Source organism: Aeromonas molluscorum 848, from assembly GCF_000388115.1.
Taxonomy (GTDB): Bacteria; Pseudomonadota; Gammaproteobacteria; order Enterobacterales; family Aeromonadaceae; genus Aeromonas; species Aeromonas molluscorum.
The window spans coordinates 1-51,936 of record NZ_AQGQ01000007.1 but is presented as its reverse complement, the minus strand read 5'-3'; the positions used below and the strand labels follow the sequence as shown (position 1 = coordinate 51,936).

46 protein-coding genes are annotated in these 51,936 nt (G+C 61.1%); 30 read left to right on the top strand and 16 right to left on the bottom strand.

The genetic code is table 11. The features are described 5' to 3' along the window. The 11 genes from ftsY to hutH all read left to right on the top strand — a co-directional run. On the top strand, nucleotides 1–1,019 hold a 1,019-nt coding region (gene ftsY / locus G113_RS02710; protein ID WP_005892756.1), incomplete at its 5' end, for a signal recognition particle-docking protein FtsY. An 81-nt stretch (nucleotides 1,020–1,100) separates the two neighbouring features. Further along, nucleotides 1,101–1,769: a cell division ATP-binding protein FtsE gene (gene ftsE / locus G113_RS02705; RefSeq protein WP_005892754.1), complete on the top strand. Its 669-nt coding sequence runs from the start codon at nucleotides 1,101–1,103 to the stop codon at nucleotides 1,767–1,769. Further along, nucleotides 1,769–2,722 carry a permease-like cell division protein FtsX gene (ftsX, locus tag G113_RS02700; RefSeq protein WP_005892751.1) on the top strand — a complete coding sequence of 318 codons (954 nt, stop codon included), beginning with the start codon at nucleotides 1,769–1,771 and terminating at the stop codon, nucleotides 2,720–2,722. Before ftsE ends, ftsX begins: the two co-directional genes overlap by 1 nt. Before the next feature lie 444 nt (nucleotides 2,723–3,166). Next, nucleotides 3,167–4,021, top strand: coding sequence for an RNA polymerase sigma factor RpoH (rpoH, locus tag G113_RS02695; protein ID WP_005892749.1), 855 nt, complete (start codon nucleotides 3,167–3,169; stop codon nucleotides 4,019–4,021). Nucleotides 4,022–4,175: 154 nt separating this feature from the next. Then, nucleotides 4,176–4,838 carry a carbonate dehydratase gene (gene can / locus G113_RS02690; RefSeq protein ID WP_005892747.1) on the top strand — a complete coding sequence of 221 codons (663 nt, stop codon included), beginning with the start codon at nucleotides 4,176–4,178 and terminating at the stop codon, nucleotides 4,836–4,838. A gap of 10 nt (nucleotides 4,839–4,848) precedes the next feature. Beyond that, complete coding sequence (gene hutC, locus G113_RS02685; protein WP_005892745.1) at nucleotides 4,849–5,553, top strand: histidine utilization repressor; 705 nt, start codon at nucleotides 4,849–4,851, stop codon at nucleotides 5,551–5,553. A 238-nt stretch (nucleotides 5,554–5,791) separates the two neighbouring features. Then, entirely contained in the window at nucleotides 5,792–7,096 is a 1,305-nt protein-coding gene (locus G113_RS02680; protein ID WP_407919094.1) for a YjiH family protein, read from the top strand. A 162-nt stretch (nucleotides 7,097–7,258) separates the two neighbouring features. Beyond that, on the top strand, nucleotides 7,259–8,494 hold the full coding sequence (gene hutI / locus G113_RS02675) for an imidazolonepropionase (RefSeq protein ID WP_005892741.1): 1,236 nt from the start codon (nucleotides 7,259–7,261) through the stop codon (nucleotides 8,492–8,494). Next, nucleotides 8,487–9,410: a formimidoylglutamase gene (hutG, locus tag G113_RS02670; protein ID WP_005892739.1), complete on the top strand. Its 924-nt coding sequence runs from the start codon at nucleotides 8,487–8,489 to the stop codon at nucleotides 9,408–9,410. Before hutI ends, hutG begins: the two co-directional genes overlap by 8 nt. Before the next feature lie 34 nt (nucleotides 9,411–9,444). Further along, nucleotides 9,445–11,166, top strand: coding sequence for a urocanate hydratase (hutU, locus tag G113_RS02665; RefSeq protein WP_005892736.1), 1,722 nt, complete (start codon nucleotides 9,445–9,447; stop codon nucleotides 11,164–11,166). Nucleotide 11,167: 1 nt separating this feature from the next. Beyond that, nucleotides 11,168–12,700 (top strand): histidine ammonia-lyase, encoded by a 1,533-nt coding sequence (gene hutH, locus G113_RS02660; protein ID WP_005892732.1) that lies wholly within the window; start codon nucleotides 11,168–11,170, stop codon nucleotides 12,698–12,700. Nucleotides 12,701–12,780: 80 nt separating this feature from the next. On the opposite strand, the gene G113_RS02655 is transcribed toward hutH, so the two are convergent. Beyond that, on the bottom strand, nucleotides 12,781–13,878 hold the full coding sequence (locus tag G113_RS02655) for a calcium:proton antiporter (RefSeq protein WP_005892729.1): 1,098 nt from the start codon (nucleotides 13,876–13,878) through the stop codon (nucleotides 12,781–12,783). Between the two features lie 528 nt (nucleotides 13,879–14,406). Next, nucleotides 14,407–15,465 (bottom strand): porin, encoded by a 1,059-nt coding sequence (locus G113_RS02650; protein WP_005892727.1) that lies wholly within the window; start codon nucleotides 15,463–15,465, stop codon nucleotides 14,407–14,409. Nucleotides 15,466–15,749: 284 nt separating this feature from the next. On the opposite strand from G113_RS02650, the gene glpX reads away from it, so the two are divergent. Continuing rightward, nucleotides 15,750–16,760, top strand: a complete 1,011-nt coding sequence (glpX, locus tag G113_RS02645; protein ID WP_005892725.1) for a class II fructose-bisphosphatase — start codon at nucleotides 15,750–15,752, stop codon at nucleotides 16,758–16,760. A 147-nt stretch (nucleotides 16,761–16,907) separates the two neighbouring features. Beyond that, entirely contained in the window at nucleotides 16,908–17,159 is a 252-nt protein-coding gene (locus G113_RS02640) for a YkgJ family cysteine cluster protein (RefSeq protein ID WP_005892723.1), read from the top strand. Nucleotides 17,160–17,274: 115 nt separating this feature from the next. Here G113_RS02640 and G113_RS02635 read toward each other — a convergent pair whose 3' ends face one another. The 4 genes from G113_RS02635 to hemC form a co-directional block, all read right to left on the bottom strand. Beyond that, nucleotides 17,275–18,438, bottom strand: coding sequence for a heme biosynthesis HemY N-terminal domain-containing protein (locus G113_RS02635; protein WP_005892721.1), 1,164 nt, complete (start codon nucleotides 18,436–18,438; stop codon nucleotides 17,275–17,277). Between the two features lie 10 nt (nucleotides 18,439–18,448). After that, entirely contained in the window at nucleotides 18,449–19,546 is a 1,098-nt protein-coding gene (locus G113_RS02630; protein ID WP_005892719.1) for a uroporphyrinogen-III C-methyltransferase, read from the bottom strand. After that, nucleotides 19,543–20,277 (bottom strand): uroporphyrinogen-III synthase, encoded by a 735-nt coding sequence (locus tag G113_RS02625; RefSeq protein WP_005892716.1) that lies wholly within the window; start codon nucleotides 20,275–20,277, stop codon nucleotides 19,543–19,545. Before G113_RS02625 ends, G113_RS02630 begins: the two co-directional genes overlap by 4 nt. 124 nt (nucleotides 20,278–20,401) lie before the next feature. Beyond that, the gene (gene hemC / locus G113_RS02620; protein ID WP_005892713.1) at nucleotides 20,402–21,331 is read right to left on the bottom strand and encodes a hydroxymethylbilane synthase; all 930 of its coding nucleotides are present in this window, start codon (nucleotides 21,329–21,331) and stop codon (nucleotides 20,402–20,404) included. A gap of 323 nt (nucleotides 21,332–21,654) precedes the next feature. On the opposite strand from hemC, the gene G113_RS02615 reads away from it, so the two are divergent. After that, nucleotides 21,655–24,174, top strand: coding sequence for a class I adenylate cyclase (locus tag G113_RS02615; RefSeq protein WP_005892711.1), 2,520 nt, complete (start codon nucleotides 21,655–21,657; stop codon nucleotides 24,172–24,174). Between the two features lie 103 nt (nucleotides 24,175–24,277). Here the strand turns inward: G113_RS02615 and G113_RS02610 are convergent, their stop codons facing one another. Continuing rightward, entirely contained in the window at nucleotides 24,278–24,931 is a 654-nt protein-coding gene (locus tag G113_RS02610) for an alpha/beta hydrolase (protein WP_005892708.1), read from the bottom strand. After that, on the bottom strand, nucleotides 24,928–25,242 hold the full coding sequence (cyaY, locus tag G113_RS02605; RefSeq protein WP_005892706.1) for an iron donor protein CyaY: 315 nt from the start codon (nucleotides 25,240–25,242) through the stop codon (nucleotides 24,928–24,930). Before cyaY ends, G113_RS02610 begins: the two co-directional genes overlap by 4 nt. 73 nt (nucleotides 25,243–25,315) lie before the next feature. On the opposite strand from cyaY, the gene lptM reads away from it, so the two are divergent. From lptM to G113_RS02570, 7 genes are all read left to right on the top strand, one after another. Then, a complete protein-coding gene (gene lptM / locus G113_RS02600; protein WP_005892704.1) occupies nucleotides 25,316–25,528 on the top strand; it encodes an LPS translocon maturation chaperone LptM in 213 nt (70 codons plus the stop codon). A gap of 18 nt (nucleotides 25,529–25,546) precedes the next feature. After that, on the top strand, nucleotides 25,547–26,797 hold the full coding sequence (gene lysA / locus G113_RS02595) for a diaminopimelate decarboxylase (protein ID WP_005892703.1): 1,251 nt from the start codon (nucleotides 25,547–25,549) through the stop codon (nucleotides 26,795–26,797). 200 nt (nucleotides 26,798–26,997) lie between these two features. Then, on the top strand, nucleotides 26,998–27,828 hold the full coding sequence (dapF, locus tag G113_RS02590; RefSeq protein WP_005892702.1) for a diaminopimelate epimerase: 831 nt from the start codon (nucleotides 26,998–27,000) through the stop codon (nucleotides 27,826–27,828). A gap of 240 nt (nucleotides 27,829–28,068) precedes the next feature. Continuing rightward, on the top strand, nucleotides 28,069–28,755 hold the full coding sequence (locus tag G113_RS02585) for a DUF484 family protein (RefSeq protein WP_005892700.1): 687 nt from the start codon (nucleotides 28,069–28,071) through the stop codon (nucleotides 28,753–28,755). Further along, nucleotides 28,739–29,695, top strand: coding sequence for a tyrosine recombinase XerC (gene xerC / locus G113_RS02580; RefSeq protein ID WP_005892698.1), 957 nt, complete (start codon nucleotides 28,739–28,741; stop codon nucleotides 29,693–29,695). The genes G113_RS02585 and xerC overlap by 17 nt, the downstream gene beginning before the upstream one ends. Nucleotides 29,696–29,755: 60 nt before the next feature. Beyond that, nucleotides 29,756–30,475, top strand: coding sequence for an HAD-IA family hydrolase (locus G113_RS02575; protein WP_005892696.1), 720 nt, complete (start codon nucleotides 29,756–29,758; stop codon nucleotides 30,473–30,475). An 89-nt stretch (nucleotides 30,476–30,564) separates the two neighbouring features. Further along, entirely contained in the window at nucleotides 30,565–30,978 is a 414-nt protein-coding gene (locus G113_RS02570; RefSeq protein WP_005892695.1) for a hypothetical protein, read from the top strand. Nucleotides 30,979–31,045: 67 nt separating this feature from the next. Here the strand turns inward: G113_RS02570 and G113_RS02565 are convergent, their stop codons facing one another. From G113_RS02565 to G113_RS02555, 3 genes are all read right to left on the bottom strand, one after another. Next, nucleotides 31,046–31,822, bottom strand: coding sequence for a gamma-glutamyl-gamma-aminobutyrate hydrolase family protein (locus tag G113_RS02565; protein ID WP_040318844.1), 777 nt, complete (start codon nucleotides 31,820–31,822; stop codon nucleotides 31,046–31,048). A 363-nt stretch (nucleotides 31,823–32,185) separates the two neighbouring features. Next, nucleotides 32,186–32,992, bottom strand: a complete 807-nt coding sequence (gene yidA, locus G113_RS02560) for a sugar-phosphatase (protein ID WP_005892690.1) — start codon at nucleotides 32,990–32,992, stop codon at nucleotides 32,186–32,188. Between the two features lie 73 nt (nucleotides 32,993–33,065). Further along, nucleotides 33,066–34,733 carry a DUF342 domain-containing protein gene (locus G113_RS02555; protein ID WP_040318843.1) on the bottom strand — a complete coding sequence of 556 codons (1,668 nt, stop codon included), beginning with the start codon at nucleotides 34,731–34,733 and terminating at the stop codon, nucleotides 33,066–33,068. A 212-nt stretch (nucleotides 34,734–34,945) separates the two neighbouring features. Between G113_RS02555 and G113_RS02550 the strand changes: the two genes are divergently transcribed. Genes G113_RS02550 through G113_RS02540 form a run of 3 tightly spaced genes read left to right on the top strand, consistent with a single transcriptional unit; the run spans nucleotide 34,946 to nucleotide 37,948 of the window. Further along, the gene (locus G113_RS02550; protein ID WP_040318842.1) at nucleotides 34,946–35,902 is read left to right on the top strand and encodes an HlyD family secretion protein; all 957 of its coding nucleotides are present in this window, start codon (nucleotides 34,946–34,948) and stop codon (nucleotides 35,900–35,902) included. Between the two features lie 25 nt (nucleotides 35,903–35,927). After that, the gene (locus G113_RS02545; protein WP_005892682.1) at nucleotides 35,928–36,857 is read left to right on the top strand and encodes an ABC transporter ATP-binding protein; all 930 of its coding nucleotides are present in this window, start codon (nucleotides 35,928–35,930) and stop codon (nucleotides 36,855–36,857) included. Then, nucleotides 36,854–37,948, top strand: a complete 1,095-nt coding sequence (locus G113_RS02540; RefSeq protein ID WP_005892680.1) for an ABC transporter permease — start codon at nucleotides 36,854–36,856, stop codon at nucleotides 37,946–37,948. Before G113_RS02545 ends, G113_RS02540 begins: the two co-directional genes overlap by 4 nt. Nucleotides 37,949–37,989: 41 nt before the next feature. Here the strand turns inward: G113_RS02540 and G113_RS02535 are convergent, their stop codons facing one another. Together G113_RS02535 and G113_RS02530 are read right to left on the bottom strand one after the other, a co-directional pair. Further along, complete coding sequence (locus tag G113_RS02535; protein ID WP_005892678.1) at nucleotides 37,990–39,144, bottom strand: molybdopterin-binding protein; 1,155 nt, start codon at nucleotides 39,142–39,144, stop codon at nucleotides 37,990–37,992. A 126-nt stretch (nucleotides 39,145–39,270) separates the two neighbouring features. After that, nucleotides 39,271–40,512, bottom strand: a complete 1,242-nt coding sequence (locus G113_RS02530; protein WP_005892674.1) for an HD-GYP domain-containing protein — start codon at nucleotides 40,510–40,512, stop codon at nucleotides 39,271–39,273. Between the two features lie 142 nt (nucleotides 40,513–40,654). Between G113_RS02530 and metA the strand changes: the two genes are divergently transcribed. Further along, the gene (gene metA / locus G113_RS02525) at nucleotides 40,655–41,602 is read left to right on the top strand and encodes a homoserine O-acetyltransferase MetA (protein ID WP_005892672.1); all 948 of its coding nucleotides are present in this window, start codon (nucleotides 40,655–40,657) and stop codon (nucleotides 41,600–41,602) included. 93 nt (nucleotides 41,603–41,695) lie between these two features. Here the strand turns inward: metA and G113_RS02520 are convergent, their stop codons facing one another. Then, a complete protein-coding gene (locus tag G113_RS02520) occupies nucleotides 41,696–42,970 on the bottom strand; it encodes a cation:proton antiporter (RefSeq protein ID WP_005892670.1) in 1,275 nt (424 codons plus the stop codon). Between the two features lie 201 nt (nucleotides 42,971–43,171). Between G113_RS02520 and metH the strand changes: the two genes are divergently transcribed. Next, complete coding sequence (metH, locus tag G113_RS02515) at nucleotides 43,172–46,843, top strand: methionine synthase (RefSeq protein WP_005892669.1); 3,672 nt, start codon at nucleotides 43,172–43,174, stop codon at nucleotides 46,841–46,843. 215 nt (nucleotides 46,844–47,058) lie between these two features. Next, the gene (gene rimK, locus G113_RS02510) at nucleotides 47,059–47,955 is read left to right on the top strand and encodes a 30S ribosomal protein S6--L-glutamate ligase (protein WP_005892668.1); all 897 of its coding nucleotides are present in this window, start codon (nucleotides 47,059–47,061) and stop codon (nucleotides 47,953–47,955) included. A gap of 93 nt (nucleotides 47,956–48,048) precedes the next feature. Here the strand turns inward: rimK and G113_RS02505 are convergent, their stop codons facing one another. Continuing rightward, the gene (locus G113_RS02505) at nucleotides 48,049–49,488 is read right to left on the bottom strand and encodes a RimK family alpha-L-glutamate ligase (RefSeq protein WP_005892665.1); all 1,440 of its coding nucleotides are present in this window, start codon (nucleotides 49,486–49,488) and stop codon (nucleotides 48,049–48,051) included. 186 nt (nucleotides 49,489–49,674) lie between these two features. Here G113_RS02505 and G113_RS02500 point away from each other — a divergent pair, with 186 nt between their 5' ends. The 3 genes from G113_RS02500 to G113_RS02490 are packed head-to-tail and all read left to right on the top strand — an operon-like array spanning nucleotide 49,675 to nucleotide 51,214. Continuing rightward, the gene (locus tag G113_RS02500) at nucleotides 49,675–50,178 is read left to right on the top strand and encodes a GNAT family N-acetyltransferase (RefSeq protein ID WP_005892662.1); all 504 of its coding nucleotides are present in this window, start codon (nucleotides 49,675–49,677) and stop codon (nucleotides 50,176–50,178) included. Continuing rightward, a complete protein-coding gene (locus G113_RS02495; RefSeq protein ID WP_005892660.1) occupies nucleotides 50,168–50,407 on the top strand; it encodes a DUF3624 domain-containing protein in 240 nt (79 codons plus the stop codon). Before G113_RS02500 ends, G113_RS02495 begins: the two co-directional genes overlap by 11 nt. Nucleotides 50,408–50,467: 60 nt before the next feature. Further along, nucleotides 50,468–51,214 carry an SDR family oxidoreductase gene (locus G113_RS02490; RefSeq protein ID WP_005892658.1) on the top strand — a complete coding sequence of 249 codons (747 nt, stop codon included), beginning with the start codon at nucleotides 50,468–50,470 and terminating at the stop codon, nucleotides 51,212–51,214. Between the two features lie 63 nt (nucleotides 51,215–51,277). On the opposite strand, the gene G113_RS02485 is transcribed toward G113_RS02490, so the two are convergent. After that, the coding region (locus G113_RS02485) for a C69 family dipeptidase (protein ID WP_005892656.1) at nucleotides 51,278–51,936 on the bottom strand (659 nt) is incomplete at its 5' end.

The following is a 51,936-nucleotide window of genomic DNA, read 5'->3' as shown; positions in this document are numbered from 1 at the left end:
AACAGGCCCGACTGGCCGCCGAAGTAGAGGCTGCCGCCCTGGCTGCGCTCCCTCTGGCGGGGGATGTGGCCGATGACACTCAGGCCAAGCCGCAGCGAGAGGGCTTCTTTGCTCGTCTCAAGCGTAGTCTGGTGCGCACCAAGGAGAACATAGGCTCTGGTTTCTTCAGCCTGTTCAGTGGCAAGCAGATAGATGATGAGTTGTTCGAGGAGCTGGAGACCCAGTTGCTCACCGCGGATCTTGGGGTCGATACCACCACCCGCATCATCAGCAGCCTGACCCAGCACGCCAGCCGCAAGCAGCTCAAGGATGGCGAAGCCCTCTACGGTCTGCTCAAGCAGGACATGGGCGAGATGCTGGCCAAGGTCGAGCAGCCTCTGGTGATCGATACCAGCAAGAAGCCTTATGTGATCCTCATGGTGGGCGTGAATGGGGTAGGCAAGACCACCACCATAGGCAAACTTGCCAAGCAGCTGCAAGCCGAGGGCAAGAGCGTCATGCTGGCCGCCGGTGATACCTTCCGCGCCGCCGCCGTCGAGCAGTTGCAGGTATGGGGCCAGCGCAACAACCTGCCGGTCATCGCCCAGCACACCGGCGCCGACTCTGCCTCCGTCATCTATGATGCCATCGAGGCTGCCCGTTCCCGTGGAGCCGACGTGCTGATTGCGGATACTGCCGGCCGCCTGCAAAACAAGAGCAACCTGATGGAGGAGCTCAAGAAGGTGGTGCGGGTCATGAAGAAGCTCGATGAGGAGGCCCCTCACGAAATCATGCTGACCCTGGATGCGGGGACGGGCCAGAACGCCCTGAGCCAGGCCAAGCTGTTCAAAGAGGCTGTGGGTTTGACCGGTATCACCCTCACCAAGCTCGATGGTACCGCCAAGGGTGGCGTCATCTTCGCGGTGGCTGACAAGTTCCAGATCCCCATCCGTTTCATCGGGGTGGGTGAGGGGATAGACGATTTGCGTCCCTTCGTTGCCAACGACTTCATCGAGGCGCTGTTTAGCCGCGACGAATAAGCAAGTCGGGCCGCCACTGGGCGGCCCCTTGCTCTCTCCAGTGCCTCGCAGGTGGGGCCAGACAAGCTTCAGGGACCAGAGATGATTCGTTTTGATCAGGTCAGCAAGGTATATAGCGGTGGCCATCAGGCGCTGCAGAAGGTGAACTTTCACCTGCGCAAGGGGGAGATGGGCTTTCTGACCGGACACTCCGGGGCAGGCAAGAGCACCCTGCTCAAACTCATCAGCGTGATGGAGCGGCCCACAGATGGCCGCGTCTTCTTTCATGGGGAGGATGTGAGCCGGATCCAGCGGCGCCAGATCCCCTATGTACGCCGCCAGATAGGCATGATCTTCCAGGACCACCGGCTGCTGATGGACAGAACCGTGTTCGACAACGTGGCGCTGCCCCTGGTCATTGACGGCTACAGCCATGGGGACATCAACAAGCGGGTGGCGGCAGCGCTGGACAAGGTGGGGCTGCTCGGCAAGGAGCGTTACCAGCCGCGCATGCTGTCCGGGGGGGAACAGCAGCGGGTCGGCATCGCCCGCGCCATCGTCAACAAGCCACCGCTGTTGCTGGCCGATGAACCGACCGGCAACCTGGATCCCCAGCTCTCCATGGACATCATGCGTCTGTTCGAGGAGTTCAACAGCTTCGGGGTTTCTGTGCTCATCGCCACCCATGATCTCGGGCTCATCGCCCGCATGCGTTATCGCACCTTTACGCTCAAGGCGGGACGGATGCACTCCCAGCAGGAGGATTACTGATGGCTATCGTGCGTCACAAGCAGCCACTGCTGCGCCGCTTCGTCATGTACTGGGTCGATCACCTGCGCCAGGCGTTTGCCAGCCTGGGCGAGCTGTGGCGTAACCCCCTTGCCTCCCTGATGACCCTGGCCGTGCTCGGTGTGAGTCTGGCGCTGCCCTCCTGCTTTCATGTGCTGCTCAAGAATGCCGAGCTGGTGGAAGGCAACTGGCAGAACAGCTCGCAGATCTCCCTTTATCTGCGCAAAGATTTGCCGGAGCAGAACATTCAAGAGCTCAAGCAACGCATCCTGCTCTACCCCGAGGTGGCGTCGGTGACCTACATGAATCGGGATGAGGCGCTCAAGGAGTTTCGCGAGATTTCGGGCTTCGGTGATGCTCTCGACTATCTGGACAGCAACCCGCTGCCGCCAGTCTTGAGCGTGATCCCGGATCCGCGCTGGCAGAATCCGGAAGGGGCTGCCGAGCTGCTTGCCAAGCTGGAGAATGAGCCAGGCATAGAACAGGGTAAGCTGGACTTGCAGTGGCTGACCCGTTTGCAAGGCATCATGAACCTGTTGCGTCACACCATCACCGGCATCGCCGTGCTGCTGCTCTCCGCCGTGCTGCTCATTGTCGGCAATACTTTGCGGCTGAATATCCTCAACCAGAGATCCGAGATTGAGGTACTCAAGCTGGTGGGGGCGACCGATGCCTTCATCCACAGACCCTTCCTCTATACCGGCATCTGGTATGGCGTCATCGGCGGTATGTTGGCCTGGTGGCTGACCGAGGTGATGGTGATCTGGAGCGAGGGGGTGGTCAAGGAGTTGGCCGGTCTCTACAACAGCCATTTCCGCCTGGTCGGCATGGGGGGGATTGATGGTATTAACCTGATACTGCTCGGGGCACTGCTTGGACTCATCGCCTCCTGGTTTTCGGTCCATCGCCATATTCGTGATATCGAGCCTTCCTGACCCATTTTTAGACAAAACTCGCTGGATTTTGCGAGCTGGATCAAGTAAAAAAGTGACCCTTTCTGGCACAGGACGCATTCAGATAGTAATCTGGACGTCAATGATCGCCAGGATCTGCTCAAGATCCATGGAACCTTATTGAAGTAGCGCAGTCTTAAAATCGAACTTATACGGGTGTGGCGTAAGACCCCCGCTCGTCAGACTTGGCAAGCATGTGAAGGTTGCGAGCTCCGCAACAATGGACTTAGCATGCTACTTTTCGGGGGTCCTTCACTGTGACCCCCTTTTTTTGACTGTTCATTTATGATTCATCCCCTAGCCCTAAGATGTGTCGGGTTCTGACTTGGTTCAGTACTTGATTCAGGCCGCAGAATAGTCGCCGTCTCCTAGACAGCCCCTGTGAGGGTGCTAGACTGGCGCGACTGAAGAGTAAAGAGGTAAAAGATGGGAACTTCATTGCAACGCACTATGGCCCTTATCCCCCAAGGCAGTCTGGAAGGTTATGTCCAGGCCGTTAACGCGATTCCCGTGCTCAGCGCGGAAGAGGAGCGTGAGCTGGCGATGCGGTTGCAGCAGGGTGGCGATCTCGAGGCTGCCCGTCAGCTGGTCATGTCGCATCTGCGCTTTGTTGTTCACGTTGCCAAGAGTTATGCCGGCTACGGTCTGCCTCAGGCTGACCTGGTACAGGAAGGCAACATTGGTCTGATGAAGGCGGTCAAGCGCTTCGACCCCAGCGTCGGCGTGCGTCTGGTCTCTTTCGCCGTGCATTGGATCAAGGCCGAAATTCACGAATACGTGCTGCGTAACTGGCGCATGGTCAAGGTGGCAACCACCAAGGCCCAGCGCAAACTGTTCTTCAACCTGCGCAAATCCAAGAAGCGTCTGGGCTGGTTCAGCCATGATGAGGCACGGGTCGTGGCCGATGAGCTTGGTGTTTCGGTCAGCGATGTGACCGAGATGGAAGCACGCATGAGCAACTACGATCAGGCGTTTGACCTGGTCGGTGACGAGGATGACGAAGCTGGCTTCGCTCCCGTCCACTATCTGGAAGACAAGTCCTCCGACTTGGCCACGACAATAGAGAACGACAACTGGGACAAACACGCCACCCGTCGTCTCAGTGCGGCCATGGCGACCCTGGATGAGCGTAGCCAGCACATCATTCGCGCTCGCTGGCTGGATGATGACAACAAGACTACGCTGCAGGAGCTGGCCGACAGCTATGGCGTGTCCGCCGAGCGGATCCGCCAACTTGAGAAGAATGCTCTCAAGAAGCTGAAAGATGCCATGGATGTCTGACGTCCTCCTCGTCTCGATAGTAATCAAACAGGGCCTATGGCCCTGTTTTGCTATCTGGTGCAGGCGTGTTGATCTGCTCAGACCTGCCAGGGAGTCTTGCCGTGAATAGGTGGCTTTGTGCTATCTTGCTGGCAACAGTTAAGGGAGAAATGCAGTGAAACTACTGAACCACTTGTTTGCCAACAACCGCGAATGGGCCGAACAGATCAAGGCCGAGGACCCCGATTTCTTTACCCAGCTCTCTGCGCAGCAAGCGCCAGAGTATCTGTGGATTGGCTGCTCCGACAGCCGGGTTCCTGCCAACCAGTTGATGGGGCTGCTGCCCGGTGATGTCTTCGTGCACCGCAACGTGGCGAACCTGGTGGTACACACCGATTTCAACTGTCTCTCTGTGCTGCAGTATGCGGTCGAGGTACTCAAGGTGAAGCACATCATCATCTGTGGCCACTATGGCTGTGGTGGTGTGCGGGCCGCGATGCAGAACGAGGAGCTGGGGCTCATCGACAACTGGCTGCGCAACATCAAGGATATCTACCAGAAGTATCAGACTGACGTGGATCTCATCGAGGATGAGCACGAGCGTCACGACTATCTGTGCGAACTGAACGTGGCCGAGCAGGTCGCCAACGTCTGCCATACCACCATAGTGCAGAATGCCTGGCGCAAGGGACAGGAGCTGGCGGTCCATGGTTGGGTCTATGGCATCAAGGATGGTCTGCTGCACGATCTCGGGGTCTGCATCAGTGGTGCCGACCAAATATCCAACGTCTATCGCTGCTGGTCCGAGATGAAACGTCCGGTCCGCTCCCGCAGCTGAGGACGCGCCCTTGGCTCCCGCCCTCTATCTGCAGATCAAGCAGCACATTCTCGACGGCATTCGCTCACGGCACTATGAGGCGGGGGACAGGATCCCGACCGAGGCTGCCTTGTGCGAACAGTTCGGGGTGAGCAGGATGACGGTCAACAAGGCGCTGCGCGAACTGGTGGCCGATGGCTGGCTCAACCGCACCGCAGGCTCCGGCAGCTTCGTGGCGGACAGGCGGACCGAGTCGACCCTGCTTGCCATTCGCAATATCGCGGAGGAGATAGCGGAGCAGGGCGCCGACTACAGTGCCAGGGTGATCCGCCTTGAACGGCAGGCCGCCGATGAGAAGGTGGCAGTGCAACTTGGCCTGCGAGTCGGAGCCCCCATCTTCCACAGCCTGATCGTCCATCAGGCCGATGGGGAACCGCTACAGCTTGAAGAGCGTTTCGTCGATGCTAGGCAGCTGCCCGGCTACGGCGAGCAGGACTTCACCCGCCAGACTCCGAACCGTTACCTGATGGAAGTGTGCCCCCTCTCCGAGATGGAACATGTGGTCGAGGCGGTGTTGCCGAGTGCGGGGGAGGCGGGGCTTTTGCAGATCCGGGTCGATATTCCCTGTCTGCTGCTCCATAGACGTACCTGGTCGGAAGGGGCGCTGGTCTCCTACGCCCGGCTGCTGTCACCGGGATCCCGTTACAAGCTGAGATCCCAGACCCGTATGGCTTGAGCTAAATACGAAACAACAAAGGCCCCTGGTGGGCCTTTGTTGTTTCCGGACTGAGGATCCTGTCGGGATCCAACGGGGATCCCAATGTTTCAACCCTGTTAATTTTTTGTTTTGTCCTTCTCGACTAACTGGTGTAAATATGTATATACATTTAAGGTCGTCCACGCAGGCGACCACCAGCGTGAGTCAACACTGAGTCAAGACAACAGGGAGAGACAAGATGGAAAGGGAACAGGTCATGGCACCCAGCACGGGGGCCAGTGCGGCCCTCAAGCTGATCATCACCGCTATCATCGGCATTGGCAGCTTCTTCGTGCCCTTCGAACTGGGCGGCAAGAGCACCATATTGGTGGATCATTTGGCGAGTCAGCTAGTGGCGCAGCGCACCCTGGCGGTCAGTCTGGTGATGGCGCTCATCCTCTACGGCGCCTGTGCTCCGCTGATTGACGGTCGTTGGCGCGCTCGTCCCATCGACAAGGTGCTGACCATCTTCAAGCTGCTTGGATTGGGGCTGGCGGTTGTCTATCTGACCGGCGTGGGCCCGGCCTGGTTGATGACCCCGGATCGTCTGCCCTTCCTGTTCGACAAGCTGGCGATGACAGTCGGGCTGATCGTACCCATCGGCGCCCTGGCGCTCACCTTCCTGCTCGGTTTCGGCCTGCTGGAGCTGATTGGTGTGCTGATGCAGCCCATCATGCGCCCCCTCTGGCGCACTCCCGGTCATTCCGCCATCGATGCGGTCGCTTCCTTCGTGGGTAGCTACTCTGTCGGCCTGCTCATCACCAACCGGGTCTATCTGGCGGGCAAGTACAGCCTGCGCGAAGCCGCCATCATAGCGACCGGCTTCTCGACGGTGTCGGCGGCCTTCATGATCATCGTCGCCAAGACCCTCAACCTGATGCCTTACTGGAATTTCTATTTCTGGTCGACCCTGGTCATCACCTTCCTGATCACTGCCATCACGGCCCGCATTCCCCCCATCTCGCGCCTCGATGATGAAGGCAGCCAGGACGATCCCCTGCCCATCGGCATGAACCGCTGGCAGGCTGCCATCGCCGCGGGTCTGAACCAGTCCCGGCAGGCACCGGCCACCTGGCGGCAGTTGCTGGACAATCTGCGCGATGGTGTACAGATGGCGGCGGCCGTGGTGCCCTCCATTCTCTCGGTCGGCCTGATGGGGCTGTTGCTGGCGCAGCACACGCCGCTGTTTGATGTGATTGGCTGGATCTTCCTGCCCATCACCTGGCTGCTCGACATGAATGAGCCTATGGTGGCGGCGCGATCCCTGGCGGCTGGGCTGGCGGAGATGTTCCTGCCCGCCATCCTGCTCAAGGATGCGGATCTGCTGGTGCGATTCGTGGCGGCGGTGGTGTCGGTCAGCTCCGTGCTCTTTCTGTCCGCCTCCATCCCCTGCATCCTCGCCACCAAGATCCCGCTCGGGGTGGGCCAGTTGCTGGCGATCTGGCTGATCCGAACCTTGCTTGGTCTGTTGCTGGCCGGGGGGGTTGGCCATCTGGCCATCGCCATGGGTTGGCTTGCCTGATTTAATTGTATATACATATTTGTGTGACATCAGCCCACCCTTCGGTGGGTTTTTTCATGGCTATACTCAAGTAAATCCACTGTTACCAAGATGTGATCTCGTCGCTGTATTTTTGGTTAGAGATCGGCTATAACGTATTGTATATACATTTATGGGGTCGATATGAACAAGGAACTGTTGAACTGCGAGCGGGTCTGGCTCAACGTATTGCCAGCCACCATGCGGCCCGATCTGGTCGATTATGGCCTGCTGGAACCTCATGCCATCGGTGTACGGGATGGTGTCATCCAGGCGCTGGTACCCATGCATGAACTCAAGGGCAGCGTCCCTGCCCACTGGCAGGACATGAAGGGCAAGCTGGTGACCCCGGGTCTTATCGATTGCCATACCCACCTTGTGTTCGCCGGCAGCCGAGCCGAAGAGTTCGAGCAGCGCCTCAAAGGGGTACCCTATGCCGAGATCGCCAAGCGTGGCGGCGGCATACTCTCCACCGTCAAGGCGACCCGGGCCGCCAGCGAGGATCAGCTCTACGATCTCGCCCTGCCACGGGTGAAGGCGCTGATGCGTGAAGGGGTGACCACCGTCGAGATAAAGTCCGGTTATGGCCTGACCCTGGCTGATGAACTCAAGATGCTGCGGGTCGCCCGTCGCCTCGGTCAGTCTCTGCCTATCCGGGTCAAGACCACACTCCTGGCCGCCCATGCCGTACCCCCCGAATGCAAGGATGATCCTGACTCCTGGGTCGAGACCATCTGCCAGGAGATCATTCCGGCCGCAGCCGAGGCCGGACTGGCCGATGCGGTGGATGTCTTCTGCGAACACATCGGCTTTTCCCTGGCCCAGACCGAGCAGGTCTATCTCGCCGCCGCCCAGTATGGTCTGCCGGTGAAGGGGCACATGGATCAGCTCTCCAACCTGGGGGGCAGCACCCTCGCCGCCAACTTCGGCGCCCTGTCGGTGGATCATCTCGAATATCTGGATGCCGACGGCATTCATGCCCTGGCCCACCGTGGCGTGGTAGCCACCCTGCTGCCCACTGCTTTTTACTTCCTCAAGGAGACCAAGTTGCCACCGGTCGATGCGTTGCGCCGCGCCCATGTGCCCATGGCGGTCTCCTCCGACATCAACCCGGGCACGGCCCCCATCGTTTCCCTGCGGATGGCCATGAACATGGCTTGCACCCTGTTTGGCCTGACCCCGCCCGAAGCCCTGGCCGGGGTGACCCGTCATGCCGCCCACGCCTTGGGAGAGCAGGAGCGACTCGGTCAACTGCGGGTCGGCATGCTGGCGGACTTCGTGGTATGGAGCTGTGCCCATCCGGCCGAGCTCAGCTATCTGGTCGGTGTCGAGCAGCCGGTCTGCCGCGTGGTCAATGGTGAGGAGACTATCCATGGTTGATATGAGTGTCTGGCAAGGCCGCCAGGATCCGGAAGATGGCGAGCTGGCCCTGCGTTGGCACGACCGGGTCCAACCCTGGCAACCAGGAGTGGCCAAGGGCGTAGCCCTGCTCGGTTTTGCCTGCGACGAAGGGGTGCACCGCAACAAGGGTCGCGTCGGCGCCGCCGAGGGCCCCCTGCAGATCCGCAAGGCCCTGGCCAATACCGCCTGGCATGGCCAGCGCCCGGCCTGGGATGCGGGTGATGTCGATTGCCTGGATGGCGACCTCGAGGCGGCCCATGACCAGCTGGCCGAGCGGGTTGCCGCTTTGCTGGCCGATGGCCAGTTCCCGCTGGTATTGGGAGGAGGGCACGAGGTGGCGTTCGGCAGCTGGAGCGGCCTCAATCGTCATCTGGCTGGCCGTGGCCGCGTCGGCATCATCAATTTCGATGCGCACCTGGACTTGCGGCGCAAGGCGCCCCGGGCGAGCTCGGGGACCCCTTTCTTCCAGATTGCCGAACAGTGCCAGATCCAGGGTACGGCATTTCGCTATGCCTGCCTGGGGGTGGCCGAAACGGCCAACACCCAGGCGCTGTTCGCCCGCGCCGACGATTTGAATGTCTGGATCGTCAAGGACGAAGAGATGACGGAGCGCGAGCTACCGAGCCTGATGCGGGGTCTGAACGCCTTTATCGCCGAGGTGGATCACCTCTACCTCACCATTGATCTCGACGTGCTGCCCGCAGGCCAGATGCCCGGGGTCAGTGCCCCGGCCGCCCATGGGGTGGTCCTGAGTCTGATTGAACCCCTGATTGCCGAGATCCGCGCCAGTGGCAAGCTGCGTCTCGCCGATCTGGCTGAACTGAACCCGAGCCTGGATAGGGACGGCCTCAGTGCCCGCGTGGCCGCCCGTCTCGTCCATCAACTCATCAAGTAAGCGGGCCGAGCCCATAGTGAACAAGGAGAGTCAAATGTCTGAGCAGCAGAAACAGGAACAGGATCCCCGTCATGACCCGAGCCGGGTCATCCGCGCCGCCCGTGGCACTCAGTTGACCGCCAAGAGCTGGCTGACTGAAGCGCCGCTGCGGATGCTGATGAACAACCTGGATCCGGAAGTGGCCGAACATCCCCAGTCTCTGGTGGTCTATGGCGGTATCGGTCGCGCCGCCCGCAACTGGGCGTGCTACGACAAGATTGTCGAAGTACTGACCCGGCTCGAGGAAGATCAAACTCTGCTGGTGCAATCCGGCAAGCCGGTCGGGGTGTTCCAGACCCACAAGGACGCGCCTCGGGTGCTGATCGCCAACTCCAATCTGGTGCCGCACTGGGCAAATTGGGAACACTTCAACGAGCTCGATAAGAAGGGGCTCATGATGTACGGCCAGATGACCGCCGGCTCCTGGATCTACATAGGTACCCAGGGGATAGTGCAGGGCACCTATGAGACCTTCTTCGCTGTGGCCAATCAGCACTTCAACGGCGAACCGAAAGGGCGCTGGATCCTGACCGGTGGTCTGGGCGGCATGGGCGGCGCCCAGCCCCTGGCCGCCACCATGGCCGGTTTCTCCATGATCGCCGTCGAGTGCGACGAGACCCGCATCGATTTCCGCTTGAAAACCCGCTATGTCGACAAGAAGGCCCATAGCCTGGACGAGGCGCTGGCCATGGTCGAGGAAGCCAAACGCAGCGGCAGCGCCGTCTCCATCGGTCTGCTCGGCAATGCCGCCGATGTGTTCGCCGAGCTGGTGGCCCGTGGCATCACCCCGGACGTGGTGACCGACCAGACTTCTGCCCATGACCCTGTTCACGGCTACTTGCCCCAGGGCTGGAGCTTGGCTAAGTGGCGCGAGCTGCAAAAATCCGCGCCCGAGGAAGTGAACCTGGCGGCCCGCCACTCCATGGCCCGTCAGGTGGAAGCCATGTTGACCCTGCAGACCCGTGGCGCCGCGACCCTCGATTATGGCAACAACATCCGCCAGGTGGCGTTGGATGAGGGGGTCAAGAATGCCTTCGACTTCCCCGGTTTCGTGCCGGCCTACATTCGCCCTCTGTTCTGCCAGGGCATAGGCCCCTTCCGCTGGGTGGCGCTGTCCGGGGATCCGGAAGACATCTACAAGACGGATCAAAAGGTCAAAGAGTTGATCCCGGACGATGCTCACCTGCACAACTGGCTCGACATGGCCCGCGAGCGCATCGCCTTCCAGGGGTTGCCGGCGCGGATCTGCTGGGTCGGGGTCAAGGATCGGGTACGCCTGGGCCTGGCCTTCAACGAGATGGTGAAGAACGGCGAGCTGAAAGCCCCCGTGGTCATCGGCCGCGACCACCTGGATTCCGGCTCGGTGGCGAGCCCCAACCGTGAAACCGAGTCCATGATGGATGGCTCCGATGCCGTCTCCGACTGGCCGCTGCTCAACGCCCTGCTCAACACCGCCGGTGGCGCGACCTGGGTCTCCCTGCACCACGGTGGTGGCGTAGGTATGGGCTTCTCCCAACACTCCGGTGTAGTCATCGTCTGTGACGGTACCGATGATGCAGCCAAGCGGGTTGGCCGCGTGCTGCGCAACGACCCGGCCACCGGGGTGATGCGTCACGCCGACGCCGGCTACGAGATTGCTATCGATTGCGCTCAAGAGGCGAAACTGGATCTGCCCATGCTCGAGTCGCAGGGTTCCCACACTGGTGAGGCTAAATAAGATGTTTGCATTGACTGTGAAACCGGGCGAACTGGATCTCGCCACCCTGCGTCGGGTCAGCCGTGAGCCGGTACGCCTCTCGTTGGCTGAGAGTGCTATTCCTGGCATTCGTGCTTCCGCCGAAGTAGTGACCCGGGTGATAGAGCAAAACCGCGTCGTCTACGGCATCAACACCGGCTTCGGCCTGCTCGCCAACACCCGCATTCCGGTGGAGCAGCTCGACGAGCTGCAACGCTCCATCGTGCTCTCCCATGCAGCCGGTATCGGCACCTACATGGATGACGCCACAGTGCGGCTGATGATGGTGCTCAAGGTGAACTCCCTGGCCCGTGGCTTCTCCGGCATTCGGCTGGAGGTGCTCAATGCCCTGATCACGCTGATCAATGCCGAAGTCTATCCGGTGGTGCCGAAGAAGGGCTCCGTCGGTGCCTCCGGCGATCTGGCGCCCCTGGCCCACATGAGCTGCCTGCTCATCGGGGAGGGCAAGGCCCGTCACAAGGGTGAACTGATCGATGCCGCGACGGCCCTGAAGATTGCCGGTTTGGAGCCGATCTCCCTGGCACCGAAAGAGGGGCTGGCCCTGCTCAACGGCACCCAGGCCAGTACGGCCTTCGCGCTGGAGGGACTGTTCCATGCGGAGGACTTGTTCGCCGGTGCCATTACCATAGGCGCCATGAGCGTAGAAGCGGCGCTGGGCAGTCGTCGTCCGTTTGATGCCCGCATCCATGCGGTGCGCGGTCAGCGTGGCCAGATAGATGCAGCCAGCTGTTATCGCCAGTTGCTGGTGGATGGCAGCGAGATCGGCATGTCCCATCACAACTGCGAGAAGGTGCAGGATCCCTACTCCCTGCGCTGCCAGCCCCAGGTGATGGGGGCCTGCCTGACCCAGATCCGTCAGGCCGCCGAGGTGCTGGTGTGCGAGGCCAATGCGGTCTCCGACAACCCGCTGGTGTTCGCCGAGGATGAGGAGATCCTCTCCGGTGGCAACTTCCATGCAGAGCCCGTGGCCTTCGCCGCCGACAACCTGGCCCTGGCCATCGCCGAGATAGGATCTCTGTCCGAGCGACGCATGGCGCTGCTGATCGACTCACGGATGTCGGGTCTGCCCGCCTTCCTGGTCAACAACGGCGGTGTCAACTCCGGCTTCATGATTGCCCAGGTCACCTCGGCGGCGCTCGCCTCCGAGAACAAGAGCCTGGCTCACCCGGCTTCGGTGGATAGCCTGCCCACCTCCGCCAACCAGGAGGATCACGTCTCCATGGCCACCTTCGCCGCCCGCCGTCTGGCGGACATGGCGGAGAATACCCGTGGCATACTGGCGGTCGAGCTGCTGGCCGCGGCCCAGGGGCTGGATTTTCGTGCCCCCCTGCGCAGCACCGAGCTCATCGAGCTGGCCAAGGGACGTCTGCGCAGCCAAGTCAGCTTCTACGACAAGGACAGATACTTCTCGCCGGACATCGAAGCCGCCGCCGCCCTGCTGGGCGCCGCCAGCTACAACGATCTGATCCCGGCCGGTGTCTTGCCGAGCTTGTAAGCCACTCTGTCTGCAAAAGAACGTCCATTAAAAAGAGCGCCACCAGGCGCTCTTTTTCTATCTGTGCGAAAGGGCGTTCATCATGAGGGTTCAAACATCAGGAACAGGTAGACCACGAACAGCACCAGATGGGTGGCGCCGTGCAACACATTGGTGCGACCGCTGCTGAAAGTCACCTTGCACACCATAAGGGTGGTGGCGAGCAGCACCATGTTGGCGGCGTCGAGTCCGAGGCGCACCTCCTGCCCCATCAGTGAGCCAATAAACAGCACAGAGGGGACCGTCAGGGCTATGGTGGCCAGCACAGAACCAAAATAGAGATTCATGGCACGCTGCAACTGGTTGTTGAAGGCGGCCTTGATGGCGCCGACCGCCTCTGGCGCGAGCACGATACAGGCTACGATGAAGCCGCCCAGCGCCGCCGGGGCCTCCATCACATGGACCCCGTAGTTGATGGGGATGGCTAGCGTCTTGGCCAGCAGGATCACCACCACCAGGTAGGCGAGCAGCAGCAGGGTGTGATAGACGTTGCTGCGCAGTATGCCGTGGTGCTCCTCATGATCTTCGTGATCGCTGTCGACGAAGAAATGGCTGTGGCTGCGGGTCTGGATCAGCAGGAAGACGCCGTAGAGCAGCACGGAGATGATGATCAGCATCCAGGACATGGCGCTGGACATGCTGCCCAAGGTTCCGCCCCGGGTGAAGTTGGGCAGCACCAGACAGAGCAGCGCCAGCGGTATGATGGCAACCAGATAGGATTTCACCCCATCCAGATTGAAATTCTGAGTGTGATAACGCCAACCGCCAAACAGCAGGGTGAAGCCCACCAGGCCGTTCATCACCAGCATCACCACGGCAAACATGGTATCGCGAGCCATGGTGGGGTTGGGGTCGCCGGTCAACATCACGGAGGAGATCATCACCACTTCCAGGGAGATGACCGACAGGGTCAGGATCAGGGTGCCGAAAGGTTCGCCCAGCTTGATGGCGAGAGCATCGGAGTGACGCACGACCGAGAAGATGGCCCAGGTAACGATGGCGAGCAGTGCTAGCGAGACAGGCAGATAGAGTGAAAGGGGGGTCGTTTCGCTAAGCAGATCCGCCCCCATTGTCTTGAAGAAAACCAGGGTGAGCAGGCCAGCGGGCAGGGCAATCTCTTGCCGGATAAATGACTTCATAGGCGGTAATTCTCATCTCAGGGCGGCGTTTTGCCGACGGGGACCCATCCACCATGGGCCATGGCGAATCGGTGAATGATAAGGGCGGCCGCCAGATCTTGGGAAAATCATTTGTGACCATTCGTTGCCAGGCGACTGAATCATGGGCGTCACGATTGTCTGCCAATAGGTATCTCGCCCTGTCACTGGCTGTGTCATACCACTGAGGGTGACCAGCGTATCGGGCGAGGGTATTATTGGTAAGAATCTTGCCGCCCAAGGTCTGGATGGGAAATGGGGATTTCATGGTGCCGGGTTTTCCCCGAGAGAAGTTAAGGTCGGAGCTGGATAGTGCTACAGCACAGGGGCCACCTCGAGGAAGCTGCCTCGCGCTGAGTGATATATCGGATCCCGCCATGTGCACCAGCACGTCAGCTACCTGTATATCTACTTCCTTATCTGCCCGAGGTAGATGTATCCACTATTTTGGGCAGGCAATAAAAAGGCGATGATCGCTCATCGCCTGTCGGGTCGCTGGGGAGGGGCTACTTAGAAGTCGTAGCGGGCGGCCAGTTGGAAGTCGTCCTGGTTGGCAACGGCCGTGTTCGGCTGGCTGTCCAGGTTGTTGATGCGGTATTCGCCGATCACCCGGAAGTTGCTGTTGAACTTGTATTGGGCGCCCAGGGTGTAGTAGTCGACGGAGTCGATGTCATCCTTGCCCTTCTGCTCGACGGTTTGCTTGTTCCAGAGCGCCATCAGGCCGATGCCGTTGCTGAAGTTGTAGCCAAGCGCGGCTTCCCAACCGGTGTGATCCTTGTCGGTGGCCAGGAAGTCGTTGCCATCGGCGTAGCTCAGGGCCGCGTAGATACTCTTGTCGTCATATTTGGCGGAGAGCAGCCACAATTTGGCATCGGCTTCGCCACTCTTGTCGCGCAAACCTACGTTGTAGGCGGTACCCAAAGAGAGGTTGAACGGGAAGCTGTAGGCCACGGCGGCGCCGTAGGCGGCATCGCTGTCTTTGTTGCTGGTCTCTTCGGTATCACCGCCATCAAATTTGTAGCTGGTGTCAACCTGGAAGCCGTTGAACAGACCTGAGTATTTCAATACTGAACCGGCGCGGTTGGTGGCGAAGGTATCGGTTTTGGCGCCCAGAGCGTCATTGCCATAGCCATCGGACAAGGAGACATCTGTCCAGTCTGCCAGGAATCCGGGGGCGCCTTTTTGGCGACCGAAAGTGACAGCCCCCCAATCGGCGCCGACCCCTGCAAAGGCCAGGCGAGTGCGCATGTTGTCCGAGTTCTCGCTGATGGTTTTCTCGCTGTCATTGACGTACAGCTGCAGCTCGTATTGAGCCAGGACCTTGAGATTGCTGTTGATCTGGCTGTCGACCTTGGCACCGAAACGGACAAACTGGTTGGCCCCCTGCTTGGCGCTGTAGTCATCGACTATGTCACCATTGTCATCAAGCTTCTTTTTGTCACCGAAGAACTGACCGGCATAGATGCGGCCATAGAGGTCGAGCTTGGTGGTGTCATTCTTGAAGACTTCGACGGCCTGGGCTTGGAAGGCGGCGCTCAGTGCCAAGGCTACTACTGTCAGCTTTTTCATCTTAATCCCTTGTGTTGCAAGCTTTTGTTGTAAAAGACGGGGCTATCCTAGGGGGGCGAAATGACGGTTCGGTTACTGACAGATGAAGAGTGAATGGTGATTTGATGTCAGTTCGATGAAGGGGGCAACCTCAAGGCCTGCCAGCTTGAGCCTGCGTGGGTCTGCGTCGGTCACAGGGCGAGCGAAATGGTTAAAATACGGTGAGCACGTAGTTTTGCGCGCAAAGGTTTGCCCTTGTGGTAGAATGCCGCCCGTTTTTCGAGCTCCAATAGGTTGGATTAGCGATGAGACGTGAACTGGCAATCGAATTTTCCCGAGTGACGGAAGCGGCTGCACTGGCTGGCTATAAGTGGCTCGGACGTGGCGACAAGAATATCGCCGATGGCGCGGCCGTGGCGGCCATGCGTCATATCCTCAATCAGATCGATATCGATGGTGAGATAGTGATCGGCGAGGGTGAGATCGACGAAGCGCCCATGCTCTATATCGGTGAGCATGTGGGGACAGGTCTGGGTGATGCGGTAGACATCGCCGTCGACCCGATCGAAGGCACCCGCATGACCGCAATGGGTCAATCCAATGCCCTGGCTGTGCTGGCTGTTGGTGACAAGGGATCCTTCCTCAAGGCCCCCGACATGTACATGGAAAAGCTCATCGTCGGCCCCAAGGCCAAAGGTGTGATCGACCTGGATCAAGCCCTTGAGCTGAACCTCAAAGCCGTTGCCAAGGCGCTCGGCAAGCCGCTGTCGCGTCTGACCGTCATTACCCTGGCCAAGCCGCGTCATGACAAGGCAATCAAGGAGATGCAGGGGCTGGGCGTGCGCGTATTCGCCATTCCCGACGGCGATGTGGCCGCCTCTATCCTCACCTGTCTGCCGGACAGCGAAGTCGACATGCTCTACGGCATCGGCGGCGCACCGGAAGGTGTCATCTCGGCGGCAGTGATCCGGGCCCTGGACGGCGACATGCAGGCTCGCCTCATGCCCCGCCATCAGGTCAAGGGTGACGATGCCAATGCCCGAGCCCTGGGCGAGCAGGAGATAGCCCGCTGCATCGCGCTGGGTATCGATGTCACCAAGGTGCTCAAGCTGGAAGATTTGGCCAAGAATGACAACGTCATCTTCTCCGCCACAGGCATCACCAAGGGCGATCTGCTGGAAGGCATCAGCAGCGATGGCATCATGGCGACCACCGAGACGCTGCTTATCCGTGGCAAGTCACGCACCATTCGTCGTATCAAGTCGATTCACTATCTGAGTCGCAAGGACGAGGTGATCCGCGACATCATTCTCTGATGCGCGGTGTCATGTGCCTTGCAATCCAAGCCCGGCCCAGCGCCGGGCTTGTTGCAGTCTGTGAGGGGATGACAGCGATAGTGGTAAGAGGTTGTGCGGGCCTGGGATAGACTGGCGCATCCCCTTGGCCCTTGGATGGATATCGTCATGGAATGTCGTGCCGGCTGTGCAGCTTGTTGTATCGCCCCCAGTATCAGCAGTGCCATCCCGGGCATGCCACAGGGGAAACCCGCCGGGGTACCCTGCGTCCAACTCGATGAGCGGCTGGGTTGTCGCCTGTTCGGCTCACCCGAGCGCCCCAGCGTATGCAGCGGCTTTCGTCCCATGATGGATGTGTGTGGCACTCACCGGGGGGAGGCGCTCTGGCTGCTCGGGGAGTGGGAGCGGCAGACCTCCTGAGCCTACTGACGGCGCCAACCTGCAACTGTCGCCTCTGATTGAATGAGGTCGACAGCCATAAAAAAGAGGCCGCAATTGCGGCCTCTTTTGACAGGTTTCACCCAAGGTCGTCGGGTTAGATGCCCGCGAGCTGCAGGGCCTGACGATAGTACTCGTTGGCCTTGTTGGTGAGGCGGCGCTTGTCCATCAGCTGGCCCATTGCATGGTAGAGGGCTGCACTTGGCGCCTGTGCCAGCGCTATCTCCAGCAGTCGCTGGGCTTCATCCAATTGGCCTGCCAGCAGGCAAATCTGGGCGAGTGCTGCCTGAGCGCCCGGCTTGTCCTGCATCTTGCCAAGCAGGGTCAGCAGGGGCTGGTAGTCATCCAGACGCAAACGGGGCAATTCGGCCAGCAGCTGAGGCGAGGCATCCCGGCGCAGGGCATCGAGCCAGAGATCGGCGGCTGCCTGGTCTCCCTGCAGGCTGCGCAACTGGCGGCCATAGCCGAGCAGCAACTCGGGGTCCTGACGCAACTTCTTGGGCATGGCCTGCCAGATGGCAGCCAGTGTGTCAGCCTCGTTGGCGCCTTGTTGCAGGCGGCCAACCCAGGCTTGACGGGTCAGCTCCTCTTCCTGTTTGGGTGTCAGCTTGCCGACCTTGTGCAGCACCGGGATCAGCTCCAGCAGGGCCGTCCAGTCCTGACGAGCGAGCTGCACTTGACGCAGCTGATCCAGCACCATGGGATGGCGAGGATTGAGGGATCGCAGGGACTCCAGGGTCGCGAGGGCGCTTTCGTATTGACCTTGCTCTATCTGCAACTGGGTCTGGGTCAGGGTCAGGGCCAGCTCGGCCTTGGGGTGCTCTTCCTGAGCCTGCAGCAGATATTGATCCCGGCGGCTGTCATCGCCACGGGCCTGAGCCGCCTTGGCGGCGGAGAGGTAGTTGAGCAGTGGGGTCTCGCTGTTGCGAGCGCCCTTGACCATCAGCTTCTCGGCCTGGCTATATTGCCCCTCGGCGAAGGCCAGGGTGGCCGCCACCGTCTGTTGGTTGGCCTTGCGGCGACGGCGGGAGCCATACCAGCCAAGGGTCTTGCGGCGCAGGCCAAAGACCCGGGCCAGCACCCATTCGACGATGAGCAGCAGACCATAAAACAGAATGGCCAGGATCACCGCGCTGGTGACCGAGGACTCCAGGGTGTAATTCCCCAGAGAGATCATCACATAGCCCTTGTTGCCCGAGGCCTCGGGGCCGAAGGCCAGGCCCGCCACCATGACGGCGACCAGAATAATCAAACGGATCATGGGGCTCTCCTCAGTTACCTGTCGCGATGCGTTGCAGGCGTTCGGTCAGCACCTGTTCGAGCAGGGCCTGGGTACTGAACCTGTCCGGATAATCGAACTGGATCTGCTCGCCCTTGAGCTTGTCGAGCTCGCCCTGCAGATAGTGGGTTGCGCTGTTTTCGGTATCGAAATATTGCGCCAGCCAGCGGGAAGCCTTGTCGATGCTGTCTTCATACAGGGCTTGCTGCTCGCGGTACACAGCGAGTTGGGCCTGGAGCAGCTTGGTTTTGAGGTTCTCGCGCAGGTAGATCTCCTGCTGGGGCGAGATGAGTGCCTCGACCGCGCCATCCCGGCGACGGATGGTGATGAAGTTTTCGGTAAACTTGACCCAGTTCTTCTTCAGGTTGCTCTCCCATTCGTCCGGGTTGCTGCTGACCGCCTGATTGGCCTGCTCCTCGGCGGTGGGCATGGTGACGTTGGAGAGGGGCAGTTGATCTATCTGATCTTCGAGGGCGGCGAGCTTGAGGGTGAGCCCTTCACGATCGACGCGGGGCATGGCCTTGAGTTTGGCGATGTCTTCGGCCAGAGCCTTGCGAATGGGCATCAGGCTGGGATCGTTGAGGGCCTTGATGCGCTCGTCGGCATTGCCGAGCAAGGTGATGGCGGAAACGAGGTCGTGCTCCAGCCAGAGTTTGCGGCCCGCCATGCGTACCAGATATTCGGACTCGGCCAGCATCCAGTCATTGGGACGTTTGTCGTTGAGATCCAGCACCCGATTCTGCAAGCCTTTCAACTCCTCTTGCAGGGTCAGCTGTTGCTTGCCGAGCTCGCCCAGCTGGGTGCGCTCCTTGCTGCCGCTCTGGTCGAGTCGCCCCATGACATCCGCCAGCTGCTGCTTGAGCTGGCCCAGTTCGGCCTGTTGTGCCATGGCGCCCTGATGGCCGTGATAGTAGAGGCCGCCGGTTAGCCCAAGGGCGATCAGTATGGCCACGGCCCCCATGATCACACCGGCACGGCCCTTGTGCTGCTTGGCCGGCGCCGGGCTGGCGTGAGTCGGCTCGGCGGCCGGACTCTGGCGCGGTGCGGCGCTCTCTTGCGAAGTGGCCTGGGTCTCTTGTTGTTCTGTCATCGCGTCTTCCTCTGTTCCAGGGCGGCCAGCAGGGCCTGATTGGCTGCCCCCTGGGCAATCGTGATATGGAGAAAACCCAACCCTTCGGCCATCTCGGCCACCCGGGGGCTGGGGACCACCAACTGGCAGCCGTGCAGCCAGGGGTGTGCATCTTCAGGTACCAGCGTCTGCAGACGCTGCAACAACTCCCCGCTGGTGATAAGCAGGCTGTCTATCCCGGCCGCTTGCCACTCACGGGTCAGTGCCGAGCCATCCAGTGCAGGGTAGTGGCGCTCATAGGTGCAACAATAGTGCACCAGAGCCCCCCTCGAGGCCAGCGTTCGGGCGATGAGATCCCGGCCCCCGTTGCCGCGCAGGATCAAGATCCGCTTGCCCGCCACCTGTTGCAGTTCGGACAGGGCCAGCAGTCCCTCGCTGCGGGGATCCGCCGGACTGGCGGCACGAATGCCCAGCTCGGCAAAGGCGGCCGCACTGGTGTCGCCTACCGCAAAGTAGTCAATATTTGGCCAGGTCTGACCAGTTTGCAACAGAAAATGATCAGCAAAAATAACAGCATGTGTGCTGACGGCGATGACGATATCGGCCTCGGCCAATTGATTGGCCAGCTGATCCAGCTCGTTGCCGGGACCCAGCGTGAGCAAGGTGCAGGGGTGGGGAGCATGGCCGTGCTGGCGAAGCAGCGTCGCCAGCTCGGCCCCCTGTTCGGCGGGACGTACCACCAGGGGGGTCATAGCTGCGCCCTCCGAGGGGGGGCGAAGGAGGTCAGTTGCCAGGGGCTCGGTCTGGTCATTCGCAAGATAGGGCCGACATGAGGGGCAGGGACCTGCCGACGCTCTGCATGACGGCCCTGGCCCATCATGCCTGATAGACCTTGGCGAGTATGGTATCGGCACCGGCGGCGAGCAGGCGCTCGGCCAGCTGCTGGCCCAGGGCCTCACCCTGGGCCAGGGGGCCGCGGATCTCGTCGCGCAGTACCTGGCTGCCATCGGGTTGGCCGACCAGACCGCGCAGCCAGATCTGATCTCCTTCGATCAGGGCGTAGGCACCGATTGGTACCTGGCAACCCCCTTGCAGGGCACGGTTCATGGCGCGCTCGGTCAATACCCGGATGCGGGTCTCGGCGTGCTCCAGCGGCGCCAGCAGGGCGTGCAGTTCCAGATCGTCGTTGCGACACTCGATGCCGACAGCACCCTGGCCGTTGGCGGGCAGGCTCTGCTCCGGCGCGATGAAAGCGCGGATCCTGTCTGCCATCTCCAGGCGCAGCAGGCCGGCGGCAGCCAATATGATGGCGTCGTATTCACCAGCATCGAGCTTGGCTAGGCGGGTGTTGACGTTGCCGCGCAGGTCACGTACCACCAGATCCGGACGGGCAGCGCGCAACTGGCACTGGCGGCGCAGACTGGAGGTGCCGACCACGGCGCCCAGGGGCAGGTCGGCCACGCTGGCGAAACGACTGGAGACGAAGGCATCACGGGGATCTTCGCGTTCGCAGATGGTATGCAGGCCAAGTCCTTCGGGAAACTCAACCGGGACGTCTTTCATGGAGTGAACGGCGATATCTGCCCGCCCTTCCAGCATGGCCGTTTCCAACTCTTTGACGAACAACCCTTTTCCGCCAACCTTTGCCAACGGAGTATCCAATATTTTGTCACCCTGAGTGCTCATGGGCACCAGCTCGACGGTGAGCTGCGGATGCAGGGCTTCGAGCCTGTCTTTGACAAAGTTGGCCTGCCACAGGGCCAGTGGGCTCTTGCGTGTGGCGATTCTCAGGGTACGGGCTGCCATATCAATCAGTTGTTTCATATTTAAAGGAAAATGATCTTACCACCCTTTACGGGGGCTTTCATGGCACGGGCCGCAAAAGCGGGATCCGGCTGAAAAATGAAGGGGAGGAAATGATTTTCATTATGGCTTTTCAGAACGTCAACTATATGATTCTAAATACTTTATTTGCTTTCCGGTGATACCGTTCATCTGGCTGTCATAAATAATCCCGCTATTCGCTGTGGGCTTGTTTACCACCGCAGTTTGCATTGTTAACATGATCACACTTTTTTGACGTCTCACCGTTTTGGTGCGTCAATTGCAACCCCCAAATAGGCAGGTCATTGCTGGTACAACTCGATGCACTCGTATCGCGTTATGACGAGATCAATCGTCTCAAGACGCAGCGGGCGCTAGGTCTCATGAGTCGCTATGGGCAACAGGTATTCCAACTGCTGCCCGTCATGCTGCACTTTAATCATCCCCTGCTGCCCGGTTATGTGGGTGGGGATGTGCCTCATGGGATCTGGAGTTTTCAAGCCGACGAGACCCAGCAGGCCTTCATCGAAGACCTGTGCCAGAACGCCAACTGCCAGGGGGGGCTCAGCACCCAGGACAGGGCCATTCAAGGCCTCTACTCCATGGGCAGCACCTCTTCTATCGGTCAGTGTTGTCATTCGGATCTTGATATCTGGGTCTGTCACGTGGCGGGCCTCTCTCCCGATCGTCTGGCTCTGCTTGATCTCAAGTGCCAGCAACTCTCCAAGTGGGCCGAGCAGCGCGGCGTGGATCTCAACTTCTTCCTGATCCCCGAAGACAAGTTTCGTCAGCACAACGATGCCCAGATGCAGGGTGAAAACTGCGGCAGTGCCCAGCACCTGTTGCTGCTCGACGAGTTCTATCGCAGCGCCATGCACATTGCGGGCAAGCGCCTGCTCTGGTACCTGGTGCCCCGCGCCTATGACGAGCAGTACGATGCCTATGTGACCGGCCTGTTTGCGAGCGGTCAGCTCAGTCAGGATGACTGGCTCGATCTTGGCAGCTTCAACCGCATTCCGGCCGAGGAGTACTTCGGCTCTGCCCTCTGGCAGCTTTACAAGGGTATCGACTCTCCCTACAAGGCGGTGCTCAAGTCGGTGTTGATGGAGGCCTACTCCCATGAGTACCCGAACACCCGACTGCTCTCCTTCATCAGCCGCGACTGGTTCCAGCAGCATGAAGGCATGAGTTTCCGGATGGACAACTACTGCCTGATGCTGGACAAGGTGACCAACTACCTCAAATCCATCGGTGACATGCAGCGTCTGGATCTGGTGCGCCGCTGCTTCTATCTGAAGGTGTGTGACGGGCTCAGCCATCCCAACGAAGAGGGCTCGCCCCTGTGGCGGCGGGAGCAGATGGAGCAGCTGGTCGCTTACTGGGGCTGGAGCCCGGAGCGGCTCCATCATCTGGATCATCGCCAGGAGTGGAAGATAGAACAGGTCAAGGTAGCCCATGCCGAGCTGCTAGAGGCCCTGATGCATAGCTATCGCAACTTGATCCAGTTCGCCCGGCGCAACAACATCAGTGAATCAATCAACCCGGAAGATATCGGCATCTTGTCGCGCAAGCTTTATGCGGCCTTCGAGAGCCTGCCGGGCAAGGTGCAGCGCATTAACCTCAAGATAGCGCCGGATCTCAGCGAGCCTGATCTCAGCCTGGTACAGGTGCCCAACGGCCGCCTCAATCGCGCCGGTTGGTATCTCTACAAGCAGTCACTGGAGCCGTCTGACATCATTGGTCGGGCGCCGCTCGAACATAACAGCTATATCAGCAAGCTGGTGGCCTGGGCCTATTTCAATGATCTGCTCACGGCCCAGTCCAGGGTGCACCTGTTCAACCAGGGCTCGGATCTGCACATAGACAACCTGCACCAGTTCTGCCGCGATCTCTCCGGCACCTTCCCGGTCAAATATCCGCGTGCCACCAATGTGGCCCTGAGCCGACCTTGCGAGATCCATCAGCTTTCCATCTACCTCAATCTGGAGGTGGACCCGAGCAGTCATTGGGTCGGTCAGGTGATAGAGTTTGATGCCAACAGCGCCGATGTTTTCTCGTTCGGTCGCAATATGGAGTGTCTGGTCGGTTCGGTGGATCTGGTCTACCGCAACTCCTGGAGCGAGATCCGCACCCTGCATTTTCGCGGTGACGAAGCCGTGGTCGATGCCCTCACCACCATACTCGGCAAGATGCACCAGGATGCGGCGGCCCCGGAAACTATCGCCGTCTTCTGCTATAGCCAGCATTTCCGCTCCCTGGTGCGCTCCCGCTTCCAACAGCTGGTAGCCGAGTGCATCGAACTGCGTCTGGCCCGGGACAAGCAGCAGCTGGTCAAGACCCTCGTCCTTGGCAAGGAGAAATACGGCATCTTCTTCGAGCGCCGCGGGGTCTCTGTCAAGAAGCTGGAGAACGCCATCGACTTCTACCGGCACATCTCCCACAACAAGCTGGATCACCTGCCGCTGCGCCTCGACAAGACCCACAGCCAGCATCTGCCGGGCATAGTGGATACCTATGCCAGCGAGGGGCTGGTGCAGTTCTTCTTCGACACCCGCAATGCGCGCACCAACATCTACATACTGGACGAGGCGAACAGGGTCGAGATTTACCAGCATTTCGCGGGCAACAAAGATGAGCTGGTAGCCGGGGTGAACCGCTTCTATACCTCCAGTCACGAACGGTTCAGCGATGATGGCCAGTTCGTCAACTTCAACCTGCCCCAGTACTACGAGATAGTAGAGAAGGGGGAGACGCTGGACGTTATCCCTTACCGCAGCCAGGGGGTGGGGCGCGATCCTCAGGTGCAGGCCCGTGACGTGGGCTGAGCCAAGCCACCCCGGTGATGTGAAGAGGGCCTGCAATGCAGGCCCTCTTGCTTTTTACGGCGGGCGACCCTGACCCCATGTGACATGAGGCCAGGCCTGCGTCTCAGGGGGCGAAACGAGCCAACAGCCAGGCCCGGACATCCGCCAGCTGGGGGCGGCAGCTCTCGTGGCGCATGGGATATTCGTGCCATTGGGGAGCCAGGCCAGCGGCCTCCAGGCGCTGTTTGGCGTCCCACCCCATGGAGAGGTGAACCACATCGTCATAGATGCCATGCATGTAGCAAATTGGCAGAGTGCGAGCGGCATCACTGAGCTCTGCCAGCAGGGCATCCGGCGCCGCCAGATAGGTGGACATGCAGAGCAGACCGGCCAAGGGCGTTGGATGACGCAGGGCGGTGAAGGAGGCAATGACGCCCCCTTGGGAAAAACCGGCGATGACGACATGCTCGGGGGCGAACCCCTCTTGTTCGAGCCGAGTCAACAGTGTGGTTATTTGCGTGCAGGCCGCGCGCACTTCCGTCTCGTCGGCCCTGTCTTCCGGCCGCTCGAAGCCCTTGATGTCGTACCAGCCGCGCATCTTGTGGCCCATGTTGATGGTAATGGGGCGCTCGGGGGCATCGGGGAGCAGATGGCGGATAGGCAGTTCGCTGGGCAGGGCCAGTGCCTCGACCAGAGGAGCCAGCCCCGCCCCCGAATCGCCCAGGCCATGTAGCCAGATCACCGCATGACGGGCCGCGTCGGGGTGGATATCTATCATGGGAAGGTCACGTCCTCGCCAGATTGTAGAGTACAGGCCCGGCTGAGCAGGGCCTTGAGCTCATGGCCGAAACGGTTGTCTATCCAGGTCTCCCCCTTCAGCTCGAAGTGGAAGCCATTCTCGCGGGTAGCGACCCAGATCTGGTGCAGGGGTTCTTGCTTGTTGAGGATGACCTTGGTCTTGTTCTCGAACGCCAGGTTCAGGACGCCGCCAGCCCGCTCGCAATCGATATCCGGGTAATTTGCATCTATGGTGTCTTCCACATACTGGAAAAAGGTGTCTACCAGGGCGTGATACTCGTGATCCTTCATCGGTTTATCCTGTTGCTTTTAACAATGTGAGTGCGATTATAGAGGGCCAAAATTTTTTTCGCAGCGAACCATTATGATCATTCAACTCGTCCGGTGCCTGTCTGCCGTTCTTCTGTCGTTCACCCTGGTTGCCTGTGGCCTGAAAGGCCCGCTCTATATGCCGCCGGCCGAACAGCCGGAGAGCCAGCAATCGACTCCGTCTGAGGTCGAGCCGGCCAAGGGCCAGCAGAGCACTCCCCAGACCCCGGCCGAGGCGACCCCAGAGGCTACGCCGCACTCGTCATAATTTGGAAGGAACCGCCCCTTGGATCACTTTAATTACAATGCCGCCGGTCAGCTTCAGGCCGAACAGATAGATCTGCAACAGCTGGCCGAGCAGCATGGCACCCCGCTCTATGTTTACTCCCGTGCGACGTTGGAGCGCCACTGGCACGCCTTCGATCAGGCGGCGGGGGACATACCTCACCTGGTCTGCTATGCGGTCAAAGCCAACTCCAACATAGCGCTCCTGAACTTGCTGGCTCGCCTCGGCTCCGGCTTCGACATCGTCTCCGGCGGCGAGCTGTCGCGGGTGTTGGCGGCGGGGGGCGATCCGGCCAAGGTTGTCTTCTCCGGCGTAGCCAAGAGCGAGGCCGAGATGCGCCTGGCCTTGGATAAAGAGATCCTCTGTTTCAATCTGGAGTCCGAAGCCGAGCTGGAGCGCCTCAACCGGGTTGCGGCCAGCATGGGCAAGGTGGCGCGGGTGTCGGTACGGGTCAACCCGGACATCGATGCCGGCACTCACCCCTATATCTCGACCGGCCTCAAGCAGAATAAATTCGGTATCCCCATCGAGCAGGCCCCTGCCATCTATCGCAAGGCGGCGGCCATGGGCAACATCGAGATCAAGGGGGTGGATTGTCACATCGGCTCCCAGCTGACCGAGCTCAATCCCTTCATGGAGGCGGCGGACAAGCTGCTGCGGCTGATCGATGAGCTGGCACTGGAGGGGATCCACATCCATCACCTCGATGTAGGTGGTGGCCTGGGGGTCAACTATGGCGCCGAGCAGCCGCCACATCCGACCGAGTATGCCGAGGCCCTCAAAGCCAAGCTGGCAGGCCGCAAGCTGACGCTGTTGTTCGAACCGGGCCGTGCCATCGTCGCCAATGCCGGTGTGCTCTTGACCCGGGTTGAGTACCTCAAGCCCGGCGAGACCCGCAACTTCGCGCTGATCGATGCCGGCATGAACGATCTGCTGCGCCCCTCTTTGTATGGCGCCTGGATGAACATCATCGAGGTCGACAGCAAGGCCCAGCATGAGCCTGCCCTGTACGACGTGGTGGGGCCGGTGTGCGAGACGGGAGACTTCCTCGGCAAGGAGCGCACCCTGGCGATTGCCGAAGGCTCTCTGCTGGCGGTGCGTTCGGCCGGTGCCTATGGCTTTACCATGTCGTCGAACTACAATACCCGCCCCCGGGCCGCAGAAGTGCTGGTCGACGGCGACAAGGCGTTCCTCATCCGGGAGCGTGAGCCGCTGGAATCACTCTGGCAGGGCGAGCATCTGCTGCCTTGAGTCAAATAGAGGAACGCAAGATGGTGAAGGGAGCTCTCTGCTCTGGCCATCAAGGGTTCCTCTGATTTATTTGAGCGCGTGATTAACGGTACAGGAACGCAGGATGTTGATAGATTTCTGCAAGATGCATGGAGACCCGGATAACGACTTCATGGTGGTGGACGACCTTTGTTGCGGCCTGAACAGCGCAGGGAAAAAAGATGTTAATTGAATTTTCCAAGATGCACGGCTTGGGTAACGACTTCATGGTGGTCGATGGTGTCACCCAGAAGCTGTTCTTCAGCAGTGACGTCATCAAGAAGCTGGCGGATCGCCACTTCGGGATAGGGTTTGATCAGCTGCTGCTGGTCGAGCCTCCCTATGATCCTGAGCTCGATTTTCACTACCGCATCTTCAATGCCGATGGCAGCGAGGTCGAGCAGTGCGGCAATGGCGCCCGCTGTTTCGCTCGCTTCGTACGGCTCAAGGGCCTGATCAACCGGGATCGCATCTCGGTCAGCACGGCCCGTGGCCGGATCATCTTGCAGCTGGAGGGGGAGAATCAGGTCACGGTCAACATGGGTGTCCCCCAGTTTGAACCGGGCAAGATCCCGTTTCGCGCCCAGAAGGCCGAGCAGACTTATCTGTTGCGGGCACAGGACCATACCGTCATGTGTGGCGCCGTCTCCATGGGCAACCCTCACTGCGTTATAGAGGTGCCCTCGGTGGATGCCGCGCCCGTCGAGACCCTGGGCCCCATAGTGGAGCGCCACGAGCGTTTCCCCGAGCGGGTCAACGTCGGCTTCATGGAGCTGGTCGATGCCACTCAGATCCGGCTGCGGGTCTTTGAGCGCGGGGTAGGCGAGACCCTGGCCTGCGGTACCGGCGCCTGCGCCGCCGCCGTGATTGGCATGAGCCAGGGCAAGCTCAAGGAGCGGGTGACCGTCTCCCTGCCCGGTGGCAAGCTGACCATCGCCTGGAAGGGCCCGGGCCAACCCGTCTACATGACGGGCCCTGCCGAGCACGTGTTCGATGGTCAGATAGAGTTGTGAGACGTTGGCGGCTTAGGCCGCCTTTTCTCTATTCGGGGTCTGGATAGTCAAATCATGCGGCTCATCAAGGGCCGATGACCGAGGGCGCGTCATCAATGCACCTATATGCAAACGCGACTGTATTTGACGTCCCGATAGCGCTCTAATAGAGAATCAGACCACCAGTGTTCCCTGTGCTGGTGCCATCCGGTGGTACCAGGACGCTTGTCACACAGGGTCATCAAGACGGAATTGACCAACATGAGTGAAGTTAAACGGCAGGAGCATGAGGCCGATGAGGCTATGGTGCTGGCGTACCTGAGCCGTTACCCCGAATTTTTCCAGCAGCATGCGAGCATGCTGGATCGCGTGCGCATCCCCCATGAGCGCAAAGGCACAATCTCTCTGGTGGAGCGTCAGCTCGATCGTCAGCGTGAACGGATCGAGCGGCTGGAGCTCGAGATCACCGAGCTGATGAGTCTGGCCAGCGCAAATGAACGGATTTTTCGCATCTATGCGGATCTCTACGGCGATATCTATGGCTGCCAGACCCTGAGCAAGCTGGTGAGCGCCCTGCAAAACGCCTTCGTCGAGAAGTTGCGCCTCTCCGGTGTGCGGCTCTGGCTCAATCCCAAGCAGTATCAACCAGGGGAGGGGCAGCGTTTCCTCGTCCTGAGCAAGGGGATCGAGCAGATATTGGGTCAGCGCCTGCCAGGTCAGGGGTTCTACTTTGGACGTCTCAACCAGAGCGAGCAGCAGCAACTCTTTGGTAGCGGCACCCTGGTCGGCTCCGTGGCCTTGATGCGGCTGGGAGAGCTGGGTCTGCTGGCCTTCGCCAGTTCGGATCCCGGCCATTTCTCCCCGCACAACGATCCCTTGCTGCTGGGCCAGCTTGGTCGCCTGTTGCAGCTGCGTCTGCCGGAACTCATCCGTGACAGCCAGCGCTGAGGGACTCGCCAGCCTGCCCCCTGCGCTGGCGCAGGATCTGGATGATTTCCTCGAATACTTGCGGGTGGAGCGCCAACTGAGCCGTCATACCCGCAGCAACTACCTGTCTCACCTCATCGCGATGACCAGCCAGCTGGTGGATCTTGGCCTGAGTCATTGGCCCGCGCTGGAAGCGAGCCAGGTGCGCAGCCTGATGAGCCGGATGCACAAGGGGGGACTGGCACCGCGCTCTTTGGCCACCAAGCTCTCCGCCCTGCGCAGTTTTTGTGACTGGCAGGTGCGACAGGGGCGGCTGATTGCCAATCCGGCGCGGGGGATCAGCACACCCAAGCAGGGGCGCCCTCTGCCCAAGAACCTGGATGTGGATGAGATGTATCAGCTGCTCAATATCACCGATGAGCAGGATCCGCTGGCGGTGCGGGATCGCGCCATCATGGAGCTGATGTACTCCTCCGGGCTGCGTCTTGCGGAGTTGGTGGGGCTGGACGTGATCGATCTGCGGCTGGACGATCGCCAATTGAGAGTGGTGGGCAAGGGGTCTCGGGAGCGCGTGCTGCCCATAGGGCGCATGGCGCTGGAGTGGCTGCACAAGTGGTTGGCCATGCGGCCTCTGCTGGTCGCGGGGGAGGAGCCTGCGTTGTTCGTCTCCAGACAGCGGCGGCGCATCTCGGCGCGTTCGGTGCAGATGCGCCTCGATGGCTGGGGCAGCAAGCAGGCCCTCGACTCCCACGTCCACCCTCACAAGCTCAGGCACAGTTTCGCGACCCACATGCTGGAGTCCTCCGGCGATCTGCGGGCGGTGCAGGAGCTGCTTGGTCACGCCAATCTGTCGACCACCCAGATCTATACCCACCTCGACTTCCAGCATCTGGCCAAGGTCTATGATGGTGCTCATCCCAGGGCCAAGCGTCGCGGCGCCGGGGATGAGGAGCAGGAGTAAGCGGGGAGCCGTCATGGTAAAAATGGCGCCTTGTGGGCATGCAGAACAACAGGAGTGACAATGCTTTTCTTTCGCCGCTGGCAGCCGGTCAAGGCTGTCTCGTTCGATCTCGATGACACCCTCTATGACAATGGCCCCCATATAGCGCGGGCCGATGCCTGGATGCTGGCGCGCCTTCGCAGCGACTATCTGGCGGGAGCCATGATGGACGCCGACCGCTGGCAGGCCTGCAAGCGCCAGGTGTTGCAGGACGACCCCGGCCTTCAGCACGATGTCAGCCTGACGCGCAAGCGCAGCCTGCAACTGGCCTTGCGCCAGGGGGGGATGGATGCGGGGTCGGCCGAAGGGGTCGCGACCGAGCTGTTCCAGGGCTTCCTGGCCGAGCGTTCAGCCATCACTGTACCTGCCGCCAGCCATGACTTGCTGGCGGCCTTGGCCCGTCGCTACCCTCTGGTGGCTATTACCAATGGCAATCTGGATCTGGTGCAGGCCGGTTTGGATGGCTACTTTCAGGGGGTCTACAAGGCGGGAGAGGGCCAGCGGATGAAACCGGCGCCGGATATGTTCGTGCAGGCGGCAACTGAGCTGGGACTGGCGCCCGCCGAGATACTGCACGTGGGCGATCATGAGCGCAGCGATGTGCTGGGGGCCCGCCTGCATAGCTATCGCGTCGCCTGGCTCAACCAGGGGCAGGGTGATTGGCGCCGCCTCTCCCAGCTACCCGATCTGATGCTCAGCCACCTCGATGAGCTGGGCCCTCTGCTGCTCGGTCATGACTGAGCCCGCATCATGAAGATGGCCGCGGCTAATAAGAGTGCGTATCGGCGGTGTAGCCCTTATGCTGCCGAGCCTGGAGAACAAGGGAGTGGATGGCGGTGGTGAGTCGTTACTGTTTATTGGCAAGCCTGCTGTGGTTGGGAGGTTGCGATCTGCTGACCGACAGTTACAGGGTCGAGTTCAGCGATGGCTCCTGGCGAGAAATTTCCATCACCCCTTTCTCCGATGAAGCCCATTGGCGTGAGGGGTGCGCCACGGGTGAGATTTTCACCGACCTGGTGCTGCCTCTCAAGCGTGGCAACAAGATGGAAGGCAAACAGCCGCTGCTCATCGGTGGTGAAAAGTTCGAACTCGATGGCGACAGCCTTTATCGCAGCAATGGCATGGTATTTGGTCACTCGCCGGATCACATACAGCGAGGTTTGAAGGGGATGGATGCCTGCCGAAACTTGCGGCCAGTACGCGGCGGCCTGCCCAAGCTCAAGGCCAGGGGATTTGGCGATTGAAGCTTGCCATGGGCGATAACAACAGAGGGGCCATGGGCCCCTCTGTTGTTTTGTGCATCCCTGGGGGCTAGCCGTGGGCGGCGTGCTGGCGGCAGGCCTCGCCGAAGGCGGTGAAGATCTTGACCGAGTGGGGATTGTCTTTCGCACGCCACTCGGGATGCCACTGCACTGCCAGGGTGAACTGAGGCAGCTCGGGGGCGTGGATCGCCTCGACCAGGCCATCTTCGGCGTAGGCCAGCGGCGCCAATCCTTTGCCAAGCCGCTTGATGGCCTGCCCATGCAGGGAGTTGACCGGTATTTTCTTGGCGCCCATCAGTTCGGCGAACCAGCTGTCTTCCACCAGCTCGACCATGTGGCTCTCCCCATACTGCACTTCGGGCGGGGTCTGGGGATCTTCGCGATGATCCTCGAAGCCGGGCTCGCAGTAGACCTTCTGGTGGATGTCACCGCCGAGGGCGACGTTGATCTCCTGCATGCCGCGACAGATGCCGAGGATGGGCAGTCCCTTGTCGATGGCCGCCCGCACCAGCGCGATGTCGAACAGATCCCGCTCCCTGTCCTGCGCCTTGTCCGGTGTCAGGTTCGGCTGGCCGTAGAGGGCCGGATCTATGTTGGAACCAGCGCCGCTCAGGTAGACGCCATCGACCAGGTCCAGATAGCTGTCGAGATCCTCGGTACCGCAGCAGGTGGGCACCAGCAGCGGGGTGCAGCCCCCTATCTCGACCAGGGGTTTGATGTATTTGTGGGTCATCACCTGATAGTCATGACCATTGCGTTCCTGGCTGCCCATCGTCATCAGGACCAGGGGTTTTCGGGTTGATGCAGATCGTGTTTGTGCGGACATAAATCACCTTGGCATTCCTTTGCTGTCCCGCGGGGACCTCTCGCGCCTTGGGCTCGCCCTGACCAAGATCAGGGCCTGCCTCAAGGCAAGTCTAGGAGATCCGTGGCGTCATATCGGGCTGTGCCAAAGGGCGAGAGGACAGACATGACGGCCTGGATCCCGATTTCAGTCTGCCAAGGCCGTTAAATATGTCAAACGAAATGAGCGATTCTTGTTACAAAACGGTGTGCTGTAGAGGCGGCGGTAGGCCGATTAATTGCCAACTGTTTGTTGGCCATGAGAAAGAGGGATATTTGGCTGGTGGATATATTAAACGGTAAGCAGGCGATGCCTGCCTCCCGTTTTTCTGCGATCTCGGCTGGCTCAGGCCAGCACAAACTCTTCGATGACCCTGGCAACCCCGTCTTCATCATTGCGACTGGTGATGTGCTGGGCCAATGCCTTGAGTGCCTCAGTGGCATTGCCCATGGCGACCCCGAGACCTGCGTACTCGACCATGTGACTGTCGTTACCCGCATCACCCACGGCGATCACCTGGCTGGCGTTGATGCCAAGGTGTTCTGCCAAGGCGGCGACACCGCTGCCTTTGTGGCTCTGCCTGTTCATGATCTCGAGGAAGTAGGGGGCGCTCTGCACCACGGTATAGTTCTGATGGAGGCTATCAGGCAGAGCCGCTATGGCCCGGCTGAGCAAGCTGGGCTCATCTATCATCATGACCTTGAGGATGGCCTCGTCGGCGGGCAGGGCAGCGAAATCGACCAGCTTGATGGGCATGCCGGTCAGGCGGGACTCGTGCTCTGTGTAGTGGCTGAGACGGGGAGTGATCAGACCCTGAGATACCGAGAAGCCATGGACATTGACCCCCTGCTGGTCGGCGAGGCGGGCTATCAGGCTGGCATCGGCCCCGGTCAGTAGCTGGCTGCGAATGACACTGCCACATGCCACCCGTTGCACCATGGCGCCGTTGTAGCTGATCACATAGTCATCCGGGCCCGTCATGCCCAGCTCATCCAGATAACGGGTCATGCCCTCCAGCGGACGGCCCGAGGCCAGCACCACTGTCACGCCGCGGGCGCGGGCCGCTTGGATGGCGGCGTGGGTGCGAGGGGATATCTCGCCTTGCGGGGTCAGCAGCGTGCCATCCATATCTAATGCGATCAGTTTGTACATCGACTTCTACCTGCTCTGTGTGGACTGCAAGTTTGCGAGTGTACCCAAGATCCCGCACGGGATCACGGTTGGCTTATTTGCGACCCTCGAACGGTTGCAGCACGATCTGATCCTGTTTGAAGGCGATGCGGATGGGGCCGTGGTCGATGTCGACCCGGTAGCTGCTGTTGGCCAGCTCCACCTCGACGCCGGCACAGAGGCGCTGGGTGGCGGTGACATCCATCTCGCCGAGCAGCTGCTGCAGGGTCTGCTGGGCCTCATCGAGCTTGGCATCCAGCCCCTTGCTCTGACTCAGGTACTGCTGACGCAGGGTCTTTATCTTTTCCAGGGTCTGCGGGTTGCGGCGATCGCTCGGCAATTGCAGCAGTTTGAGCAGCAGATCCTGCACCTTGAGCAACTGCTCCCGGCAGACCTGCTTGCGTTGTTTGAGCTCCTGCTCCTGCTGTTTGTGAGTGAAATAACCGCCGAGGATCTGCAACCGGGTATGGTTGGCGGCGGAGGCGCCGATGCTGGGAGCCAGGATCTGGCGATTGGCGATGCTGATGCCGCCGAGCAGGGTGCCTTTGCGCATGGCACTGTCGCCGACCAGCAGATCCTGGCCGCTGCGACTGTGGCAATGGGTGAGCTGAGTCTGGATCTGGATGTTGCCGCCCGCCTCCAGCTTGGCGTATTGGGCATAAGCTGCGTGGATCTCTCCCTGGGCGCTGAGTCGGCAGAGCAGATCGCTCTCCTCGGTCTTGCGACCGATGATGCCGTGACGCACCGTGATGGAGCCGCCGGATTCGATGTCGGCACCCTCGACGAAACCGCCAATCACCACGTCGCCACTGGCCTTGATCCGCATGCCGGCAAAGACATCGCCGCTGATGACGAGGGCCCCCTCGAAGGTCACATGGCCGCTGCGGGCGTCTACCTGCTTGAGGCTAAGCACATCATCGACCCGCATGCCCTGCTTCTCCTGGCAGGGCAGGCCGGGGCGGCTGGCGAGCAGCAGATTGGGATCATCGCTGGCGATGAGGGTGCCCTCCCCCGGGACCATGGCCATCTCCTTGCCCGGTTTGACCGGCAAGTGCTGACCTGTGACCGTGAGGCCGGGGGAGCCCTGAGTTGCGGGATGGCGGCGCATCAGCGGATCCCCGGCCCGCACCGTGATCAGGCTGCCGAGATCGCGCAGGTCCACCTTGCCGTGCTCGGTTTCCTGAGGTTTGAGGATGCGATCGGAGGGGGTGTCGACCAGACGCTCGAAGCGGGTATCCTGGCCGGGGATGGGGGGGATGCCATGGGCGATGGCGGGCTGGAGCAGGCTGCCGGGTGCCCCCTCCTTGGCGAGTTTGATGGCCAGTTCTATCAGGGTGCCCTGCACGCCGCTATTGACCTCACTCTCGGCCAAGGCTTGCTGCAGCTGGTCAAGGGTCAGAGGTTTGCCGCCCCAGTCGCAGGTGATCTGGGCCCGTGCCGTCATCTTGTCACTGTCGATCAGTATCATCAGCCGGGCGTCCTGGCGCTTGGCGATGGGGATCGGGTTGGGGGGGATGGGGGCATCGGGCTTGCTTTGCAGGGTATTGAGCAGGATGACCGCCTGCTTGATCCCTTCGTGCAGGGGTTGGTAGCGACGGCAGTTGGAGGCATGTAGCAGGGCGAGCACATCGGCCTCGCGCACTGGCCGTTCTGACCCGGGCAGGATGCGCAGGCAGGCAAACTCCATATCGGCGGACAGCTGTAACCACTCTTTGCTTAACACCCTGGCTCCTGCGCAGTCCATCTGACTGATTTATCTATCAATTACATTGATTCCCACTTTGTCGATACCCTGATGCGGGAGATTGTGGCCCAGTATCCTGATAATTCTTCTTATTGGTCAATGAGCTATGTCCAAATGGGTGACGAGGGTTGAAGAAATCTACAGGGGGAGGGGATATGCTCAGGACTGGGTGGCAAGGGAGGGGAGGCAAGATGCTTTCATGGTACAGAGGCGGGCTTTGTTTGCTGGCACTTACGCTGGCTGGTTGTCAGCCGACGACCGAGCCGGGGGCGCTCGGCACCCTTGAGCGGGACAGGGTCGAGCTGACCGCAACCGCAAACGAAATTATCCGCGCCCTGCCGCTGGCAGAGGGCAGCCAGGTGGCCGCCGGGGATCTCTTGGTGCAGCTCGATGACAACCGCCAGCAAAGCGTGCTGGCCGAGGCCAGGGCCGATGAGGGGGGGGCCAGAGCGGCGCTGGCCAGGCTCACCAATGGCGAGAGGCCGGAGGACATAGCCGCGGCCCGTGCCGATAGGGATCAGGCTCAGGCTACCCTGCGCGAGGGAGAGCGCAACTTCAGTCGCGTCGCCCAGCTGGTGCGTCAGAAGCTGATGAGTCCGGCGGATCTGGACGGGGCCCGCGCCGAGCGAGATGGCGCTCTGGCCGCCTGGCAGGGTGCAGAGCAGCGTCTCGCCAAGCTGGTGCACGGGGGGCGCATCGAAGACATTGAACAGGCTCAGGCCAATCTGGCCGCAACCCGTGCCCGGGTTGCCCTGGCCGCTCAGGGGTTGACGGATCTGAGCGTGCGGGCACCCCGCGGTGGGCGGCTCGACAGTCTGCCTTATCAGCTGGGAGAGCGGGTGGCGACCGGCGCCGTCCTGGCGCGCCTGCTGGCCGAGGATGGCCCCTATGCCAGGGTCTATGTGCCCGAGCCGGACCTGGCCCGCTACCGCCTTGGGAAATCTCTTGCCGTCTATATCGACGGGGTGGCCGAGCCCATGACCGGCAGCTTGCGCTGGATTGCCAAGGATCCTGCTTTTACTCCCTATTACGGTCTCAACGAGCTGGACAGGGCACGGCTGGTCTACCTGGCCAAGATTGATCTGCCAGCTGCCGCCAATCCCTTGCCAAGCGGTATACCACTGCGAGTGGAGCCGACCGATGAGTGACACCGCCAGCCCGCAGAGCGCAGCCATGGGCGAGCCGGCGATCCTGGCCGAGGGGCTGACGAGGCGTTTCGGTGACATGGTCGCGGTCAAAGATCTGGCTCTTTGCCTGCCCAGGGGGCAGATCCATGGCTTCCTCGGTCCCAACGGTTGCGGCAAGTCCACCACGCTGCGCATGCTGACAGGCTTGCTTACCCCGTCCGAGGGGCGGGTGCGGGTGCTGGGGCTGGAGATCCCGAGGCAAGCCGAGGCCCTGCGCCAACGGATCGGCTACATGACGCAGAAATTCTCTCTCTATGACGAGCTGACGGTGTGGGAGAACCTGGAGTTCATGGGCCGCATCCACGGCATGGCCCAATCTGGCCTGAAACTGCGCCTGCAAGAACTGCTCACCACCTATGAACTCGCGCCTCTGGCCCGGCGGCGGGCGGGGGGGCTGAGCGGCGGCCAGAAGCAGCGGCTTGCCCTGGCCGCCGCCGTCATTCACCGGCCTGATCTGTTGCTGCTCGATGAGCCGACCTCGGCGGTCGATCCCCAGAACAGGCGCGACTTTTGGGAGAAGTTGTTCGATCTCAGCGAGGCGGGAACCAGTATTTTAGTGACCACCCACTACATGGACGAGGCGGAGCGGTGTCATCACCTGGCCATCATGGAAGCGGGTCAGGTGCGGGCCCAGGGTTCACCTCAGGGGCTGATGGATGCCATGACCACCCGGGTGGTGGAGGTGCTGGCTCCGGATCTGCGTCCCCTCAAGCAGCACCTGCTCACCCTGGCGGCGGTTCGTTCGGCGGCCCAGCTTGGCCAGCGACTGCGAGTGCTGGTGGACAAGGAAGAGGCGGATCCCCTGGCCTGGCTGCGTCAGGCCTGTCCTGCTCTGGCTGGCGCCGAGCTGGCCGAGGTCAGACCCAGTCTGGAAGATGTGTTCGTCAGCTGCACGGGCCGGGAGGTGAGGGCATGATCCGCTGGTGGCGACTGTGGGCCATTACCCAGAAGGAGCTGCGTCAGCTCGCCCGGGACAGGCTCACTTTTGGCATGGTGGTGATGATACCCCTGATCCAGCTGCTGCTGTTTGGCTACGCCATCAATACCGACGTGCGCCATATTCCGGTCGGTCTGCTCGACATGAGTCGTACCGCAGACGCCCGCCTGCTGGTGGAGGCGGTCAAGGCAACCCAGGTGGTCAGCATAGCGCGCCACTATGAGGGGGTGAGTCAGGCGGAGGTTGCCCTGACCCGGGGCGAGGTGCGCGCCGTGCTGGTATTGCCGGCGGATTTGCCGAGGCGGCTAGGTGAGGCGCGCCCCGTGGGGCAGTGGCTGGTCGATGGCTCGGATACCCTGATCGCCAGTGCCCTGCTGGGTCTGCGCAGCATGTCGCTCACCGAACTGGATCCCAAGCTGACGCAGCCCCCGGTCAGCCTGGAGACTGTGCTCTACTTCAATCCCTCGCGTCGCTCGGCCATCAACATAGTGCCGGGCCTGCTAGGGGTCATTCTCACCATGACCATGATCATGTTCACCTCGGCCGCCATAGTGCGCGAGCGGGAGCGCGGCAACCTGGAGCTGCTCATCACCACGCCGGTGACAGCGCTGGAGCTGATGCTTGGCAAGATCTTGCCCTACATAGGGGTGGGGCTTGTCCAGGTCGCTATCATACTCGGGCTGGGCCACCTCATCTTCGCCGTGCCGATCAACGGGGCCCTGAGCCAGGTCTTGCTGGCGACGCTGCTGTTCATCGCCGCCAGCCTGACACTGGGGCTGCTTATCTCGACCCTGGCCCAGACCCAGCTGCAGGCGATGCAGATGACGGTGTTCATCCTGCTGCCCTCCATCCTGCTGTCGGGCTTCATGTTCCCCTACGAGGGGATGCCGGTGCCGGCCCAGTGGGTCGCCGAGCTGCTGCCTGCCACCCACTTCATGCGCATCATTCGCGGCATAGTATTGCGGGGTGGCGATCTGGCATCTCTCTGGCAGGACGCGCTCTGGCTCGGTTTTTTTGCCGTTGCCGTGCTGCTGTTAGCGGCCCATCGTTTCAAGAAGAGCCTGGATTGAGGGGCATGAAAGAGAACCCCGGATTGCCGGGGCCTGTGACATCACTCGGGCAGGCGCCGGGCGCTGCGGGGCAGCGTAGGGTAATCGGCGATGACGGGCAGGCCAGCCTGCTGGCGGCGCAACATGTCGAGGGCGGCGAAGGCGAGGATGCGCTGGCCGCTCTCTGGATCCGGGTGACTGAGCCTGAGGGTCTGGCCCCAGTGGCGGCCATCGCGCGACAGCAGCATGGGCACCCCCTCGGCCCCCGCACGGCCTATGGTGAGGGCCAGTCCCTGGGCAGGGCCCTGGAGCTGGGCCAGATCGTCTGGCAGATCCTGCCGATAGCCGGCGCTCACCCCGGCCCGGTCACGGCACAGGGCCAGCAGGGCGCCCTGACTCGCTCCTTCCTGCAACTGCAAGGGCTGATCCTCGGCCAGCCGTGCCAGTATCTGCAACCAGGGGGCCTCATCCCCTCGGCCGACCAGCCAGGGGGCTATCGCGTCGAGCAGGCGGGCTTCGGCGGTGTCCATGTCCTGCGGGCAGGCGCCGTGGCCGATCAGCTTGAGCTCGATGAGCGGCATGGCGGAGCGATAGCCCAGTTCTATCCCCTCGGGCCAAGGGGAGGCATCGAGCTTGTCGCTCAAGGCCGACTCCGAGATGCCAAAGCTGTAGAAGCGGCGCAGCTCGGTGTCCCGCGCACTTCCCGCACCGCGTAGCCGTGGCAGTATCTGCTCGCGCACCATCTGCTTGAATTCGAAAGGCACCCCCGGGGTGAAGACGAGTCGGCTCTGACCATGGGTAACCAGGAAGCCACAGGCGGTGCCGACCGGGTTATCGAGGATCTCGCAGCCCCCGGGTAACCAGGCCTGTTTTTCGTTGCTGGCTGGCATGGGGCGACCTCGGCTGGCATAGCGGGCCTTGATGACATCGAGCCAGTCAGGGTACAGCGTCAGCGGCGCGCCAAAGGCCTCGGCCGCCGCCTGGGCGGTGAGATCGTCGGCGGTTGGCCCTAAGCCGCCACAGACCAGCACCAGTTCGGCGCGGGCGGCGGATTCGCGCAGCAGGCTCACCAGATCGGCCATGTTGTCGCCCACCGTGTGGCGACGGCGTACCTGCCAACCCTGTTCCAGCAACATGGCGCTGAGCCAGGCGGCATTGGTGTCCACCACCAGGCCGGTCACTATCTCGTCTCCGGTGCTGATTATCTCTATGTGCATGACAAACTCCTGATGAGGTTCCCCGGACCTGCCTTGGGCCGAGCCATGGCTGCGGCATGAGCCATCCGGCGGTCTGGGCTATCTTGTGTTCCCTGCTGCGCCTTGTCCATGGGGTTCTCCTCGCGGCTACGACTTCGGCTTGTGTTCGAAGTAGTAGCTGATGCGGGTTCGGGGGTTCAGGTATTCAAACACGGCGGGGGGCAGGCGCTTGGGATGGATCACCTTGGCGATGGTGAGCCCCGCTTGCTCCAGGTCGATGATGGCCGCCTCCTGACGCGGTATTCGAGGGTCGTAGACCAGCACGCTGGGACAGAGCAGTCGGGCGCTATTGATGGACATCACCAGCCCGACCTGGCCGCTGGAGAGCTGCACCACGCTGCCCGGAGGGTAGATACCGAGCAGGCGGATCAGCTGGGCCAGGTTGTCCGGGTTGAACTGGCCCTTGCGCTGCTTGTAGAGGCTGGAGAGGGCCGAGTAGGGCACCTTGGCCTGACGATGGCAGAGGTTGTCGTATTCGTTGATGAGCGACACCAGCTGGGTCAGGGGATCGAGCTGGCCGGCCTTGAGCCCCTCGGGCCCGCTGCCATCCAGATATTCGTGATGGTGCAGCACTATGCCCTTGGCTTCGGCGGGGAAGGCACTCGCCAGGTTGATCAGATCAAGACCATAGCGGGGATGCTGGGCCAGCAGGTTTTGCTCCGGCTTGGTGAGGGCAGTGCGCTTGCGCAGGATCGGGCTCGGGATCTTCAGTTTGCCGACATCATGGAACAGGGCACCCATGCCGATCTGGCTGATCTGCTCGGCCCCCATTGCGCACTCCTTGGCCAGCATCATGCTCAGTACGCTGACGTTGAGGGAGTGATAATAGAGCTGATCCCCCTCCTCGCCATCAGCCATCAAGTGCAGCACCAGCTCATCCGCGGCCAGCAGCTGTCGGGTGATGGCATCGATCAATTCCTTGGCTTCGCCGATGGCATTGAGGGGGCGGGCCTGCACCTTGCCCATCAGGCTGCGCACCTGGCTCAAGGAGTGCTGGAACTGCTTCTCGCACTGCTGCAGGTCGCGGCGATACTGCTGCAACTGGGCGATGCGATCTTCCTTCTCCTGCTGCATCAGCGCCTGCTGGCGGCCCGTCTCCAGCGGTTGATCCAGGGTGGGCCGCAGGGCATCCAGCGGTTTGGGCGGGCTGTCGCTCTTGTCGGGGATCAGGGTGACCTGTTTCAAGCCGAGTCGGCGGATAAGTGCTATCTCTTCGTCGCTCTTGATCTTGAAACTGGAAAACAGGAAAGGGTGCTCGCGCCAGCCCAAAGGCAGGGAGACATAGTTGCCGACTTGCAGCCGGTCTACTGAAATGGTGATACCTGTCATGGTGTTCGGAATGAGGGGCGCTTGAGCCGTATGCTAGTCAAAGGCAGGGGCGAACACAAAGGTATCTGATGACAGCTCGGGAGCTTTATTATAGGCTTCTAGATGTCCAGACATTTTTACCGATGCAGTACAGGGAGTCAGCATGCCCATCAAGATCCCGGATCAGTTGCCCGCCGCCGAAGTATTGGGGCAGGAGAATATCTTCGTCATGACGGAATCCCGGGCCGTCACTCAGAACATACGCCCGCTGCGGGTGCTTATCCTCAATCTGATGCCCAAGAAGATAGAGACGGAGATCCAGCTGATGCGGATGCTCTCCAACTCGCCCTTGCAGGTTGACGTAGACCTGCTGCGCATCGATGACAGGGAGTCCAGAAATACCCCCCAGGCGCATCTGGAAAACTTCTATCACGATTTTGAGCAAGTGCGCGGCAACAACTACGACGGCATGATCATCACCGGAGCCCCTCTGGGGCGAGTGGAGTTCGAAGAGGTGATCTACTGGGACAAGGTGGTCGAGATCATCGAGTGGTCCCACGAGCATGTCACCTCCACCCTCTTCCTGTGCTGGGCCGTGCAGGCGGCGCTCAAGGCGCTCTATGGCATGGACAAGCAGACCCACGGCGAGAAGCTCTCCGGCATCTATCGTCACCACAGGCTCGATGAGAACGAACCGTTGCTGCGTGGCTTTGACGACGACTTCGTGGCGCCCCACTCCCGCTATGCCGCCTTCGATGGCGATCTCATCCGTGCCCATACCGACTTGCAGATCTTTGCCGAGTCCGAGGAGGCTGGCGTCTATCTCGCCGCCACCAAGGATTGCCGTCAGGTGTTCGTCACCGGTCACCCCGAATACGATGTGCTGACCCTGGACGGGGAGTACAAGCGGGATCTCGAGGCGGGGCTAGAGCCCATGGTGCCAGTCAACTACTACCCCCACAACGATCCGGCCAAGTCGCCACGGGCCAGCTGGCGTAGTCATGGGCACCTGCTGTTTGCCAACTGGCTCAACTACTACGTCTACCAGCTCACCAGTTATCGCCTGGAGGACATCGGCAAGGTGTTCACCTACGAAAAACCCCGCGACTGAGTGTGATCTGCCGCCTTACCCCATGAAAAAAGCCGCCCGGATGGGCGGCTTTTTTGTAGCCTTAGAGCCTATGTTGAGCCTGGGTCAGCCAGCCTAGTAATCGCCGTTGGCCCGCTTGGCTTTCTCTATCATGGGGGTGATGGTCATCCCCTGCACCACAATGGAGAACATGACTACCGCATAGGTCATGATCAATATCACCTCGCGCAAGTCCACGCCGGAGGGGAGCATCATGGTGTCGGTTGGCAATGCCAGCGCCATCGCCATCGCCAGGCCGCCACGCAGGCCGCCCCAGGTCAGAATGCGGATGGAGAAGGTGTTGTAGCTGCGGAACTTGCGAAACGCCACATAGGGCAGGGAGACGCTGATGAAGCGCGCCGCCAGGCAGAGTGGAATGGCGATGATGGGCAACAGCCAGAACTCCCAGCCAAGATCGAGCAGCACTATCGCCAGACCGATAAGCAGGAACAGCAAGGCATTGAGGAACTGATCCATCAACTCCCAGAAGTGATCCAGATAGTGCTTGCTCTGTTCGGAGAAGCCGGTATGACGAGTCCAGTTGCCGATCATGATACCGGTCACCACCATGGCCAGGGCACCGGAGACACCCATGATGTTGGCCAGGGCAAAACCGGCGGTCGGGATGCACAGGGTCAGCAACAGTTCGAGGGAACCATCATCGGTGGCGCTGATCATGACGTGGGCCAGCAGGCCGAGCAGTAGACCGAACAGTATGCCGCCGAGGGCTTCATGCATGAAGACAGAGGCCACACCCGAGAAGGTAGGCTCACTGCCGCCGAAGGCGACGGCAAAGACGGTGACGAAAATCACCAGACCCACACCGTCGTTGAATAGGGATTCACCCTCGATCTGGATGGCGATCTGGGGTGGCGCCTTGAGCTTCTTGACGATGGCCAGCACGGCGATAGGGTCGGTGGGGGAGATGAGGGCCCCGAACAACATGCAGTAGATAAAGGGAATATCCCAACCCAGCAGGGCTGAGATGCCCCAGAAGCCGTAGCCGATGAGGAAGGTCGACAACAGGGTGGAGAAGAGGGCGAGAATGGTGATCTCCCACTTCTGATCTCGCAGGGCTGGCAGATTGATCCCTATCCCGCCTGCAAACAGCAGGAAGCCCAGGATCCCCTTGAGCAGGAAGTCCTGGAAGTTGATGCTCTCCATGGTGGAGACGGCCAGGGGTTGCAAGTTGAACCAACCCAGCTTGCCGAACATGACCATCAACAAAGAGATCAGCATGGAGCCCGCCGTGATGGCGATGGTGGTCTGGATTTTGAGGACATATTGGTTAGCGAAGGCGATGAGAATCGCCAATGCTGCCAAGAAGCAGAGAGTGTAGTAAACGCTCATATTTATTTTTCTCGTTGGAGTTACAGCAAGCACGAGTCCATACAGGACGCGCATAGGGTACTCTGTGGTGATAGTTTACTCACTACCTACTTTTGGGTATCGAGACGAAAGTTTTAGACAGATAGACGGCTAGATTTCCATTTTTTTTCTTTGCTGTTAGGATGAAGCCACGCAGTTGCATGGATGTAAGAGGGAAGAGCGGTGTCGATAAATAACAAGAGTCTACAGGCTTGCCTGGCGCAGAGGATCCTGATCATAGATGGTGCCATGGGTACCATGATCCAGGGCTACAAGCTGGGTGAAGCGGATTACCGGGGTGAGCGTTTTGCGAACTGGCATACCGACATCAAGGGCAACAACGACCTGCTGGTGCTGAGCCAGCCCGGGATCATTCGCGAGATCCATGATCAATATTGCGCCGCCGGGGCCGACATCCTCGAGACCAACACCTTCAACGCCACCCCCATCGCCATGGCCGACTACGAGATGGAAGCCCTCTCGGCGGAGATCAACCTCGAGGCAGCCCGGCTCGCCCGCGCCGTTGCCGATGAGTGGACGGCCAAGGACCCCACCAAGCCGCGTTTCGTGGCTGGCGTGCTGGGCCCCACCAACCGCACCGCCTCGATCTCCCCGGACGTCAACGACCCGGGCAAACGCAATGTCACCTACGACCAGCTGGTGGCCGCCTATACCGAATCGACCCACGCCCTGATCGAGGGGGGTGCCGACATCATTCTGATTGAGACCATCTTCGATACCCTCAATGCCAAGGCTGCCGCCTTCGCGGTGGAAGGGGTGTTCGAGGCGCTGGGCTATGCCCTGCCGGTGATGATCTCCGGCACCATCACGGATGCCTCGGGCCGTACCCTCTCGGGTCAGACGACCGAAGCCTTCTATCACTCCCTGCGTCACGTCAAACCCTTGTCATTCGGCCTCAACTGCGCGCTGGGCCCCGATGAGCTGCGCGAATACGTGGCCGAGCTGTCTCGCATCAGCGAGAGCCATGTCAGCGCCCACCCCAACGCCGGTCTGCCCAACGCCTTTGGCGAGTACGATCTCGATGCCGATGAGATGGCGGCCCACATCCGCGAGTGGGCCCAGAGTGGTTTCCTCAACCTGGTCGGCGGCTGCTGTGGTACCACCCCGACCCATATCCGCGCCATGGCGGACGCCGTGGCTGGCCTCAAGCCGCGGGCCTTGCCCACGCTGCCGGTCGCCTGCCGTCTGTCGGGTCTGGAGCCCCTCATCATCACCGCGGAGTCCATGTTCGTGAACGTGGGGGAGCGCACCAACGTCACCGGCTCCGCCAAGTTCAAGCGACTCATCAAGGAGGGGCTCTACGATGAGGCCCTCGATGTGGCCAAGCAGCAGGTTATGAGCGGTGCCCAGATCATCGACATCAACATGGACGAGGGGATGTTGGACGCCGAGGCGGCCATGGTGCGCTTCCTTAACCTCATCGCCGGTGAGCCGGACATCGCCCGGGTGCCGGTGATGATCGACTCCTCCAAGTGGGAGGTGCTGGAAGCGGGCCTCAAGTGCGTGCAGGGCAAGCCGGTGGTCAACTCCATCTCCATGAAGGAGGGGGAGGAGAAATTCATCGAGCAGGCGAAGCTGCTGCGTCGCTATGGTGCCGCCGTCATCGTCATGGCCTTCGATGAGCAGGGTCAGGCCGATACCCGGGCCCGCAAGTTCGAGATCTGCCAGCGCGCCTACCGCGTCCTGGTGGACAAGGTCGGCTTCCCGCCGGAAGACATCATCTTCGATCCCAACATTTTCGCGATCGCCACCGGTATCGACGAGCACAACAACTACGCGGTGGACTTCATCGAGGCGGTGAAGGACATCAAGGATAATTTGCCCCATGCCATGATCTCCGGCGGCGTTTCCAACGTCTCCTTCTCGTTTCGGGGCAACGAACCGGTGCGCGAGGCGATCCATGCGGTCTTCCTCTACCACGCCATCCAGAACGGCATGGATATGGGGATCGTCAACGCCGGTCAGCTCGCCATCTATGAAGATATTCCGGCGGAGCTGAAAGAGAAAGTCATCGCCGTGGTGCTCAACCTCAATGACAACGCCACCGAGGAGTTGCTGGCCATTGCCGAGCGTTATCGCGGCAATGGTGCGCAAGCCGAAGATCCCCGGGATCAGGAGTGGCGCAGCTGGCCGGTGGGCAAGCGGCTGGAGCACGCTCTGGTCAAGGGCATCACCGACTTTATCGAAGAGGACACCGAAGAGGCGCGGGCCGGGGCCGAGAAGCCGCTGCACGTGATCGAAGGGCCGCTGATGGATGGGATGAACGTGGTCGGCGACCTGTTCGGCGCTGGCAAGATGTTCCTACCCCAGGTGGTCAAGTCGGCGCGGGTGATGAAGCGGGCGGTCGCCTACCTGCAACCCTATATAGAGGCGGAGAAATCGGGGGGATCGAGCAACGGCAAAATCGTGATGGCGACCGTCAAGGGGGATGTGCACGACATCGGCAAGAACATCGTCGGCGTGGTGCTGCAGTGCAACAACTACGAGATCGTCGATCTGGGGGTCATGGTCTCCTGCGAGAAGATCCTGAAAACGGCCCGTGAGGTGAACGCCGACATCATCGGTCTCTCGGGTCTTATCACTCCCTCCCTGGACGAGATGGTACACGTGGCCAAGGAGATGGAACGTCAGGGCTTCAAGCTACCGCTGCTCATCGGCGGCGCCACCACCTCCAAGGCGCACACCGCAGTCAAGATTGAGCAGAACTACTCCGAGCCCGTGGTCTATGTATCGAACGCCTCCCGGGCAGTCGGCGTGGCCCAGAGCCTGCTCAACCCCGAGCTCAAACCCGCTTTCGTTGCCCGCATCGACAAGGAGTACGAGATTGCCCGGGAGCAACATGCCCGCAAGCAGCCGAGATCCAAGCCGGTCAGCCTGGCCCACGCCCGGGCCAACCGCCAGCAGCTGGACTGGGTGAACTATCAGCCTCCCGCCCCCCGCGAACCCGGGGTACAAAAGTTCGAGAATGTCGCCATCTCGGTGCTGCGTCCCTACATCGACTGGACGCCGTTCTTCCTGAGCTGGGAGCTGGCGGGCAAGTATCCGCGCATCCTGGAAGATGAGGTGATCGGCGAGGAGGCGACCAAGCTGTTCGCCGAGGCCAACGCCATGCTGGATCTGCTGGAGCGCGATGGCAGCGTGCGTTGCGCCGGCATCATCGGGCTCTTCCCCGCCAATCGGGTCGGTGACAGCATCGAGGTCTATAGCGACGAGTCGCGCAGCCAGGTGCGCAAAGTGCTGCACCACCTGCGTCAGCAGAGCGAGAAGCAGGGCTTCCCCAACTACTGTCTGGCGGACTATGTGGCGCCCAAGGAGAGCGGCAAGCCTGACTGGATCGGGGCCTTCGCGGTGACCGGCGGCATAGGTGAAGAGGCCATCGCCAACGCCTACAAGGCGCAGCATGATGACTTCAATGCCATCCTGGTGCAGGCGGTGTGTGACCGTTTGGCCGAAGCCTTTGCCGAGTACCTGCACGAGCAGGTGCGCAAGGTGCATTGGGGCTATGCCGCACAGGAGGCACTCAGCAACGAGGAGCTGATCCGGGAGAACTATCAGGGCATACGACCTGCCCCTGGCTATCCGGCCTGCCCGGAGCACACCGAGAAGGGCAGCATCTGGGAACTGCTGGATGTGGAAAACGCCATCGGCATGCAGCTGACCGAGTCCTACGCCATGTGGCCTGGCGCCGCGGTATCGGGCTGGTACTTCTCCCATCCGCAAGCCAAGTACTTCGCGGTGGCGCAGATCCAGCAAGATCAGGTCGAAGATTACGCCATGCGCAAGGGCATGAGCCTGAGCGAGGCAGAACGTTGGCTGGGGCCTAACCTGGGTTGAGACGCGCGTCAGCCAGGCTGACCATCAGCCCCATGAAAACGGCGGTTCCACTATGGAGCCGCCGTTTTACATCTGGATGACAGCATCCGATATTTTGCACTTTTTGTGTGGATTGTCTTGTTGTCAGGATAAACGATTGGCGTTGTCATGGCGCTGTGGCACCTTATACTCTCCCGCCCTATCCTGCCCAGGCACTGCCTCCTAGCGGAACTTTCATGAAGATTGCAATTTTATCCCGTGAGCCCAGAAACTACTCCACTCGCCGCCTGGTCGAGGTGGCTCGTGCCCGTGGTCATGAGGTCGAGGTGCTCGACACCCTGCGCTGCTACATGAATATCGCCTCCCATAATCCCTCCATCCATTATGAAGGGGGCGAGCTCGGAAATTATGATGCGGTGATCCCGCGCATTGGCGCCAGCATCACCTTTTACGGCACCGCCGTACTGCGCCAGTTCGAGATGATGAGCACCATGGCCCTCAACAGTTCGGTGGCCATCTCCCGCTCCCGCGATAAATTGCGCGCCATGCAGCTGCTGTCACGTCATGGTATCGGTCTGCCGGTGACAGGTTATGCCCACAGCACCCATGATGTGCCGGATCTCATCAAGATGGTGGGGGGCGCCCCCCTGGTGGTGAAGCTGCTGGAGGGAACCCAGGGGATAGGCGTGGTGCTCTGCGAGACCCAGAAGGCTGCCGAGAGCGTGATCGAGGCCTTCATCCAGACCAACAACAACATCCTGGTGCAGGAGTTCATCCGCGAAGCCGATGGCGCCGATATTCGCTGCCTGGTGGTCAACGGCAAGGTGGTCGCCGCCATGCGCCGCCAGGCCCAGCCGGGGGAGTTTCGCTCCAACCTGCATCGGGGCGGTACGGCCGAGGCGATCAAGATCACCCCGGAAGAGCGGGCGACAGCGGTTCAGGCCGCCAAGATCATGGGGCTGGACGTGGCCGGTGTCGACATACTGCGCAGCGCCCGTGGTCCGCTGGTGCTGGAGGTTAACTCCTCCCCCGGTCTGCAGGGGGTGGAAGCGGCTTCTGGCAAGGATGTGGCGGGCAAGATCATCGAGTATCTGGAGCTCAAGGCGAGTCGCAAGCACAAGCCGGCGGAGTGAGTCCCCGAGCTGGCACCGGCAATGGGTCAGCGGGGCTCAATAACAGAGGGGAGCTCAGGCTCCCCTCTGTCGTATCCGACACCAGGATAAGGTTCATGTCAGGGCTTGCAGCCCCCGGTTTTCCAGGCGCTCGCGAAAGGCCCGGGCCAGCCGATCGTAGAGATCCGGTGCCTCTTTATCCTCGATGTCGCCACGGATCCAGGGGTTGTCGATGATCTCTAGCAGTACACAATCGCGCCCCTGCTGACGCAGATCCACCCCAAACAGGCCAGTGCCGAGCTGATGCACGGCCCGCCGCGCCATCTGCAATACCCGTTCTGGTACTTCGGTCAGCGGCATGGCCTCGATCCGGCTCATGTCGAGGGGGTGCTTGCGGCGACGGATGCGATTGCCGGGTTCGGGGCGGTAGCGGCGGCAGGCAAACAGAGGAGAGCCGTCGAGAAAACCGATGCGCCAGTCAAACTCGGCCGGGATCCGGCTCTGTATCAGCAAGAGGGCGGAACGACTCAGCCCCTCTTCCAGCAGGCGGACGAGCTGCTGCTCGTCACTTGCCATGGCCAGATCACGCCCCTGGGCGCCGTCCGGGATTTTCACCATCAGCGGCAGGCCAAGTCGCTGCACCAGCTCGTCTACCTGATGACGTCCGCGACGGGTGACCACCATAGTCGGTGGCATGGCCACGCCGCTGCGCACCATCAACTCATAGAGGTAAAGCTTGTTGCTGCAGGCGAGAATGGCGCGGGAGCTGTCGATGACCGGCATCTTTAGCTGCTCGGCCCGACGGGCAAACTCGAAGGTGTAGTGGCCGACGGCCGTTTCGGATCTCAGCCAGAGGCTGTCGAATTCGGGCAGCCGCTCTATGGCGTTGGGGGCGAGGATCTCGGCGTGGATCCCCTGAGCGGCCGCGGCCCGGATGAAGCGAGCCAGCGCCAGTTCATCGCTGCTGGCGCGGCCATCGGCGGGATCTGCCAGTATGGCGAGCTGGTAGCGCGGTGTGCTGGGCTCGGCCTGATCACCGACCAGGGACTGGACATGGCTCAGCATCAGGGCGCGCTCTCCCTCGCCAAGGGCCAGGGGTGACAGGCTCTGCTGTTGGCGCACCGACCAGCCGTGGCGGCCGCGCTTCAGAGTCAGCTCCTGGAGCGGCAGCTGGCTCAGGCCATAGTAGTAACGAGCCAGCCCTGCCAGCGCCTCTTGTTCACATTGACCGAAGATGGCGCGCACCCGGATCCTGTCTTCGTTCTGCTGGGCCAGCCAGCCTTGCAGCTTGCGCCACAGCTTGGCCGGCGGCTGCTGGGGTTGCAGCACACTGATGGCTTGCAGCCCGGGCAGGCAGTGGTGGCCACGGGCCTGAGCCAACAGCGAGCAATAGTAGCCGGCACTCAGGTGATCCAGACTGCGGCAGAGGTTGATGATGCGACCACGTCCCCCGGTCGTTGGCAGGCCATGTTGCAAATAGGAACGGGCGGTCAGCAGGTAGTCGCCATGACAGGGCCAGTCACCCGGCTCCTCGACAATGACATAAGTACTCATATTTTCGACTCCAGGGATGAGGCTGCCGGTATGGCAGTATCCCCGGTGGGCTTCGATGCACCGACAGCACGACCATGGCGCGAGGGGGGACAAGAGGTTAGAGTGCCTAATATGACGCTTTGGTAACTTGTGATACAAGTCGCATTTCTGGTGCTGAAGATAAATAACTCAAACGAGGACTCCCCTGTGTTGACCCTGCGCGCCGCCCGTCCCGATGATCTGGGTGCAATCGTAAAACTGGAGCGTTACTGCTTCCCGCCCGAGGTCGCCTTCGGCCGCAATCGCTGGCACTATCTGCTCAGTCACGCAAAAGGACATACCCTGCTGTTGCACGATGCCAAGGGTCAGCTGATGGGCTATCTCTGCCTGCTGGAACACAAAGGCTGGGATCGATTGGTGATCCAGACCCTGGCCATTCATTGGCGGATGCGGCGCCAGGGCTGGGCCCGTCGTCTGCTTGAGCAGGTGATAGCCAAGGGCAAGGCGCAGGGCTGGGGCGCCATCCGACTCGAAGTGGCCGATGGCAACGATGAAGCGCTGCCTCTCTACCAGCGACTCGGCTTCAAGGCCCAGCAACGACTGCCCGATTATTACGGCCGGGATCAACACGCCCATCGACTGGTGCTGCGATTGCACGAACCCAAGAAGACGGGCGCCGTCGCCATACCGGGTTATCTCCGTGAGCTGTGAGATCTGTCTCGCGACAGCCATCCGCGCCAAGCTGGGTCGCTGCCCCGTCTGCGCCATCCAGACCCTGGTCATCGGCCTGACGGGGTGGACAGCCTGGTGGTGGCTGGGGGCGGACAGCTCGGTCAATGCCCTGACGGCTCTCCTGTTCGGGCTCGCCGGCTCGGCGCTGTTTGCGTTGCACCTGCTGGTTTTTGTCTGGCGCAAGATCAGGGGGCGCGAGCTCGACTGATACATCTACAAGCATGAACATCTTCGACAACCGATTTGAATAGCAGCCAAGGAGGCTCAGATGATTGCAATGGTAACGGGCGCTTCGTCCGGTTTTGGTGAGGCGATCAGCCGCGCGCTGGTAAAAGCGGGGCACAGGGTGATTGGCACTGGGCGACGCGCCGAGCGTCTGGCCGCCCTGGGCGATGAGCTGGGCGACAGCTTCCTGCCACTGGTGTTCGACGTGCAGGACAAGGCGGGCACCCGATCAGCCCTGGAGGGATTGCCCGCAGACTGGCGCGAGGTGGACCTGCTGGTCAACAATGCCGGTCTGGCCCTGGGACTGGCGCCGGCCCACCAGTCGGATCTTGATGATTGGGAGCAGATGATTGCCACCAACATCAGTGGCCTGACCCTGGTAACCCGGCTCTTGCTGCCGGGCATGGTGGCACGCAACCGTGGCCATGTGATCAACATTGGCTCCATCGCCGGCACCTATCCCTACCCGGGCGGCAACGTCTATGGCGCTACCAAGGCATTCGTTAAGCAGTTCAGCCTGAACCTGCGTGCCGATCTGGCAGGCTCGGCGGTGCGGGTTACCAATGTGGAGCCAGGCCTGTGCGGCGGCACCGAGTTCTCCAACGTGCGCTTCCATGGGGATGACGCCAAGGCGGCGACCGTCTATCAGGGGGTGCAGGCCATTCAGCCGGAGGATATCGCCAATACCGTGCTCTGGATCGGTGAGCAGCCCGCCCATGTCAATATCAACAGCATAGAGATCATGCCGGTGGCCCAGACCTTCGGCCCTCTGCATATCAGCCGTGGCTGAGTGCTCCGCCCGATGAAATGAAAAGAGGCACCCTGGGGTGCCTCTTTGTTTTGATGGCCCGGGTTAGAGGCTCATTATCTTCTTGAACTCCTCTTCCGAGTACTTCTTCTCCGTACTCTTGGTGAGATCCGTCATCAGCTTGTAGCGCAGATCCTTGGCCATCTGATAGGTCTGCTCCAGCTGGCCGTAGGAATAATCTGCCGCCAGCCCAAGCGCCGTGGCCTTGTCGCTGGCATAACTCTGTTTGAGGGTTTTGTCGAGCATGGTCACCTCCTTGTAGAGCTTGGCGCTCTCCTTGCTCCAGACGCTGCGCAGCAGCGGCAGATACTTGTCCGGGTTGGTGTTGGCCAGCGCGGTCAGGCTGCGGAACTGCCAGTAGGCGGAGTCATCGGAGTAGCTGTCGCTGCCAGTGCGATAGGGCAAAGGGTAGGATTCCAGCGGGCTGTAGATCGGCACCATCACGGATTCGGCCAGCACGCCGTAGCTCTGCCAGATGATCCCCTGCAGCTCCTTGGGCATCTCCTTGCGCAGCTGGATCACGTGGGATTCGAGCTGCCTGTCGATGCGGATCGGTCGCTCCGCCTTGCCAGCGAGCGGTGTTCCCTCATAGGTGGCGCTCAGCACTTTGGCCACATCCGGCACGGCGATGGGGGCATCGGGCTTCATGAACAGCGGGTATTGCGCCTGCCGGGTGGCTTGTTGGTGGGAGGCGGTCAGCATTT

What these genes read in the sequence shown, in the direction of transcription:
- ftsE (WP_005892754.1), top strand. Translation starts at nt 1,101, where the DNA reads ATGATTCGTTTTGATCAGGTCAGCAAGGTATATAGCGGTGGCCATCAG.
- G113_RS02540 (WP_005892680.1), top strand. Translation starts at nt 36,854, where the DNA reads ATGATCCGCTGGTGGCGACTGTGGGCCATTACCCAGAAGGAGCTGCGT.
- cyaY (WP_005892706.1), bottom strand. Translation starts at nt 25,242, where the DNA reads ATGAAGGATCACGAGTATCACGCCCTGGTAGACACCTTTTTCCAGTAT.
- G113_RS02635 (WP_005892721.1), bottom strand. Translation starts at nt 18,438, where the DNA reads ATGATCCGTTTGATTATTCTGGTCGCCGTCATGGTGGCGGGCCTGGCC.
- glpX (WP_005892725.1), top strand. Translation starts at nt 15,750, where the DNA reads ATGAGACGTGAACTGGCAATCGAATTTTCCCGAGTGACGGAAGCGGCT.
- dapF (WP_005892702.1), top strand. Translation starts at nt 26,998, where the DNA reads ATGTTAATTGAATTTTCCAAGATGCACGGCTTGGGTAACGACTTCATG.
- hutI (WP_005892741.1), top strand. Translation starts at nt 7,259, where the DNA reads ATGAACAAGGAACTGTTGAACTGCGAGCGGGTCTGGCTCAACGTATTG.
- G113_RS02625 (WP_005892716.1), bottom strand. Translation starts at nt 20,277, where the DNA reads ATGACCCCCCTGGTGGTACGTCCCGCCGAACAGGGGGCCGAGCTGGCG.
- G113_RS02565 (WP_040318844.1), bottom strand. Translation starts at nt 31,822, where the DNA reads ATGTCCGCACAAACACGATCTGCATCAACCCGAAAACCCCTGGTCCTG.
- G113_RS02520 (WP_005892670.1), bottom strand. Translation starts at nt 42,970, where the DNA reads ATGAGCGTTTACTACACTCTCTGCTTCTTGGCAGCATTGGCGATTCTC.
- G113_RS02545 (WP_005892682.1), top strand. Translation starts at nt 35,928, where the DNA reads ATGGGCGAGCCGGCGATCCTGGCCGAGGGGCTGACGAGGCGTTTCGGT.
- hemC (WP_005892713.1), bottom strand. Translation starts at nt 21,331, where the DNA reads ATGGCAGCCCGTACCCTGAGAATCGCCACACGCAAGAGCCCACTGGCC.
- G113_RS02680 (WP_407919094.1), top strand. Translation starts at nt 5,792, where the DNA reads ATGGCACCCAGCACGGGGGCCAGTGCGGCCCTCAAGCTGATCATCACC.
- rpoH (WP_005892749.1), top strand. Translation starts at nt 3,167, where the DNA reads ATGGGAACTTCATTGCAACGCACTATGGCCCTTATCCCCCAAGGCAGT.
- lptM (WP_005892704.1), top strand. Translation starts at nt 25,316, where the DNA reads ATGATCATTCAACTCGTCCGGTGCCTGTCTGCCGTTCTTCTGTCGTTC.
- G113_RS02650 (WP_005892727.1), bottom strand. Translation starts at nt 15,465, where the DNA reads ATGAAAAAGCTGACAGTAGTAGCCTTGGCACTGAGCGCCGCCTTCCAA.
- G113_RS02655 (WP_005892729.1), bottom strand. Translation starts at nt 13,878, where the DNA reads ATGAAGTCATTTATCCGGCAAGAGATTGCCCTGCCCGCTGGCCTGCTC.
- G113_RS02570 (WP_005892695.1), top strand. Translation starts at nt 30,565, where the DNA reads ATGGCGGTGGTGAGTCGTTACTGTTTATTGGCAAGCCTGCTGTGGTTG.
- G113_RS02575 (WP_005892696.1), top strand. Translation starts at nt 29,756, where the DNA reads ATGCTTTTCTTTCGCCGCTGGCAGCCGGTCAAGGCTGTCTCGTTCGAT.
- G113_RS02550 (WP_040318842.1), top strand. Translation starts at nt 34,946, where the DNA reads ATGCTTTCATGGTACAGAGGCGGGCTTTGTTTGCTGGCACTTACGCTG.
- G113_RS02535 (WP_005892678.1), bottom strand. Translation starts at nt 39,144, where the DNA reads ATGCACATAGAGATAATCAGCACCGGAGACGAGATAGTGACCGGCCTG.
- rimK (WP_005892668.1), top strand. Translation starts at nt 47,059, where the DNA reads ATGAAGATTGCAATTTTATCCCGTGAGCCCAGAAACTACTCCACTCGC.
- hutG (WP_005892739.1), top strand. Translation starts at nt 8,487, where the DNA reads ATGGTTGATATGAGTGTCTGGCAAGGCCGCCAGGATCCGGAAGATGGC.
- G113_RS02490 (WP_005892658.1), top strand. Translation starts at nt 50,468, where the DNA reads ATGATTGCAATGGTAACGGGCGCTTCGTCCGGTTTTGGTGAGGCGATC.
- G113_RS02630 (WP_005892719.1), bottom strand. Translation starts at nt 19,546, where the DNA reads ATGACAGAACAACAAGAGACCCAGGCCACTTCGCAAGAGAGCGCCGCA.
- G113_RS02610 (WP_005892708.1), bottom strand. Translation starts at nt 24,931, where the DNA reads ATGATAGATATCCACCCCGACGCGGCCCGTCATGCGGTGATCTGGCTA.
- G113_RS02585 (WP_005892700.1), top strand. Translation starts at nt 28,069, where the DNA reads ATGAGTGAAGTTAAACGGCAGGAGCATGAGGCCGATGAGGCTATGGTG.
- G113_RS02640 (WP_005892723.1), top strand. Translation starts at nt 16,908, where the DNA reads ATGGAATGTCGTGCCGGCTGTGCAGCTTGTTGTATCGCCCCCAGTATC.
- G113_RS02505 (WP_005892665.1), bottom strand. Translation starts at nt 49,488, where the DNA reads ATGAGTACTTATGTCATTGTCGAGGAGCCGGGTGACTGGCCCTGTCAT.
- ftsX (WP_005892751.1), top strand. Translation starts at nt 1,769, where the DNA reads ATGGCTATCGTGCGTCACAAGCAGCCACTGCTGCGCCGCTTCGTCATG.
- hutU (WP_005892736.1), top strand. Translation starts at nt 9,445, where the DNA reads ATGTCTGAGCAGCAGAAACAGGAACAGGATCCCCGTCATGACCCGAGC.
- G113_RS02530 (WP_005892674.1), bottom strand. Translation starts at nt 40,512, where the DNA reads ATGACAGGTATCACCATTTCAGTAGACCGGCTGCAAGTCGGCAACTAT.
- yidA (WP_005892690.1), bottom strand. Translation starts at nt 32,992, where the DNA reads ATGTACAAACTGATCGCATTAGATATGGATGGCACGCTGCTGACCCCG.
- hutH (WP_005892732.1), top strand. Translation starts at nt 11,168, where the DNA reads ATGTTTGCATTGACTGTGAAACCGGGCGAACTGGATCTCGCCACCCTG.
- metA (WP_005892672.1), top strand. Translation starts at nt 40,655, where the DNA reads ATGCCCATCAAGATCCCGGATCAGTTGCCCGCCGCCGAAGTATTGGGG.